42 protein-coding genes and 4 pseudogenes (2 of these 46 running past the window's edge) are annotated in these 57,671 nt (G+C 53.8%); 22 read left to right on the top strand and 24 right to left on the bottom strand.

Going from position 1 to position 57,671, the window contains the following annotated elements:
* The 3 genes from Har1131_RS16410 to Har1131_RS16400 all read right to left on the bottom strand — a co-directional run.
* Positions 1–594, bottom strand: partial view of a TetR/AcrR family transcriptional regulator gene (locus Har1131_RS16410; protein WP_014031003.1) — the 5' portion only. The gene continues 3 nt to the left of window position 1, outside the view; the window shows 594 of its 597 coding nt (coding positions 1–594); it begins with the start codon at positions 592–594; its stop codon lies off the left edge, out of view.
* A 145-nt stretch (positions 595–739) separates the two neighbouring features.
* Positions 740–3,232, bottom strand: coding sequence for an RND family transporter (locus tag Har1131_RS16405; RefSeq protein ID WP_014031002.1), 2,493 nt, complete (start codon positions 3,230–3,232; stop codon positions 740–742).
* A gap of 27 nt (positions 3,233–3,259) precedes the next feature.
* A complete protein-coding gene (locus tag Har1131_RS16400; RefSeq protein WP_014031001.1) occupies positions 3,260–5,194 on the bottom strand; it encodes a COG1361 S-layer family protein in 1,935 nt (644 codons plus the stop codon).
* Positions 5,195–5,677: 483 nt separating this feature from the next.
* On the opposite strand from Har1131_RS16400, the gene Har1131_RS16395 reads away from it, so the two are divergent.
* Positions 5,678–6,277: a TetR/AcrR family transcriptional regulator gene (locus Har1131_RS16395; RefSeq protein ID WP_008311719.1), complete on the top strand. Its 600-nt coding sequence runs from the start codon at positions 5,678–5,680 to the stop codon at positions 6,275–6,277.
* Positions 6,278–6,305: 28 nt separating this feature from the next.
* On the opposite strand, the gene Har1131_RS16390 is transcribed toward Har1131_RS16395, so the two are convergent.
* The gene (locus Har1131_RS16390) at positions 6,306–6,776 is read right to left on the bottom strand and encodes a hypothetical protein (protein WP_225308151.1); all 471 of its coding nucleotides are present in this window, start codon (positions 6,774–6,776) and stop codon (positions 6,306–6,308) included.
* 496 nt (positions 6,777–7,272) lie between these two features.
* On the opposite strand from Har1131_RS16390, the gene Har1131_RS16385 reads away from it, so the two are divergent.
* Positions 7,273–7,629: a HalOD1 output domain-containing protein gene (locus Har1131_RS16385; protein WP_014030998.1), complete on the top strand. Its 357-nt coding sequence runs from the start codon at positions 7,273–7,275 to the stop codon at positions 7,627–7,629.
* A gap of 537 nt (positions 7,630–8,166) precedes the next feature.
* Here Har1131_RS16385 and Har1131_RS16380 read toward each other — a convergent pair.
* Positions 8,167–9,411: a Cdc6/Cdc18 family protein gene (locus Har1131_RS16380; RefSeq protein ID WP_004594978.1), complete on the bottom strand. Its 1,245-nt coding sequence runs from the start codon at positions 9,409–9,411 to the stop codon at positions 8,167–8,169.
* Positions 9,412–10,513: 1,102 nt separating this feature from the next.
* Positions 10,514–11,107, bottom strand: coding sequence for a helix-turn-helix domain-containing protein (locus tag Har1131_RS16375; protein WP_050038461.1), 594 nt, complete (start codon positions 11,105–11,107; stop codon positions 10,514–10,516).
* A gap of 152 nt (positions 11,108–11,259) precedes the next feature.
* On the opposite strand from Har1131_RS16375, the gene Har1131_RS16370 reads away from it, so the two are divergent.
* Positions 11,260–11,949, top strand: a complete 690-nt coding sequence (locus Har1131_RS16370; RefSeq protein ID WP_050038387.1) for an NADH-quinone oxidoreductase subunit B — start codon at positions 11,260–11,262, stop codon at positions 11,947–11,949.
* 136 nt (positions 11,950–12,085) lie between these two features.
* On the opposite strand, the gene Har1131_RS16365 is transcribed toward Har1131_RS16370, so the two are convergent.
* Complete coding sequence (locus Har1131_RS16365) at positions 12,086–13,057, bottom strand: hypothetical protein (protein ID WP_151147485.1); 972 nt, start codon at positions 13,055–13,057, stop codon at positions 12,086–12,088.
* A gap of 328 nt (positions 13,058–13,385) precedes the next feature.
* Here Har1131_RS16365 and Har1131_RS16360 point away from each other — a divergent pair, with 328 nt between their 5' ends.
* Both Har1131_RS16360 and Har1131_RS16355 read left to right on the top strand, forming a co-directional pair.
* The gene (locus Har1131_RS16360; protein WP_014031339.1) at positions 13,386–14,042 is read left to right on the top strand and encodes a hypothetical protein; all 657 of its coding nucleotides are present in this window, start codon (positions 13,386–13,388) and stop codon (positions 14,040–14,042) included.
* 25 nt (positions 14,043–14,067) lie between these two features.
* Entirely contained in the window at positions 14,068–14,625 is a 558-nt protein-coding gene (locus Har1131_RS16355; protein WP_151147482.1) for a MarR family transcriptional regulator, read from the top strand.
* Positions 14,626–14,687: 62 nt separating this feature from the next.
* Here Har1131_RS16355 and Har1131_RS16350 read toward each other — a convergent pair whose 3' ends face one another.
* Positions 14,688–15,902, bottom strand: coding sequence for an ABC transporter substrate-binding protein (locus tag Har1131_RS16350; protein WP_014031337.1), 1,215 nt, complete (start codon positions 15,900–15,902; stop codon positions 14,688–14,690).
* Between the two features lie 842 nt (positions 15,903–16,744).
* On the opposite strand from Har1131_RS16350, the pseudogene Har1131_RS16345 reads away from it, so the two are divergent.
* A pseudogene (locus Har1131_RS16345) lies at positions 16,745–16,927 on the top strand (IS5/IS1182 family transposase); the annotation flags it as partial.
* Between the two features lie 24 nt (positions 16,928–16,951).
* On the opposite strand, the gene Har1131_RS16340 reads toward Har1131_RS16345, so the two are convergent.
* Positions 16,952–18,181 (bottom strand): HAD-IIA family hydrolase, encoded by a 1,230-nt coding sequence (locus Har1131_RS16340; RefSeq protein ID WP_014031335.1) that lies wholly within the window; start codon positions 18,179–18,181, stop codon positions 16,952–16,954.
* Between the two features lie 392 nt (positions 18,182–18,573).
* Positions 18,574–19,644, bottom strand: coding sequence for a D-xylose 1-dehydrogenase Gfo6 (gene gfo6 / locus Har1131_RS16335; RefSeq protein ID WP_014031334.1), 1,071 nt, complete (start codon positions 19,642–19,644; stop codon positions 18,574–18,576).
* Positions 19,645–20,266: 622 nt separating this feature from the next.
* Here gfo6 and Har1131_RS16330 point away from each other — a divergent pair.
* Positions 20,267–21,412 carry an alpha-D-ribose 1-methylphosphonate 5-triphosphate diphosphatase gene (locus Har1131_RS16330; protein WP_079980864.1) on the top strand — a complete coding sequence of 382 codons (1,146 nt, stop codon included), beginning with the start codon at positions 20,267–20,269 and terminating at the stop codon, positions 21,410–21,412.
* A 59-nt stretch (positions 21,413–21,471) separates the two neighbouring features.
* Here the strand turns inward: Har1131_RS16330 and Har1131_RS16325 are convergent, their stop codons facing one another.
* Positions 21,472–22,107 carry a hypothetical protein gene (locus Har1131_RS16325; protein ID WP_050038388.1) on the bottom strand — a complete coding sequence of 212 codons (636 nt, stop codon included), beginning with the start codon at positions 22,105–22,107 and terminating at the stop codon, positions 21,472–21,474.
* Positions 22,108–22,897: 790 nt separating this feature from the next.
* Here Har1131_RS16325 and Har1131_RS16320 point away from each other — a divergent pair.
* The 4 genes from Har1131_RS16320 (at position 22,898) to Har1131_RS16305 (ending at position 27,634) form a co-directional block, all read left to right on the top strand.
* Positions 22,898–23,179 (top strand): winged helix-turn-helix domain-containing protein, encoded by a 282-nt coding sequence (locus Har1131_RS16320; RefSeq protein ID WP_004515801.1) that lies wholly within the window; start codon positions 22,898–22,900, stop codon positions 23,177–23,179.
* Positions 23,180–23,579: 400 nt separating this feature from the next.
* Positions 23,580–25,421 (top strand): CARDB domain-containing protein, encoded by a 1,842-nt coding sequence (locus Har1131_RS16315; RefSeq protein ID WP_225308149.1) that lies wholly within the window; start codon positions 23,580–23,582, stop codon positions 25,419–25,421.
* A 333-nt stretch (positions 25,422–25,754) separates the two neighbouring features.
* On the top strand, positions 25,755–26,597 hold the full coding sequence (locus Har1131_RS16310; RefSeq protein ID WP_151147472.1) for a glycosyltransferase family 2 protein: 843 nt from the start codon (positions 25,755–25,757) through the stop codon (positions 26,595–26,597).
* Between the two features lie 278 nt (positions 26,598–26,875).
* Positions 26,876–27,634 carry a DUF1616 domain-containing protein gene (locus tag Har1131_RS16305; protein ID WP_225308161.1) on the top strand — a complete coding sequence of 253 codons (759 nt, stop codon included), beginning with the start codon at positions 26,876–26,878 and terminating at the stop codon, positions 27,632–27,634.
* Between the two features lie 150 nt (positions 27,635–27,784).
* Here Har1131_RS16305 and Har1131_RS16300 read toward each other — a convergent pair whose 3' ends face one another.
* Positions 27,785–28,585, bottom strand: coding sequence for a glycosyltransferase (locus tag Har1131_RS16300; RefSeq protein WP_225308148.1), 801 nt, complete (start codon positions 28,583–28,585; stop codon positions 27,785–27,787).
* Between the two features lie 630 nt (positions 28,586–29,215).
* Here Har1131_RS16300 and Har1131_RS22750 point away from each other — a divergent pair.
* From Har1131_RS22750 to Har1131_RS16265, 10 genes and pseudogenes are all read left to right on the top strand, one after another.
* A pseudogene (locus Har1131_RS22750) lies at positions 29,216–29,961 on the top strand (asparagine synthetase B family protein).
* A pseudogene (locus Har1131_RS22215) lies at positions 29,961–30,367 on the top strand (asparagine synthase-related protein); the annotation flags it as partial. The pseudogenes Har1131_RS22750 and Har1131_RS22215, both read left to right, overlap by 1 nt.
* Before the next feature lie 269 nt (positions 30,368–30,636).
* A complete protein-coding gene (locus Har1131_RS22210) occupies positions 30,637–31,101 on the top strand; it encodes an asparagine synthase-related protein (RefSeq protein WP_255518492.1) in 465 nt (154 codons plus the stop codon).
* Positions 31,102–31,324: 223 nt separating this feature from the next.
* A complete protein-coding gene (locus Har1131_RS22205) occupies positions 31,325–31,993 on the top strand; it encodes a glycosyltransferase family 4 protein (RefSeq protein WP_255518491.1) in 669 nt (222 codons plus the stop codon).
* On the top strand, positions 31,879–32,421 hold the full coding sequence (locus tag Har1131_RS22200) for a glycosyltransferase family 4 protein (RefSeq protein WP_370455093.1): 543 nt from the start codon (positions 31,879–31,881) through the stop codon (positions 32,419–32,421). Before Har1131_RS22205 ends, Har1131_RS22200 begins: the two co-directional genes overlap by 115 nt.
* A 235-nt stretch (positions 32,422–32,656) precedes the next feature.
* Complete coding sequence (locus Har1131_RS16285) at positions 32,657–34,447, top strand: hypothetical protein (RefSeq protein WP_014031325.1); 1,791 nt, start codon at positions 32,657–32,659, stop codon at positions 34,445–34,447.
* A gap of 60 nt (positions 34,448–34,507) precedes the next feature.
* A complete protein-coding gene (locus Har1131_RS16280) occupies positions 34,508–35,464 on the top strand; it encodes a glycosyltransferase family 2 protein (protein WP_044952851.1) in 957 nt (318 codons plus the stop codon).
* A 112-nt stretch (positions 35,465–35,576) separates the two neighbouring features.
* Entirely contained in the window at positions 35,577–36,773 is a 1,197-nt protein-coding gene (locus tag Har1131_RS16275; RefSeq protein WP_151147463.1) for a sulfatase-like hydrolase/transferase, read from the top strand.
* Between the two features lie 76 nt (positions 36,774–36,849).
* Positions 36,850–38,031 (top strand): glycosyltransferase, encoded by a 1,182-nt coding sequence (locus Har1131_RS16270; protein ID WP_014031322.1) that lies wholly within the window; start codon positions 36,850–36,852, stop codon positions 38,029–38,031.
* Positions 38,032–38,101: 70 nt separating this feature from the next.
* Positions 38,102–39,400, top strand: coding sequence for a hypothetical protein (locus tag Har1131_RS16265; protein WP_014031321.1), 1,299 nt, complete (start codon positions 38,102–38,104; stop codon positions 39,398–39,400).
* A gap of 43 nt (positions 39,401–39,443) precedes the next feature.
* Here the strand turns inward: Har1131_RS16265 and Har1131_RS16260 are convergent, their stop codons facing one another.
* The 11 genes and pseudogenes from Har1131_RS16260 to Har1131_RS16205 form a co-directional block, all read right to left on the bottom strand.
* Positions 39,444–40,703 (bottom strand): hypothetical protein, encoded by a 1,260-nt coding sequence (locus tag Har1131_RS16260; RefSeq protein ID WP_014031320.1) that lies wholly within the window; start codon positions 40,701–40,703, stop codon positions 39,444–39,446.
* A 12-nt stretch (positions 40,704–40,715) separates the two neighbouring features.
* On the bottom strand, positions 40,716–42,362 hold the full coding sequence (locus tag Har1131_RS16255) for a carbohydrate-binding domain-containing protein (RefSeq protein ID WP_225308146.1): 1,647 nt from the start codon (positions 42,360–42,362) through the stop codon (positions 40,716–40,718).
* Positions 42,363–43,570: 1,208 nt separating this feature from the next.
* Positions 43,571–44,071: a hypothetical protein gene (locus Har1131_RS16250; protein WP_151147457.1), complete on the bottom strand. Its 501-nt coding sequence runs from the start codon at positions 44,069–44,071 to the stop codon at positions 43,571–43,573.
* A gap of 58 nt (positions 44,072–44,129) precedes the next feature.
* A complete protein-coding gene (locus Har1131_RS16245; RefSeq protein WP_014031317.1) occupies positions 44,130–45,635 on the bottom strand; it encodes a lipopolysaccharide biosynthesis protein in 1,506 nt (501 codons plus the stop codon).
* A 238-nt stretch (positions 45,636–45,873) separates the two neighbouring features.
* Positions 45,874–47,010 (bottom strand): Gfo/Idh/MocA family protein, encoded by a 1,137-nt coding sequence (locus tag Har1131_RS16240; protein ID WP_050038394.1) that lies wholly within the window; start codon positions 47,008–47,010, stop codon positions 45,874–45,876.
* A gap of 796 nt (positions 47,011–47,806) precedes the next feature.
* Positions 47,807–48,613, bottom strand: coding sequence for a glycosyltransferase family 2 protein (locus Har1131_RS16235; protein ID WP_014031314.1), 807 nt, complete (start codon positions 48,611–48,613; stop codon positions 47,807–47,809).
* Positions 48,614–49,258: 645 nt separating this feature from the next.
* Positions 49,259–49,987, bottom strand: coding sequence for a UTP--glucose-1-phosphate uridylyltransferase AglF (gene aglF, locus Har1131_RS16225; protein WP_014031312.1), 729 nt, complete (start codon positions 49,985–49,987; stop codon positions 49,259–49,261).
* Between the two features lie 1,788 nt (positions 49,988–51,775).
* A complete protein-coding gene (locus tag Har1131_RS16215; RefSeq protein ID WP_044952849.1) occupies positions 51,776–52,318 on the bottom strand; it encodes a hypothetical protein in 543 nt (180 codons plus the stop codon).
* Between the two features lie 533 nt (positions 52,319–52,851).
* On the bottom strand, positions 52,852–53,115 hold the full coding sequence (locus Har1131_RS16210; protein ID WP_014031309.1) for a HalOD1 output domain-containing protein: 264 nt from the start codon (positions 53,113–53,115) through the stop codon (positions 52,852–52,854).
* A 70-nt stretch (positions 53,116–53,185) separates the two neighbouring features.
* Positions 53,186–53,365 carry a helix-turn-helix domain-containing protein gene (locus Har1131_RS22195; protein WP_255518506.1) on the bottom strand — a complete coding sequence of 60 codons (180 nt, stop codon included), beginning with the start codon at positions 53,363–53,365 and terminating at the stop codon, positions 53,186–53,188.
* Between the two features lie 101 nt (positions 53,366–53,466).
* A pseudogene (locus tag Har1131_RS16205) lies at positions 53,467–55,848 on the bottom strand (GAF domain-containing protein); the annotation flags it as partial.
* Positions 55,849–56,003: 155 nt separating this feature from the next.
* Between Har1131_RS16205 and Har1131_RS16200 the strand changes: the two are divergent.
* Positions 56,004–57,278, top strand: coding sequence for an IS4 family transposase (locus tag Har1131_RS16200; RefSeq protein WP_151147453.1), 1,275 nt, complete (start codon positions 56,004–56,006; stop codon positions 57,276–57,278).
* On the opposite strand, the gene Har1131_RS16195 is transcribed toward Har1131_RS16200, so the two are convergent.
* On the bottom strand, positions 57,253–57,671 hold the 3' portion of the coding sequence (locus tag Har1131_RS16195; protein WP_225308145.1) for a response regulator. It continues 91 nt past the right edge of the window; 419 of the gene's 510 nt are visible here — the last part of the coding sequence; the start codon falls outside the window, past its right edge; the stop codon is at positions 57,253–57,255. The two genes, Har1131_RS16200 and Har1131_RS16195, sit on opposite strands and share 26 nt — an antisense overlap.

Here is a 57,671-nt window from a genome sequence, read left to right as displayed (position 1 = left end):
CGAAATCAAATGCGAATCGATATACGAAAATAGGGAGGCTTTCGCTGCTCCTGTTGCGGCTTCGCGATTGGTCGTGAGGCGGCTATACATCGTTCCTTTAATCATTGCTAGAATGTGCTCGGCCATGTGTGTCGGATCCACATCGCGAAACACATCAGCCTCTATCCCTCGACGAACAGTTTTCTCGATGATTGCAGTAAGTCGAATATCAATCTCGGTGAACTGTTCGCGAAACACCTCCTGATCCAGCGCTTGCGGGGAGAGCGTAACTAAAACGCTGTGAAGCTGCCGTTTCTCCTCGGTTAGCTGGCACGGGAGGAGTGTCGTAATGATGTGATGGAGGTCCTCTTTCGGGTGGTCACCGATGGTCGTGTTGATTGTCGCCTCGAATCGGTCAACAGTGAATCTGAGAAACCGGATTAGCAGGTCGTCTTTCGAGTCGTAATAGTGGTATATCGTCGATTTGGCCTTGTCGAGTTCGTCTGCAATAAGCGAGATGGAGAGTTCAGCGTATCCACTGTTTACCAGCGCTCGATGGGTTGCGTGCATAATCTCTTTTTCAGTTGCACCCAGAGCGTCACCATCTGTAGTCATACAGACAGTCCTCCGCTCTGATCGTAGATAGCTTGACAGCACGGTGCCAATTCCTCAGGCTCTGCCTCGGAGCGATCTTTCTCAAGCCGCTCAATTTGCTCATCATGTGCCACAGGTGGGCGGAAACCGAAACGAGCGGGCCGCATTAGTTCACACTCCGTGTCGAGCGCGATGAGAGCAGTGTCTCAAGCGTTCCACGACCGTGGTCCCAGATGACGATTGACGTCGGGAGGACCAGTATGGACGCCACGAATGAATAGAGAACGCTGACTGCAATTAACAATCCAAACTGGCCCAAGATCGGGACAACCGCGAGGACGAGCACGCCGGTTCCAGATGTGGTGGTGACCATACTACCCGCCAGCGCACCACCTGTTCCCCGGACACTAATGTCGAGTGCTTCGAGCAAGCCAGTATCGCCACGGTACTCCTCCGAGAACCGATGCACGAGGTGAGCGGAGTAATCGATACCAAGCCCGATTCCGATTGATAACGTCGTTCCGGTGAGGACGTTGAACGGGATATCCAGATACCGCATTGTCGCGGCCAAGGCGGCAATAGTGAGCAGTATCGGCACGAGGTTCGCAGCGCCCAGCCCGGGACGCCGTTCAAGTAGCCAGTAGGCGAAAAACAGGAACGCTGCAGACGCGAGAATTGCGAGAGCCAGACTTATGTACGCAGATTCAGCGATTACGTCCGAGACAGCTTTCAATACCACAACACTGCCGGTTGCGGTCGCTTCCATCCGGAACTCATCCGCAACGGCTCTCGTATCATCTGTCACTTCCTGCTGACTCGCATCAGACTCGACGGAATACACGATGCGCGTTCGCGCGTAGTCATCAGTCATGTACGACTCCGCCCGGTCGCCGTACGGCGAATCATACAGCGCGTTGTAGATGGTCGGGAGATTCTGGTCGGGGACACCGTTACCGTTTTGATCGTTCTGTTCGACGAGCTGGCGGAACTCGGGTGAAGCACGCTTGTAGCGGTTAATCACCGTAAGTATGCTTGTGGTATCTGCACTCCCGCCGGCTGTAACGAAGGAGTCGGGTGGGTCCTGGTTCGCCCGGTGGATCTCCTCGAGCGCCGTTCCGTCCTGTAACGACCCTTCGACGTATATCGTTACGGTGTCACTCTCACCGCTCTCGAACGTGTCTTCAAGGTAATTTATCTGCTTCGTGACTGTGTACTCGCTCGGAGCCACAGCTTCCGGCAGAACCTCGACGTATCCGGGGTTCTCCTCCGGTGGGAGGAAGTCTTCAGTGGTGAACCGGGTATCAATCCCAGTTCCATACGCCCCCATGGCCGCCGTAGACACCAGGACGAGGGCAAAGAATATGTACGGGGCTCGGCGGGCGATTGTCACGCCGACAGTTAGCGACTTGCCGACTGCGGAGTCCTCAGAGCCGATCGGCGCGATACTGAATTCGGGGAGGTCGTATCGCACACGCTGCCGGTCCATGAAGTGCTTGAACGACGGGAGGAAGATACCGAAAATGAGGAAGGTGAATATGATCCCGACGCTGGCCACGAACCCGAGGTCACGGATCGGGCCGAGCTGGCTAGTCCCGTTTGCGGCGAATCCCAGCACTGTCGTTCCTGTCACAATAAAGAACGCTGGGAGCAACTGGTCAGTTGCGGTCCGCATCGCGGGTGTTGGTTCGACGTCCTCGATCCGTTCTTCGCGGTATCGGTTCACAGCGTGAATCCCGAAGTCAATCCCGATGGCAAGGAGCAACGGCGGGACCGTGATCAGCATCTGCGTGAAGGGGATACTGGCCCATCCCATGAACCCGAATGTCCAGATAATCGCCATCGCAAGGGAGACGAGGCCAATCAGCAGATCAAACGGATCCCTGTATGCGATAATAAGGAAGAACAGAATCAGGACAACAGCGGCTGGGACGACGAGTCCCAACGAATCGGAGATAACACTGTTCAGCTCTGCGGAGATGAGTCCACTGCCGAAGACAGAGATATCACCGTCAACCGAGCTGACAATGAACTCCGCTTCCTGCTGAATGGGCGTCAGTGGTGATGACCCCTCTGTCCCAGCACTGCTTGAGACACCTGAAACCTCGTGTGTGACAGTCGTCAGTGTTGCAGATGCCGACGGCTCCTCTCGGTTTAGATCGTTGCTGAGTAGCCCTGCAACTGCCGGCTGGCGCTCAAGTGTGGTTCGGGTGGCGGACTTAATCTCCGTCTGTGAGGCCGCTTCTACGGTATCGATCTGTTCGGGCAGTGTCTCTGCGTCCGGGTTGAGCGTCTGGGCGACGGCCTGTGCGACACTCGTCGTGCCAACAACGTCCTGTGATTCGCGCTGTTCGAGCCGGTGCTGTGCTTTCAGCATGTTGAGGATAGCCGGCTTCGACAGGACGTTCTGGTCCTTCTGGATAAGCGTCGTAGAGCCAGTACCTTCGCCGAACGGTTCGCGCTCGAAGTTGTCGTTGACCTCGTCGAACGCTTCCTGTGCGGGAACGCCGTCAGTGAACTGTGATGTCCCTGAGTCGGTCGCAGTCATGCCGAAACCCGCCGACAGAACGAGCGTTGTGACGATGAACACAGCGACGACTGTCTTGTCACGGTTGACAATCCAATCGTCTAATACGTCGATGTATTTCTGATACTCTAGCATTGTGACATAGATGTTAGCTTCAGACGGTTACTGCCGCCTGTACCAGACGACGCCGCCAACAACGGCAAGGAGTCCAATGCCACCAACCAGCCACAGTGGCGTCCCACCGTCCCCGGACTGGTCCGTGACTTCTATCGGGAGACTGTAGGTATCCGAAACCCGTTTTTCGCCGTCAGGCGTCTCATACTGGAAGTCCAGATTGAGCGGATAGGTCTTGTCTAGCGCGTCGCTGCCCGCCGAGAGTTGGACTGAGACCGTTTCTGACGCTCCGGGGGCCAGTTCAGCGATGAACGTTTCATCGTCACTGCTACTGAGCGGATCATTGACGAACGCCTTCCCCTCAATGCTGGTCAGTGTTTTGTTCTTTGTGTTGGTTATTGTAAACGTAATTGACCGGTCCTGGCCCACACCGAGCGTTGAATTTTCCACTTCGATGTCGAATTCGTCCTGACTGCCAGCCACTTGTGAGCGAACTTCGAGTGTATCTGCTTCAACCCTGTCGCCGTTATCGTCGCGGTAGCTCACTCCGAAGTCAAACTGCCGAGCGCCTGCCTCCGCGCTGTTGGACACGTCAACGCCGAAGTTGAAGTTGGCCGTTTCGCCTGCATCGAGATCTCCAACAGCGTACTGTGATTCTTTTGGCGACAGTGTCGACTGCTGGCTTTCCCATGCGATGACGACGTTCTCGACGTCACGCGTTCCAGTGTTTGTGAGGGTTGCACTGAGTGAGCCGTCTTCGCCAGCCTGGAGTGACGTTTCGACGTTAGACACGTCGAAGTTCTGCTCAGGCGCAGGACTGAGGCTTAGCCGGACATCGTCATAGGTACTGGTATCGCCCTCTTGATCCTCATACTGTACGTTAGCCGACAGCGCGTAGCTTCGGTCCTCGGCATCGGGGCTCGCTGTTGTATCGACGCGAACAGTCCGAACTGCTCCGGGTTCCCATTCCCCCACATAGGCGGTTGTTGAGGAGCTCTTTCCAAACGTTATATCCGCGTTCTCTGAGACAAACGTAACCGAGGAGTCATTCACGGTCAACGGGCCTGTGTTGCGGAGTTGAACCTCGTACGTTCCTGTGTTACTAACGGCGACAGAACTGCTTGAATTGACAACCGAGAACTGCTGTTCCGGGTCAGGTGTGACTGCGACGGACTGTCCCACGGATTGTGTCCGGAGGCCATCCTCGTTATCAAATGCAACCGACAGCTCAAATCCGTACGACTCCGGTTCCGCGGCTTCGGCAGAACTCACACGGTAGTTGAACGTCCGGACTTCTCCCGGTTCCCACTCATCAACGAATCGTGAGGTGGCATCGCCGCCACTGACAGCGAGGTCCTGATTCTGTGATTGGAGCGTTACCGCGGCATCCCGTGCGGCGCTATCTCCGGTATTTTCGACGCTAACTGCCACCGTACCTGTTGAGGCAACGCGTGCATTGGAGTCAATATCAGTCACATTGAAGGTGGCATCATCGGTGACGTCGATTTCAATATCAACGGTGCGAGTTTTTCTGTCTTCGTCTCGTGCCCCTGTTCCCTCGGAAATGTAGCTTGTATGCTTATAGTTTAGTCTCAGTTGTGCGTCGTACGTACCGGAACTAGCGTCTTCGTCCACGCTGATCTCGAACGGCACTGTCGTCTTCGGCCCCGCCTGTAGCGTGCCGAGGCTTCGTTTCGAATTTTTCACTGAAATGGGTGCGTCACCAGAACCGAGTGACACAGTAAGCCCCTTTGCCGTTGTTACCTCGTTGTTCAACGCCGGATTTCGAGTGGAGCCACTATCGAGTTCCCCGCTGTTGACCAGTGAAATTTCTATGGTCTTTTGTTCACCCGGAGCGACGGTATCATCTTCAAGCGTTGCCGCAATATCGGGGCTCCCAACGACCGCAGCGGTTGCCGTTCCGCTGGTGACGGTAATCCCGATTACAGCCAGAAGTAGCAGTTTATACTTTGTAGAGGCCATGTTACTTGAGGATTTGTTCAAACCGTGTCTCGTTGCTAGCGACACTCCGTCTCGGAATTCTTCGTTTGTGAGTAGCCATTTGGTGGTGTTGACTAAACGTTCAATCACATATAGTGCTTTCGTATCTTTCGGGGCCAGAGGGAAAACTGGTGTTCAGTCAAAGCCACCATTACCTCGCCATCCACCGATGTCAACACAGGGTCTACAGATCTTATGGGGTGTTAGAAGGTGAGGCAGCGGAGGAATGTATGTACGAGTACAGTGAGCTTGAGGACAGTCCAGTGCGCTCCGTTGAGACAGCGGACCACAATACGCTTAAGGTTATTGAATATATAGTCAATCATATAGTTATCTACAACCGTACCCGTTACTCAGTTCAATGATAGAAAATACAACCCAGATTGGTCTAGTACTCTACAGAGAGTGGTGAAACCGTGAGCCATTTGAACCGTAGTAGACAAGCAGGAAACGGTCGACGTAAAGATGACTAACGAGATATCCTTTTTCCAGAACCCGGATGGAACCCGCGAGGAGATACTTGAAGCTACATTCTATGCGTTACGTCAGCACGGGTACGCGGATCTTACTATTTCAAAGATAGGTGACGAGTTTGGGAAGAGCCAATCGCTCATATACCATCATTACGACAATAAGGACGAGTTGTTGGTAGACCTCCTAGATTATATGCTGGAACAGGTCGAGAATCAGGTCCCGCTGCCCAACCAATCCCCTGAAGAGTATATCGAGATAATCGTTGACGAAATATTTGGCACCAGCAGCAACAGTGATGTCGAGTTTTCGCAGGCTGTAATTGAACTGCGAGCGCAAGCGGCACACGACGACGATTACAATCGCCTCTTTCGCAGAAGTGATGACTTTATTCGAAAACAAATCGCCCGTGTCATCCGGGCGGGTGTTGATGCAGGCGCATTTGATGTCGAAGACCCATCTCAGACAGCCGCGCTGTTCCACACGGTTTTAGTCGGCATTCAGGCGGAACGGATTACCAGTGACGAGGAGACTATCGACGATGTGAGAGCCGAATTTCGGCGGTATGTCGAGAACTGTTTACTTTCTGAATAGCCGGTCAAAGTCAGGTCCTGCTGAGCGATTAGCTGCCCCCGTCAGCCGTCATGCCGCCGCCGGGCATCGACTGGCAGTCTCCTTCGGGTTTCCGGATCGGCTCGACCGAACCCCACGAGTGGAAGTCCCACCGCATTGACTCGGCTTCGATGCGTCGCGGGTACCCGGAGTCCGCGAGGATGTAGTATGTGACCGGCTCCTGAGAGCCGTCCTGAGAGAGTTCATACACCAACACTTCCTCGCCATCGATGGTATCCCGGCCGACCGGCGTGATGTCTGGGTTTTCCTCCGGCTGGTCGGAGAACTGACCCGGATCAACCTCGTCACGGTCCATCCCCTGTTGCATCGTTCCCCGGAGACACTGCCCTCCAGTAACGGTGTACGTGCTGTTCCCGATACGGTACATTTCCATCTGTTGTCCCTGCTGGTCAAACGACCAGTACATATCCCCTTGATAGAAACGACCAGTCATCTCGACGGTCTGCCCTCCGGACTGCATTGTAGCTGTCATCGCGTACGATTCTGGGAACCGCGTGACCTGTCCGAACTGTGCTGACCTGTCGTCGGCTCCGCTGACCGCCGATGTATCCGTACCGGTTGTCTCACCGGGTTCAGGCGACGGTTCGGCTCCGCCGCCACTCTCTGTTTCATCTGATCCACTATTTTGCTCGCCGCTGCAACCGGCGAGTACGATCAATCCCGAACACATGGCTCCGAGTAACTTCCGTCTGGGTAGTTGATGCATGGGGGCGGATATCCTCAACGGGCAGATACTACCGACCAGTTCATGACAATTGTTATCACATATATCCCACTCTGATCACGAATGGATTCATTGAGTGTGTATAGACTGATAAATGCAGTGTAATATAGCTATACCGTATAGCTCAGCAAAATGGCTATTAGCGCATTCAAGATTGGATTGAAGAGAGTAGTTATTATGCCCGAATATTCATACATGTATTATATGTACGTTCCAGTTGTTTACTAGGTGGATGACTGACGACAGCCAGAGCGACGAGGCTGATGGGGATGAGGGACTATTTGTGGGAGCGAACGGCACTCTAACTGAAGTTCAGTACGATCCAACCAGCGACCAGGAGCTTGCTACGGTCATTGTTCAGGCCGTTGCCGATCAGTCGGGAACAGAACCATATCGTGAGTCGCCGTTGCACGACTACATCGATGTCGATGCCATTGAGACACTACTATTCGGTACACAGCCAGACCAGTCAATCGGCTCAGCGAGCCAGAACATCACCTTTCGATACCGCAACATTATCGTCACAGTTCGCGCTGACGGTGTGATCCAGCTGTCGGCCGCTGACGCCAGCCGTGCAAGAAAGAACTAATCGCGAGGGTACAGGACATCTCGTCTGGGTTGGTAGCCTCCTTGCATATGCACTCCACTGCCGATATATCCCAAAAGGTCCACCGCCTGAATTGCATACTTCTTACCACCGGAGGCCCAGACCACGACAGTCTACAATAATCGGTCCGATTGGGCTGTGCCGGGAGGGGATTACGAGATAGGTTAAATGAGAGATTCGTTCCCAGTGATGGACGAGAGAGTCCCCGATTTTCGAACAAGCTATCGTTTGACCCGGAAAACTAGTATCCAGTATGGCTCTCCTGAAAGAGGGGGGTAGCTGCAAACATATTCTACAAATTTGATTCTCAAAAGATATATCGGTAGCTTCCGCGGTAGTGATTATGGCATCAAAGGTAGCGTCGGTACCATTAGACACCACCGTGTCCGTAGTTCTACACGCTCTTGAAGTGAAGATAGAAGCTTCCAATCACCGGCGGCAACACCACCATGTCCGCTGTTCTATCTCCTGAAAACCGCTACGTATCAATCGGTTTCGACACCACCATGTCCGCCGTTCCTAAGTGGACTGGAAGTCCGAAAGCGTCGCTTCGCTATCAACGAGGTTAGTGACGGATTTGTGGATTCCAACATCGTCGACAGTCTTCTCAAGCGCTGCGAGAATCATCTCCGGGTCCATTTCGAGAGAGTACTCGCGATAGGTTCCCCCACGTCGTCCCTCGTTCCGCTCGATCGCCGAGATTATACCTAACATCGACAGCTCGCCGAGGTGATCACGCATCCGGCGTGGGACAAGCGGATCGATCCCTGCCTTTTCGGCGAAGTTCGTGTATCGAGGTCTGATATCCCGTGTCCGGGCCGGCGTCTTCCCTTCCTGGTCGAGCGTAACCATTGCGTACACGACCAGATGACCGTGTTGGGTCAGTCCCGAAATACCTTCCTGAATCCGGCCTCGTTCCAGAACGTCGCGGGCCTCTCTAACAAGATCTTCCGAAATCGTATCCGTATCCTTGTCGCGGGCCAGGTCGCCCGTTTTCATGAGCAAGTCGAGGGACTGCCGCGCGTCACCGGCGTCTTTCGCTCCGTACGCAGCGCACAGCTCGATGACGCCGTCTTCGAGGACGCCGTCGTGAAACGCTACATCAGCGCGCTGTTGCAGGATCTGGATCAGCTCCTTCGCGTCGTATGCGGGGAACTGGATCTCCTCTTCACAGAGTGAACTCTTGACTTTCGGGGAGAGGTCATCGCGAAAAGAGAAATCGTTCGAGATACCGATGATACCGATCTTCGCTGAACTTAGGTTGTCGTTCGCTCGCGCACGCGGGAGTTGATAGAGAATACTATCGTCTTCGATGTGGTCGACTTCGTCGAGCACGATGTAGATCGTCCCCCCACAGGAGTCGAGTTCGGTCCACAGCATGTCATACACTGTTGCACGAGGATACCCTGTCGTACTGATCTGGCTCGTTTCGTCCCTGAATTCGTTGACGAGTCGGGTCGCGATTTGATAACTACTGGAGAGGCCATCACAGTTTAGCATCTTTACCGTGAGATCGATATCCTCGTATTTCGCTGCGTCTTCTTCGAGATGGTCAATTAGATACCGCGTACCAGCAGTCTTGCCGACCCCCGTTTTACCGTACAAGAAGATGTTGTTGGGCTGTTCACCGTTGATTACGGGTTGGAGAGCCGCTCGATACCGGTTTAGTTCAGTGTCACGCCCGACGAGGTTCTCAGGCTGATAGTCTTCCCGGAGGGCATCCCGGTCCAAGTAGATCTCGGTGTCGCGTTCGAACATCCCCATAGTCGTTGCCTGATGTATTGGAAGGAACATACATAAAACCACCCCTGTCCGCAGTGTCCGGAGTGTCCGCTGTTCTATTGCTTATAAAAGAATGGCGGGACCCTCCCACCCCACTATGTCCGCAGTAACTAGAAAACGGTAGGTGGGGGTAACTCAGAAAAACTATTCATTAAGGAAAAGTTTATAATACTATGCTGAGAGCTAGACCGTAGTGCAGTTTAATAGCTATAGAGAAAGACGCTATAGCAATACTTGACGCTCTCACTAGTCTAGATAAGATTTGGGTAGTATCTAGACACAATCTAGTTGAGACTAAGTAAAATCTAAACTGTCTAGATTCTATCTAGATGAAGTTCAGATAGTATCCAGGCTGTTCTAAATTGACTACCCTTCGAATCAAATGAGGCTGTTTCCTTCCCCCCTCCCTCTCTTTTGAAGAACAGCGGACAAAGTGGGGTGGGAGTGTTCTCTCCCATTCCTCGCCTAATTTACGGTCTTCAGACTCTCTGTGGCCAATTTATAGCGCTTCTATTGTTCAAGCACACACCGCCGTGTCCGCTGTTCTCGTGTCCACCCCCACTAGAACAGCGGACATCGTGGTGTGGCCCAGGCGAAGCAACACCACAATGTCCGCAGTAATCGGCGCATGATTTCTCAACTGTCCCACTAGAACAGCGGACATCGTGGTGTCTATTCACGATTATGCACCAGACCTCCCCGTCAGACGCCACAATGTCCGCAGTAATATGGGTTTAGAATACCTCTAACGAAGTGTTACTGCAGACACTGTGGTGTTCTCTGTTTCATCCTGCCCGCTCAACGATTCGGGTTCTGCTTCTGGTCCGGGATTCACTGTTCGCGCCGCATTGGTCACGTTAGTCGTCGCAGCGCTCCTGCTCATCTGCCGCGACAGTTACTGTACTCAACCGATCACTGAATACTACTTGCCCACGTTCAGCGACAGCCCAGTCTGCCAGCTATCGCGATAACCAACAATCCACCCGCTGGGTTCTGCTGTTCCCTTCCCTCTTGTTCTGCTGTTTCCTCCTATTCGAGCGGTTCAAACACAGTCGTGGTGCATCGATACCTTCTACGCTAGCTGTCATCTGAATACGCGTTCAACAAGCCGTGCCTGCGCCTTTCTGAGATGATTCGATGCGGTACTCGGAGCACAACCGAGCTCCTCGGCGACGTCCTTGACGCTCCCATTTCGCGGGACGTCGAAGTAACCGACTTCCCGTCCTGCGGCGAGTGCTTCGCGCTGACGTGAAGTGAGGCCGATGGCGAATGTTCCAGGGCTGGCATCGTATTCGCCGATCTTCTGGACGTTTACCGTGATTCCGTCGGGAAGTGCATCCCGGACCTGTTCGAGAGTGGCGGGTTCGCCGACGACATCGAACAACACGACTCCGTGCGGTCGGTAGGCAACCGGTGGGACCACCATTAGCGTCGGCTGTTCGAACGCCGCGTAGAACTGTCGTGATTGTTCAGTCTCCCGGCCACGGACGAACGCGTAGAACGCCTGGTCCCGAACGGGTGTAATATCGTAGCTTTCCATGGTTTCGACCGCAGAAAGCGCCGATTCGTAGGGTTCGCGATCGCCGACGATATAAAACAACGTATAGGCGATCTCGTCCTCGACCCCGACTTTCCACGTAACGAGCCACTCGCGTTTGATTGCGTCGCTTTCGGTCATAAAGCGGTGCATCGGACGCTGATACTCCGGTGCATACTGGATCTCTAAGCGGAGATATCTCACGGACGAGCCCTGGTGGCGGCTCCCATATAAAGACACTAGTGTGTACGACAGTTCGCGTATCCGATCCCACTATCTATCCGTAGCTGTTCATGAGCAGTGATCGGCGGAATGTGGACGACGCACAGTCTGATGAACGGATATGCTGTGGTAGAAACCCGGATGCCCGATTTAATTCTACACTTCGGGAGGTGCTTGGTTCGTCCCCGTTCATCCTGACCAAATTCGACGCGTTCATGAACTGGGTCCGGGGGTCCTCGATGTTTGTGCTGCAGTTCGGCATCGCCTGTTGTACCATCGAGATGATGGGCACTCTCGCTACGAAACACGACCTCGACCGCTTTGCTGCCGGAGTCCCTCGGGCATCACCGCGGCAGGCAGATCTGATTATCGTCCCGGGGACCATCGTTTCGAAGTTCGCGCCGCGGATGAAGCGCGTGTACGACCAGATGCCCGAGCCGAAGTTCGTCGTCTCGATGGGGTCGTGTACTATTTCCGGTGGGCCGTTTCAGGAAGGATACAACGTCATCAAAGGTGCGGAGCAAGTCATTCCGGTTGACATTCACGTCCCGGGGTGTCCGCCCCGCCCCGAAGCGCTGATCTACGGCGTCGCCAAGCTGCAGGAGCGCATCGCCGAGGGCGAGTCCTCGCCGGTGACGGTCAAGCCGTACGAACTGGAGCAGTTTGACGACCTCGAACGGGACGAACTCGTGGACAAACTCGCCAGCGAGATCGACGATGACGACCTCGTCATGCGGTACGACTGGACTGGCTCGACCTGACCTACTGCGTCGTTACGGGGACTTGACCGTACGATTCGGACTACGTACCTGAGGTGGGGCTTCGGCCCCGATGTAATTGCCGCTCCGGTTCGATGTGGCTGAAACCCAATAGTGTCTTGGAAGACCAGTTCGGATTTTACGACGCAGCTTCAGTGTAGTTCACTTCGAACGATGTCGTTTCATTCTCACCGTGGTTACCGACTGTCACCGAATCAGTACCGTCAATCCGCTCAACTGCGACCCTCGTCCAGGTACGCTCGACGGTTTCCGATTCGAGATCGATTCGAACGACGACCGTGCGACCGCCGCCTGGCCGTGTGAGTTCGAGTTTGACCTGGCTGTCGTCTGTTGCTTCGACGACGGTCGCGTCCAGCGTGTCCGGATCGTCGAACTCCGTCTGGATGGCGTAGCTGGTGCGTTCGTTCGATTCGATGAGCCGGTCGATGGAGTCCCGTTCGCTTTCGTTGAGAGCGCCGATCGTATCTGTAATGTTCAGATTGAGGCCTTCGAGCTCCGAGTGGCTCGAACGGACAGCTACCGACTGACTGTTGAGGGCGACTTCACCTTCGACAGCTGGGAGGCAATTGTCCACGGGACGGGCGTGGATGCCGACGGTGTCTAACGGTTCGTCCCGGGCGACCGTCTCGTAGTACTGGTTGACCTGAACTTCGATGTGATCGTACGCGCCGAGCCCCGCGTATCCTGATATTTCCTTCCAGACCAGTGACGCGAACTGCTCGCGGCCGATTTCGTCGAACGGCTCGCCGCTGTGCTGTTCGACAAGTGTCACGGTGACACCGCGGACCTGTATGTCAGTCCGAGTTCGGTTCGGGGTGTCAATACGGAACCCGCCACCACAGGTCCGGTCGCCCTGATCGAACGTGATCGTGCCACTATCGTTGGAAACCGTTGTCACCTCGAACGCCGTCGAATTCGTAACTGTGATGCTACCGGTCGTTTCATTGGATTCGGTCTCAGAGGGGGACGATTCGGATGGGGCATTTCCGGCACTCCCATCGGCTACGACGGCTGCGCCGCTGGCAGTGAGCAGGAGGGCCGATACCGCAACCGCGTACGCTGCGAGTCGGTAGTCACGATGCATCTGCATCACTTCGTTGGCGGGGAAGTTTTCGTTTCATTGTCTTGGGGGTGATCGGACAGGACGCACGAGCGCGGTCGGTAGCACAGTACAGTAAAGCCGGGCCCGTAGCGGCGGGCCGAGTTCGCAGTGGCGGGCCGAGCATATGCTGTGGGCCGGTGTGCTCGCTGTGAGTGCTGGCCCGATCACGGCATCAGGAAGTTATACGAAAACCATTGTAAACCCCCGTTGGAAACGGGAGTGAAACGGATCTGAAACGCGTTTCAGAGATTGTTCCATTCGTTTCAGTTTACTGAAAACCAGCACTTTCATACGAAAACGTCCGGTCACGACGGACATGGAGTCGGTTAGACGGTCCCGTCTGGTGTTGGTCCTCTCGCTCACCGTCCTCAGTGTGAGTATCGCCGTCTTCGCAACCGCGACTGGTATCGCCGCCACGGCGACAGCTGATACCGGATACGAGTTCGCTATTGAAGACGATGCACTCGTCGAAACGAGCGGCAGAACTACTGAGGTTCTGATATCGGATATCGGAACTGTCAACCATATCGAGATTACGAATATCAACCGGAGCCCCGTTGTGCGGGCCACACCATGGGAACCGCCCGAACTGTCCCGCTCAAAGCAAGCGCGAGCCAAGCGGATTATCACGACGGACGGGTCGGTCGCCGATACCGTTGCATCACCGGCCGACGCAGTGTACACGATGCGGCCGGTTCCACGCGGGGTAGCTAGCGAGAGAGCCGCGGTCGTCGGTGCAGATCCGACAGCGCAGTGGCACGATCTCACCGCAGTCAACGAGTCCACCTTCACCGTTCGGAACGGCACGACTGCAGGGGTCGTCGTCATTGAACGGACGGAGCAGCGACTGAGTGATCGCCGTGTACTGGTTGTCGTTGAACCGATTGATCGGGAAACCCGATACAGTGTCGTCGTCGATATCCGAAACGAGAGGATAGATGCGTTCGTCCGACTCCGTGGGGTACCGGAGTAGTCCGGATACATCGCTGGTCTCAACAATGATCGAAAACACCCTCCAACGTAGCGAGGTCGTCGCGGCAGGCGTCTTCGTCATCTCGACCGCCCTGATGCTTTTGCTGGCCGGCCATCTCATCACGCCGGCAGTAGCCACAGTCACAATCGGCGAGACCACTGTCCAATCAGGATCTCCGGGGCCGTCCATCCGAACAGTCGATATCGCCGTACTCACAGTGGCTGCGTTCGCCTCCGGTGCGAGTGCCGTGGCGTTGTTCCGTGTCGATCGGGGTGCATCGGGGTCTACTATGGACTCGCCGGACACTCGATCGCCGGACGCTGACCATGACCACGCACCGACAGCGGGCCTACTCGAAGCCCGTCGGCAGGAATGGGAAGAGACTGCGAGTCGCCTCGCGAGCAACGAACGGATCGTGTATGAGATCATGCTTGATGCCGATGGGGTCCTTCCACAGAGCGAAATCGTCGATCGAACGGAGTTCTCGAAGGCGACTGTCAGCCGGACCCTCGATACGCTCGAAGCCAAGAACCTCATCGAACGGAAGCGGCGCGGCGTCGGCAACGTCATCATCCTGCCGTGAATCCCACACTGATCGGGCGATTTGCTCCATTCGGGCGACAGCGTTGCTGAAACCAGCCGAAGCTATCCGTCCGTAACGATCTGGGCAACGCGGTCGCGGCTGAAAAGCTGCTCATCCGATGGAATCTCTGGATAGTGATCCCCGTTCTCGTAGGGTGGCCACTCGCCAAAGATATCCGGGTAGAGCTGTTTCGCGGTCATTTCGATCTGGAAAAGATTCATGATCGGGCCGTGGTATCGCATTCCGTGTGCGTATACGCGGTCGTCTTTGACCGCTGCGAGTTCTTTTCCAACGCTGTGTGACGCGAGCCTCTCGCGGACATCGTCCATGTCGTAGCGCGGTGTCATCCCCCAGAGATGGAGGATTACGTCAGGGTCCGCGTCCAGCATCGTTTCATAGCCGACCGAACCCCAGAGACCGTCCCACGTTTCGTCCCCGAAGGCGTCGTTGGCTGCGAGCGGACGCGTGTCCGCGAGCCAGAACCCCGGTCGGTTCAGGTGATACGTCCAGAATTGGCCGTCGCCAAGTGTAACCCGAACCGCGGTCGGTCGATCTTCTTCGGGTGGAAGCTCCGTCTGGATGGTCTCGATGAGTTCTTGATGAACGGCTCTGAGTTGCTCGTAACGCTTTCGTTCCTGAAACACGGTGGCGACACGACCGAACAGCTCCCACAGCGTGTAATAATGGTAGTTCTCACTGTAGGGTTCTTGCGGGTCACCGTGTGTTCCGCTGTAGAAATTCCCGAAAAAGGGGCCGACATTGTCGACAATTTCCTCGATATCGCCCATATCCCAGTTTTCCTGGGTAATCGCCCATGCGGGGTCAAGGAAGTGAACGTCGCTACCGAGGCTGTAGAAGAACTCCTTGCTAAAATTATCGTAGGGGTTCGGAAGGTCCTCCCATTCAAAAGAGACACCAGAGAGCCGTTCGTAGTAGTGGTTCATCGATGGCCCAGCCATCTCTGGAACGAACATCGAATTGACCGCGTCACCGTGGTTAAGCGCGACTAACATATCTGCATACTGATTGTACATCGTGAAGACCTTCTCCGGTACGGAGTCGAACTCGACCTCTCCGACAGGAGAAAGCGAGGCAACGTAGGAGCCGTCATCTGACGGGGTTGATGTGCCCGTTTCCTTGTCACTCGCTGTTGCTGTACTGGGCGGTTCCCCACCGTTACTGGAGCAGCCGGCTACGATTGACGTGCCGAGCAGCAGACCACCGCCGGAGAGGTAGTCTCGTCTGGTGAGACTACCTGTACCGTCTGTCTCGTCCATGTTTTAGGTTGGCCTAATGTGACGTATATGGCTTTCGGATTAACCAGTGTACTTCGCTTGCAGGACGAAGGACTGACCACTCTATCACCGCCGTGAATCTCGACCAACTTTGTTCTATGACAGATTCTTCGGAGTTGTCTGTGAATCTCACCTATATGATACAATTGACTATAGATCTACTACTATACACTCACAGTTGGTCGAATATGACAAGTATGAATGTACCGGTAATATATTTAGACATCGAAACCGAGATTGTAACTCAGGAAACTCGGTCTTATCTCTGAGATCAATATACAAGTGTGAAAACGTACTTCTACGACTATATTGTTCTACATTGTGGCTGATATCTCTTGGATAATAACACGTACTCAATTTTAATCCGGATATGATATCCGCGACATCCAATCAGATAGTTGCTATTCAAAACACGATTTTTTGATACCAGCGGCCGCTGAGAGCCTGTCGAGTTCGCCGGCGTCAAATAATAACACCTGTACGGATGTTATAACACCTACTTGCTTCAGCTCTGAGGCACAGCCATTTTAAGTGATACCTGGTGCGATACACTGTAAATCTTCGCACGACTATCATCTAATATGATTTCTAGTTCCGGATTGGGTAGCGGAGGGCAGGGATCTATCGGAACTTCGACCGGCTACAGACGGTGACCGCTGAGGAAGGTATGATTGAGACGATCCCGGAAGAACTTCTGGAGCCCCACGTTGGGCCAGTGAACAAACACCGAGAGTTCTCCCCGCTATAGTAACAATTGAAACGATGTACACACTGATCGCACTGCTGTCGTGCGATCAGGAGTGCATTGATTTTCAATGGCTACTATAGATATGGCGCGTACCGCTCGCCATGACGACGATACCGATCATCGACGGTCACTCGTCGAGGCTGTGGTTTTCTCGCTCAAGCAGCGGTACGGCGACACGCTTCGGACACGGACGTGGTTCGCCCAGATCCGTGAACTCGTTCTGAGAGCGACTCTGAGAAATATCGAACTTGCTCCGTAACTTCAGTCGGTACAGCCTGTGAATTTATCGAATTGCAGGTGAGCCATCTGCGTCATTTGCATCGGCTATCCACTGCGGTTGCATCGGAAGGATATCCGACGGTAAATCGTTCATGTCGAAGAATCCGACCTCGAGGGCTTCATCTTCGTCGGCCTCGGGTGTACCCCCCTCGATGGAACACCGAAAGCAATTGGTGACGAAGTGAACTGCCTTGCCTGAGGGATACGAAAACACTTGCTGTTCCGGGTGTGAATAGACGCCTATCAGCCGCTCAACCGCTATTTGCAGTCCCGTTTCCTCGTCAACCTCCCGTGTGACAGCGTCCCCGACTGGTTCGCACCGTTCGACCGTGCCCGTCGGGAGCGCCCACTGCTCTTTGTCGGCGCGTTTCAGCAACAGCACCTCATCTGCGTCATTCACTACGACAGCAGCGACGCCCGGACGTATCTCATCCGGCCACGAATAGGGTGGTGCCTCCCATGTGTCGGTTGTGTCTGTGAAGAGGTGTGCAAGCGACGAGATCGTCAAATCTGGTTGCTGAAGATCACGAGCAGATGCGGCAGTCGGTTTGTCCTCGGCCACCAGAATCCCGGTGAGCCCCGCACGGTGGGCGCCGAGAATGTCCGTGGCAGGATTATCGCCAATCGCGGCCGCTTGCACGTCGTCAGCCAGCCCGTCGAGAGCCATCTCGAACATAAGCGGCTCGGGTTTGCCAACGACCGTTGGCTCTGTTCCCGCCGCAGCTTCGACTGCTCGGACAATGGCCCCGGCCCCGGGTACAGGCCCGTCTGGGGTCGGGAACGACCCATCCGGGTTCGTCCCCACGAACGTCGCTCCCCGCTGGATGTGTCTCGCCGCCCGCTGGATGTCTTGATATGACGTCTTCTCGTCCGCGCCGACGACCATCGCATTTGGATCGTCGTCCGTGATCTCGATGCCTTCTTCTTGGAGTTCGATTTCCAGCCCTCCGCTACCGACAACAGCAGCGGTGGTCATATCCTGTTGGGAGAGGTAGTGGGCGGTCGCCCAGCCTGACGTGATGATCTCGCCTTTTTCCGCGTCGATCCCCAGCTTGCGAAGCCTGTTCGCGATCGTCTCACGCTGAAAGCGTGGGTCGTTCGTCAGGAATCGCAGTTCCTTGTCCCGCTCATCAAGACGATTCACCGACTCGACCGCCTCCGGTAGGGCCTCGTCCCCGAGATACACTACCCCGTCGAGGTCAAGCAAGAACGCGTCGAATTGTTCAGAAATCATACCGTCTTGTAGCACCATCAGCCACTTGTATCCTTTTGTCGGGGTGTATATGTAATTTAACTGAGTGGCTGATTTATAGCGTCATTAACGAAACGAACTCGCTGTTACTCTGCGTCTAGACAAAGCCGACCAGTTCAAATGTGGTTTCGTCACGTCTACCCAAACAAATCAATCGGACGGCTGATAGCATTTGCCGCCGTTGATCATTGATCACCCAATACAGTGAGTGTAAAACCAATGTCAGGGTCGCTTCTGTTCACTGATCTTGAGTATTATACTGCGATCACGCTGTACTCCGTTTTGACTGGGATAACGCGATAGCCGTGATCGTCACATGAATAAATCTAAGACAATCTGACAGCGATGGGGCCAGCTAAATTCGAACGAATCAGTTACAATTTGACGACGTCGCCGCTCTCCGCGGCTTTGTGAATTGCCCGGATGATTCGCATATCCTGGAGGCCGTGGCGGCCGTCCGGGCCAATGTCAGTACCAGTCAAAACACGGTCAGCGAAGTAATCGAACTCCTCCCGCATTTCGTCCTCCGCGTCAAAACTCTCGTGTTCGACAGTTACTGTCGTCTCGTTTCGGGACAGGTGGAGTTTTGCTTTCCCATGGAACGCTGGACGGAGTTCGATCTGTCCGTCCGTCCCAGTTATTTTCAGTTGCGTATCACTGTGGGCGTTCTGGCTATCAGTCGTGACCATTTTGATACCGTCTTCCAGCGCCAGCAATGCCCCGGAGCGCTCATCAGGCACGTCGACGAAGGCCTCCCCATGAGAATCCATCTGTGACTGCACTGCCAGTGGTTCCCTGTCGAGCAGAAACCGAGTCGTGTTGATCGAGTAAATCCCCAAATCCATCACTGAGGTGCCATAACCTGAGAGTTCCGGATCGAGCCGCCACTGGTCCGTGTCCGGATTCATCTCAAGCAACGGCTGACTATTGTTTCCGTATACGGATACTGGCTCGCCGATGAATCCGTCTTCGATGAGTTCTTTTGCACGCCTAACAGCGGGGTCAGTCTGCATTCGGTAGGCAATCATCAACGGCACAGCGGCGTCCGCACAGACCTCAACCATTTTCTGAGCCCGTTCGACTGTTGCCTCCATCGGTTTCTCGCACAGGATCGCTTTGTCTAACTCTGCGGCTGTCTCGGCGTATTCCAGATGCAAGGCGTTCGGTGTCCCGATGTAGATGGCATCAAACCTGTCGGCTGCATCCCCGTCGTGGAACTCCTCGTAACTGATCCCGTGGTCCACACCGTTCTCGTCGGCGAGACGTTTCGCTTTCTCCGAAGAACTGCTGACGAGCGTTGTAACTTCACCCAGATCAGAATCCTGAATCGCGGGAAGTGCTAGGTCGATTGTCCACCAGCCAAGTCCTAACAGCGCGTATCGAACCGTTCCGTCCGTGGTGGTTTGCCAGTCACGCTCGTTATACGTATCAATCCAGTCTTTCATACAAATATGTTTTAAACCTTGACGCTAAAAACTTCGGTTTCTGAACACGCAAACACCATGCTGGTGGGTGGGGTGACGTCGCCGGAGTATGTCACTGTACTATGCTGTAATCTTGTTACTACTGGCTCTCTTCTTCAGCTATTGCTATTATACTCTTTCTCACTATGGAAAAAATAGAAAGATATTACTGCTCAAACGCACTCGTTCAAACAGTTAATACGGTATTATGTGGGTAGGTGTATCCTAATGGATATGAATCCGCCAGAATTACCCGCAAATTGTCCACTCTATGAAGGTATTATATAATCATAACTTAGAAATTAAGTTAGGCTGATATTTGTATGTACTATTTGAAACACTGCGAAGGTTTAAATCCCCTGGATTGGGGCTCTATTCAAACCCTGAGAATTGTTGGAGTGTCCTAGGTCCGTCTTTAGCAACTGATAGTGACGATTGACGGCCTCGTCTCCCATTATCTCATTAAGCACAACAGCTACGGCTGTCAATTACACATAAATATGCACTCTATATCCGACTGTAGCATAGCCGTAGTAAGCGCATATTCATGTTTTGGGAAGTCGATTGTAAACACATTGGACAATCTTACAGGGTGCCAAGCTGAATGAAAAATAATGCAAATCGAACATTAATCTCGGGAGGAACTGTTGTTACGCCGACCAGCGAAATTGAGAACGGGACAATAGTATTCTCTGATGGAAAAATAGTCTCGGTGGAAGCAGAATCTCATGACTCCCCGGACATTGATGCGACGGGGAAGTATGTCCTACCTGGATTGGTTGATCTTCACGGTGATGATATCGAACGGCACCTCTTTCCGAGAGCTGGTGAGCGCGTCAACACGACTGTCGCTCTGGACCGATGTGATATTGCCAATGCCAGCGCGGGAGTTACGACAAAGTATCATGCCATTGCGTTCGAAGACGTCCCAGATGATAACCGGAGTATCGAATTAGCCCGTCGCTTGGCCGAGCATATCCGGGATTTCAACTGCGAAACCGGCGCCAGGGTCGATAACAGACTCCATATGCGGTGTGAACTCACCAACGAAACGGCTGTCGACGCCGTCTCGCAAGAAATCCAATCAGGGGGAGATCTCGTCTCCCTTGTCTCACACATTCCCGGAACGGGCCAGTTCGCTGGCGAAAATACACTTACACAACGCTATAATCTTCCGGACGGGGTCTCAGAGTCAAGCCTTCAGACCCTCGAAACACGCCGCAATGGTGTCTCCGAAACAGAAGTAATCTCGCGCGCACGAGAGATTACAGAGCTAGCAAGCAATAGAAATATCCCAGTCGCCTCACACGACGATGAAACCGTTTCGAGCGTGGACAACGCCGCTGCTATCGGGGTAGACATAAGTGAGTATCCGCTCTCCCACCGTGTTGCGCAGCGTGCAACCGAGTTAAACTTGGCCGTTGCGATGGGTGCGCCGAATGTGGTTCGCGGTGGGAGTCTGTGGGACGGGCCCGATGCGTCTCAGGCAATCAAAGACGGTGTTGTCGACATTCTCTGTAGCGACTTTCGTCCGCAATCACTGCTTAGCTCTGTTTTCATCGAAAACGGTGACCCTCTCAAAGACCGGGTGTTACGTGTCTCTACTGCACCAGCTGCCGCTGCCGGCCTGTACGACCGTGGCCGATTGGAGTGTGGAGCAAGGGCCGATCTGATTATCGTCGATCCAGACCCGGTTCCATCGATAGCACGAACATATGTTGCCGGCGACGAAGTGTATCGCTCTGGATAGCCTACTCGTGACGCGTACTGTGTAAAAACTGCGCGCGGAACCAAACCGTTCTTATCGGGCTACTCGCTGTCCAGCTCTTCGCGCTCAACTGACCAGTGATACACCGAACATGCGCCTGCAACACCCACTACCAGGGAGAACAAACCTAAAACTATGCTCCCGGGAAGTGAGAAGGCGACAGAGGCGGCTAGGACCATCGCACCGAGCACCGTGACGGCCGCGTAATACTGATACCACTGTCGGCCCTCCGCCTCTTCTTCAGTGCGGTTGAGGTACTTTTCGAAGTCGTCAGCCTTCTCGGTAAGGGTTATATGCCCTCGGTCTTGGTTAAAATCGACGACACCGATGTCGTCCATCTTCGGGAGATGGCACTGGTACAGTCCTACATACACGCGCTTGCGCTCACTTGATGTCAACGCATCAGTTGTGGTCTCGTTCTCGATGGCCGCGACGTGTTCTGCGAGTTCTCCAAGAGAGACCTGTTCGCCTCGTTCTCGAAGAAAGTGGAGGACCTCTCTGCGGCGGCTGTTTTTCAGTATTTCAAAAATAACGTCTAGAGATGCACCTGAGTCGTCCTGCTCCTGTGACGTCGCTTGGTCCGCACTGCTTTCTTTCCCTTTTGGCGATGGGACAGATTCGTCGCTTAGTTTATTATTCGGTTCTGCTTTCGTTTGTGCGGTGTCTTTGACTCCCATATTTACCCACTTCCTGTGTGCTGCGACATCGTCCACCCGTCTGGAATCGTGCTCACACAGCCCCCCGGCTGTATCGACGGAGCGTTACGCTGTCAGCCAGCATTTCAAATCAACATCACCTTGCCACTTAATACTTTGTTATGTAATCGATTAGATAATTTTCCTTTGATTACCGCCGGGGTAGTCAGTAGTTGTTTGGGTATTCCGGGAGTAACAGCGTTCTTTGAATCAATTTTCGGTGATCCATAATAAATGTCCGCGACAGTGTGTGTTGAGATACGCAAAATACGTAGACTTCCCGTAAAAACGCTGAGACGGCCCCCTGTTACGGTTACACGTTACTCACCTTCTCGAAATCGCCCAGGGTAAATCGTAGCGTATATCGGCCGTTTCTATCGGTCATGCAAGTAACGCAATCTTATCAGTGTCAATTGAACAGCTATCTGGACCGCAGAGAGGTCCCTGCAGGAACGCAGTCCCCGATAAGATGCCCTTCTGGGTTCCCGTCGGGAATTGGAGCCTTACGATCTCCACGGTATCTGTTGTTGATCGGTTGTCGCCTGATTGCCAAACACGTAGATGAAATGCGTGTTATTTGAATTGAGCGGAAGAACGATATTACTCACCACATACTCAGTATGCAGGGTACTCAACCGGAATCGTGTATGGCTACGAAGCGAGACCAAGAGACACGAGCGAAACAATTAACCACAGGCACATGGAATATCACTGTACACGAGTTTGTGTCCAAAGAAGGTAGCTGGTACACTCGTGCATACGAATAGATACGATGGCAGACTTTGATCAGTGGGACGAAGTGAGCTACGTAATCAGTTCACGGTATCGAGTCGAGACTCTCCGCCGGTTGTCAGAAGGCCCTGCGACACCGTCGTTAATTGCGGACGACAGGGAAATGAGCATTGCTCACGTATCGCGCGCCCTGCAGGAACTCCGTGAGTCGGAACTGGTCGACCTATTAGTTTCGGAAGATCGGAAGAAAGGCCGCGTGTACGACATCACTGAGAAGGGTGTCGATATTTGGGAAACAATCGAACGGAAGAACATGGCGTAACTGTCGCGTCTCGGCCGCGAACTGATAGAATTGCACAAGCGCGTGGACTTAGAACTATCTCTCTCCCTGTTTTCGATTCGAATTGAACTTGTAATTTGATGTGGGTATCTCGCGTATAACCTATTCCATTACACCAACTCCGGTATTAGATCACAAGATGGTGTGTTTTTCATAGATTCAGCTAACGGTAGTCGCATAATTGAGACGCCGACGAACGGTATCGACTCACTACGACTATGGCTGAAAGCTCCACTTTGGGGAACGTGTCTGGTGGTAAACGTCTGCTACCCATTCTGAAACCTACCTGTAGAAACCCGCTTTTCGATATTGAATGCAAAGAGTGTCTACCGGTGGGTATAGCAGCCGTAACAATAATGATTTGTAACATACCTGCGTACGCATGTTGTCCATAGGCTACGGAAAGTTACTGATTGGGTGCGTCGCTGGACTGTTACTCATTGGAGGTGCTACGTTAGGGCTTGGAATCGGTGGTTTCGCCGATGGACCGGCCGATACGGAGACCACTGTGAGCGAGGACGAACTGGAGATACGCACTGTGCAGTCTCCGACCGAAATTCGGCCGAATGAGCCGTTGCGTGTGGAACTTCAAATCACAAACGCGGGGTCGGAAACGACAACACAACAAGTAGCGCTACGATTGAACAGGGACGGACAGTCTCCTGAAACGGTAGCAACAAAACAAGTCAAGGTTTCGGCTGCAGAACCGGCGGACGTGACGTTCGCTGTCGAACCTGATCAAATCAGTCCCGGGGAATACACGTACGCCGTTGCCGTCGGTGAGTCATCGGCCCCGGAGTCAACTGGGAATGTGGCTGTCCTCACCCCGCCTACGTTTGTCCTCGCTGATACCACTGAAAACGCTACAATCGTCCGTGGAACCAACGCCTCCATCCGAGCAAACCTGACCAATGTCGGTGCATATCGTGGCGTCCAGACAGTGCAAATCGCTGTCGATGCAGACCAAAACGGCCAGTACTCCGATGCTGAAACGCTGAATGAGAGCGTCCACTCGCTTGCGGGCGGCCAGAGCCAGATGAGCACTGCCACGGTCCGAACTGCTGATCTGGAGCCTGGCGGATACCAATACAGGGTCGCCACCGAAAACACGACAACGACCGGAACACTCCACGTCCAGCAACCGGCGACGTTCCGTGTGCAGAATACGACTGCACCGGCCAACGTAACGAGGGGGGAAACTGCCAATGTCTCAGCAGTCGTCGAGAACGTTGGTGACGTGGACGGGCTCGACAACGTCACGCTCCGGAGTGATTCCATGAACACTACCTATTCGCGCACCGTTTCACTTGCTGCCAACGAAACGACAACGGTGTCTATTGATGTGAATACGACGAATTTGAGCCGCGGGACACACAACCATTCGCTTGGAACTGCTGACGACATAGATACCGTCTCGATGACGGTACAGGATAGTCATTTCGAGGTGTCGGATTTGGCTGGACCGAATGTCCTGTATGTCGGTGATACGGCTGTGTTCTCCGCGGACGTAACGAACACCGGTGAAACCACCGGAACTCAATCGATCCAGCATCGTATCGACAGCGATGACGATGATCGGCCGGAAGCCTATGGAGTCGACAGAAATGTCACGCTCGCACCCGGCGAGTCGACTCGCGTTCGGTTCGAGGTTGAATACACGGTAACCGACTCGACGGATTACCCCGTAGAACCACTGAGTCTGCAGACGTACGTCTATGGCGTCTACTCAAAAGACGCGCGTGCGTCAACAGCTATGTCGGTCAAGCCGTCATGGGAAAAAGACGGCGGGTCCAGCGGTTCCGGCGGAAGTACCAGTGTCTCTGATGGTGACCGCGCTTCGCTTGATGAAATAACCCAGGACAAGTACGGACTCTACTATGATGAGGTGAGCGGTGAAACGAAGCGCCAGATCGAAGAGATTCACGAACGCCAACCGTTCGCGGACGGCCTTGCAGCCGTAGAGGTGCGGACGCGTGAGGAAATCGCCCGGCAAGAGTACGGTGCCGATGTGAAACCTGGGGAGAAGTTTAATTTCACAGGACTAGAAATCGAAACCCAACAGAAGGTCGAAGCGGACTTCGATGCACAGTTCCAGACTGACTCCGGTGACCGAATCGAATCTTGGGACGAACTGGCCAACGACACGTACGGGAAGTCGTACGAGAACCTAACCGCTAGTCGCCAGGCGGACATCAGGACGACGTATCAGGATCAATTCGAATAACCACTCCCTCTAACAGTAGTAATCGCCGTACGTGGGCGCTTTTCCGAATCGGTCTAACGAGATATTTATCGATCCGACAGTCCACTGTATATGACCGCTAACCCTGGAAAGTAAGGAATAACAATAGACCGATTTGCCCAACATGGCGACAGAGAGGGCCCTATTGGTGGCCGGTGAGCGGCCCTACGACCTACCATGACTATCACTGAATCAGAGGTTGCTATTGGCGCGTGGGTCTGGCATGAAAGCCGACCCGGGATGAGTAGCTCCCTTTTCGGTAACTCTGTGCGTACCGTAGCGGACTCACTCCACTCACCAACAGGGGGACATAGAGTGTATAAAGGCTCGACCGTCGGTGTCGTCGTTCCGGCACACAACGAAGAGGGGTTCATCGGTGAGGTCGTCGACTCACTTCCGGAGTACGTCGATCAGGTGTTCGTTATCGACGACTGCTCGACAGATGGCACATGGACCGAAATCAAGGAATACGTGGATACTGAGGTGAAACCCGCAAGTGTGACCGGGGACTCCGCACAACAAATAGTTGTCGCCGACGGGGCCGGGACAATGGTATCTGAAAGCCAGACGTTTCTCGATAAGCGGATCGTCCCAGTCCGTCATCAGACTAACGGCGGTCGCGGGGCTGCCGTACAAACCGGATACGAGCTAGCGCTTATGAGCGGCATGGATACGGTTGCAGTCCTTGATGGCGACGGCCAGATGGACCCGAACATCCTTGATGAGATACTCGACCCAGTCGTTGAGGGGGATGCGGATTACGCGAAAGGCAACCGCCTCATATCGCGACGCCACTGTACTCAGATGTCCAACTGGCGGCTGTTCGGGAATGCGCTCCTCACGATGCTGACCAAGATCGCGAGCGGACACTGGCAAATGCGCGACCCACAGAACGGATACACCGCGATTTCCGCGACGGCGCTTGACCAGCTCTCGCTGAACGATCTGTTTGACGACTACGGATTTCTGAACGATATGCTAATTCACTTAGATGCGAATGGGATGACTGTTCAGGACGTACCGATGGAAGCACTCTACGGCGACGAGTCGAGCGGGATTCGATATGGCTCGTTCATTCCGAAGCTATCGATTCTGTTACTTCGTGGGTACGTCTGGCGGTTACAGCAAAAGTATCTCTCCCGAACAGAATCAGAGTGATCACTCCGAACGGTTGGATATCGTTCTTTGACACCACATTCGACACCGTCAATGACCGTTATGAAGTTTTTACTTATCATGGCGTAGGCGTGAGCGGAACTTATGGGCAGGTGGTCGGATACTTCGCCAGCGACTGTCGATTTGCTTGTTACCGTGGGGTACACAGCGGTTGTACTCTTCGCAACGCTGTCGTCTCTTGAAGGGGTGCTCCTCACGGCCATCGCGTTACCCTTCTTGCTGTTCGTCCGGGCTATGCTGTAGTCGCGGCCCTTTTTCCAATTCGGAACCCGGAGGATGAACACCACCGGCTGATTACCACAGAACGGATGCTGTACTCGGTTGTAGCAAGTATCTGTTTGGCAATTATCGTCGGAGTCAATCTTGAGTTCACGCCCTGGCCGATTCGCCCGACTCCGGTTGTCACTGCCCTTGCTATCGTAACTGTTGTGGCAACCGGAATCGCGTGGTATCGGCGCTACAAAAGGACACAGACGGGCCTGAGCCAGACCTCGATGCCCTTCGGAAACTCACGAGCGGCCAGCGGTGGTTCCGATGAGGAGGGAGTCCAGCTGGGGACCGTAGTTGTCGGTGTGGCGATCCTCGTGACGTTTGCCAGCGTGGCGCTGGTCGCGGCTCAGCCACAGCGCGGCGAAGCGTACACAGAATTCGGGCTGCTGACCGAGAATGAGACAGGCGATCTGGAGGCAAGCGACTATCCGGAGCAGATTGCGTTGGGCGAGCCCGAACAGATGTACTTCACCGTCACGAATCACGAGATGGAGACAACCGAGTACGTCGTCGTCGTGCAGATGGCCAGAACCGCGCCGACAGGCGAGGTCATCGAGCGCATACGTCTCGATACTTACAGCAACCGGACAGCGGCTGGAGACCGCTGGCTGCAGCGTCACACGGTGACGCCGGTACTGGAGGGCGAGCGCCTGCGGTTGACGTATTTGTTGTACAGGGGAAGTCCGCCGGATCAACCCACAGCTGAGAACGCGTACCGTGAGGCTCACATTTGGGTCGACATAACGTGAGCTAACAACGACAGGAGTCTGGGAGTAGGTTTTGGACAGTTCTGATGGATGGTATAGACCGGAGCTATAGTACCAATTGAAACGATTTCCACACTGATCGCACTGCCGTCGTGCGATCAGGTGTGCATTGATTTTCAATGGCTACTATAGTCACGAGGGGGTGAGCGGCTCGGATCGTTTATCGACACTATCGGTGGTCTCCACCGATACGAAATTTCGAATAAACGCTTCGTACTGGTCGATCACAGCCGCGGGAGCGAAATCGTTCGCACGCTCGATCAGCACATCGCTCGGGAGTGGCTCGTCGAGCGTCGTCCGGATGGCCGCTGCGAGTCCCTCGTCGTCATCGACATCGACGAGCGGGCCGTACTCACCATCTTTGAGGATCTCTGCCGGGCCGCTGGGACAATCGGTCGAGACGACCGGACATCCGCAGGCAAGGGCCTCGATGAGCACGGTCGGCAGTCCCTCGTGGACCGAAGACATCGCGAGGACGTCCGAACCCGCCATGTAGCCGTAAGGGTTGTCGACAAAGCCGGGAAACGAAACCGCGGCGTCGATACCTAACTCGGCCGCGAGGGTTTCGAGTTCGGCTCGCTTCGACCCGCGGCCGACAATAATCGCACGCGTGTCCGGTCGAGCGGCATGGACCTGTTCGAAAGCGCGGAGGAACGATCCAAAGTTCTTCGCTCTCTCCAGGCGTCCGACACCGAGAACGACGTCAATGTTTGCCGATTCGATCCATGGATGATCCACCGGCTTCCCTGCCCGCTCTTGGACCTCATCGACAGGGATCGGATTGTGGAGGACAGACACCTTCTCGCGGTCGACACCGACGTGTTCCACGATGCTCTTAGCGACACCTTCTGAAACGGCGACGAACTGGTCCGACTGACCGGCGAGGCGACGCTGCAGCCACTGGACGAGTTTCTCTTTCGATTCCTCTTGCATCCGAGCGTGTTGTGGATCGTCGAGATGGCGGTAGTGTCAGCGCCCGATAGAATCTGCGAAATCATGTGCATATCGTTGGCATACGTCATCTGTGAGAAGAGTATCTGGGGAGATCGTCGCCGCAGATATCGTACGAGAGCGGGAACGCTCGCACCGATTCCTATCCCTGGTATCCTCTGTGTTCCGAGGTCGACGACGTTTACGCTTCCGGCGACATCGGTCCGGAAATCCCCTCGTTGTACGACACGACAAGGTCTACGTCATATCCGCGCTTAGAGAGCCCGTTCGCGACAGAAACTGTCACACGCTCGGCACCACCGACTGTCAGAGAGGGAACGAAGAACGCTATCGGTCCAGTGTTTTCCATTAGTTCACAGTCTGTGTGAAAGGGCTTGTTTATACTCACCCTACGCCGATTCTCGGACACGTTTCTGACTTTCCTGCAATGCTTTGGTCGATTCGAATAGCTTAAATTGTTCATTCAGGCAGCGTAAGGGACAGAACTGCCCCGGGGACGTTCCACAGCGGACTGACAGACCCATATAGGCAGCGTTGGGCGGAAGATAGCCCGTCTGACTCGCCCGTGTAGGGAGGGTATAATTTTGAGCATCGATGTAGATTACGCGAACAATGTGTGGAATCTGTGGTCAGTATGTTCGATCTGGCTCTCCTGAAACCGACGTTCTTGAACGTATGAACGACTGCCAGTGTCACCGAGGTCCTGACGACGATGGGGTTTTCAGAGATGGAAGTGTTGGACTTGCACACCGCCGGCTCAGCATTATAGACCCCGAGAACGGGGGACAGCCGATCCACAACGAGGACGGTACCGTAACCGTCATCTTCAACGGAGAGATCTATAATTACGGGGCTCTCAAGGAACGACTCACGTCCGCAGGACATCGATTTACCACTCAAACCGACACCGAAGTACTGGTCCATCTCTATGAGGAAGAAGGTCCAAGTTTCGTCGACGAACTCGACGGAATGTTCGCGTTCGCTCTGTGGACAGTGAGCGAGAACGTCTATTACTGGCCCGTGACCCGATGGGTATCAAACCTCTCGTTCTCGCCGAAACGGACGACAAACTCGCGTTCGCCTCCGAGCTCCCATCGCTGTTCGAGAGCGACATTGACCTCGGCGGCATAGATCGGGACGCACTGGCTCAGTACTTCGCATTCGGATATATTCCGGCACCGAAAACGGCCTTCCGTAACGTCTCGAAGGTCAGACCCGGCGAGCGGATACTCATATCGGACGAGGTATCGACCGCGACAAATACCACGAGCCATCGATCACGCCTCGTGATCCCGACATTGATACCGCTGCCTCTCACCTACGCTCGCTCGTCGAATCGGCGGTCGAAAAACGCCTGATGGCCGACGTTGACCTCGGAGCGTTCCTCAGCGGGGGATCGATTCGACGATAATCGTCGGGACGATGGCACAGTTACTCGATGATCCCGTGAAGACGTTTACCGTCGGTTTCAATCAGGATCGATTCGACGAATCCTGGGCGGCACGAGAAGTGGCGTCTTTCCACGATACCGACCATCACGAGATCACACTCACAGCGAATGACGTACGCGAGTCCGTACCGGACGTACTGAATAAATTGGGGGAGCCCTTCGCCGACCCGGCACTGATGCCGAGTTACGCTGTGTCTCGAGCCACGAGAAATAACGTCAAGGTCGCACTCTCTGGTGACGGTGCTGACGAACTGTTCGCCGGCTACGATAAGTACCGAGTCGAGTCCCTGTCAAAGTACTATCGAGCGCTTCCGGCCCAGATACGGAAATACGCCGTCGAGCCGGCTGTGAATGCACTACCCGCCTCACGAGGGACTGCGGTCGGCGACGCCGTTTACAAAGGACAGTGGTTCATAAATCGGAGCGGAGAACGATCAGTTCCGGAGCGTCACTTCGATTTAATGCGTGTCTCCGACGACCAAGCTATCCAGTCCGTGACGAACGTTGACCCAATCGAAGCTGGGCAGACCGCCCTCCGGACACAGCACGCCGCGATATCCCAGAACTGGCCGATAGAGAGAGCTTGGCACGGATACAGGCTGTCGATACCCGCTTATCGCTCCCAGATCAGATGCTCACGAAAGTCGACCAGGCCAGTATGTACAACTCACTCGAGGTACGCGTTCCGTTCCTCGATACTGATGTCGTTGAGTACGCACTCAGTCTCCCAACAGACCACAAACTAACTGGCCGCGATCGAAAACGTGTGCTGAAACGAGCCTTCGATGATGTACTGCCGGAGTCTATCTTACAGCGAAACAAACACGGGTTCGATATGCCGATCGGTGAGTGGTTTAAACACGAGCTTGCTGACGAGTTCGTCTCGATGGTCCGTGCTACTGATCTGGGGATTCTCGATACCGCGGCGATTTTAGAACTATTCGATGAACACCTCGATGGAAACCACGATCACTCGCGGTTCCTCTGGACCGTCTACGTCTTCAAGCACTGGGCTGTGCGTATGCAAGAGCAGGGGGTCCTCGAATAGGAATACGGTAGCAGGATTTAGTGTGACTACATACCACCATCTGGTGTCTTGTACTGGCTATAGAGGCCTATTACTCAAAAAATCGGACTATTAACTATACCCCTCTACCTGTAAGAGTCGGGCGAAATAAATGCACATACTCCGGGTCGCCCAAGACATCTTCCCTGAAACTGTCGGTGGTGCGCCATATCACATACATGCTCTGAGCCGTGATCAGGCTGCGATGGGGCACGAGGTCACCGTCTTGACTGTCTCGGAAGAGGTGGAAGAGCGAGAGGTTACCGATCAAGACGGGTATACGTTGATCAAACAACCGCCGAAGCTAGAGCTCCTCGGGAATCAGATCTTCGCCAACACTGTCGGTGATCTACGTGGTCTGGAAGACTTCGACGTGGTTCACACCCACTCTCACCTGTTCTTCTCGAGTAACGTGGCCGCGCTGTACTGCCGAATGGCCAACATCCCGATTGCAATCACATGTCACGGCCTCAACTCACAACGAGGTCCGTTCTGGTTCTCGCGTGCACACCTTCGTACGCTGGGTAAGTGGACGTATGACTCGGCCGACGTCACGCTTTGCTACACCGATGTCGAGCAATCCAAACTTCGTGACCTCGGTGTCGACGCTGACATCGCGGTTGTAAACAACGGGATCGATACCAACCCGCTTCTCCCCTGCTGGACAGACCCATCCGATATCGCGAGCCAGGGCGGCCAGGCAATCGTGTTTGTCGGCCGCTTAGTCGACGGAAAGCGACCTCAGGACGTGTTAGCTGCATTCGATACGGTACGAGAGCGCTGTCCGGACGCATCGCTGTTCTTCTGTGGCGACGGCCGCTTCGAGACAGTCTCGAATCGACGGTCGCTGACGAGGGACTTACAGATGCTGTAGAATTCCTGGGGCGGGTCCCCTATCAGAAAATGCCCTCGGTGTTCAGAGCAGCGGACCTGTTCGTCCTTCCGAGTCGGACTGAAGGCTTTCCACGGACAGTTATCGAAGCTTTAGCCTGTGAAACACCAGTTGTTGCCAGCGATCTCGAACAGACCTCGAAAATAGTCAACCAAACGGGAGAGACAGTCCAAGTTGGCAACGTCGAGGGATTCGCGACGGCGATTTCTGATTTGCTCAGCGATCAGCGCGGCCTCTCAGAACTGGGAAAACACGGCCGAGCAATCGTCACGACGCGTTACAACTGGGAAGAGACAGTGCAAGAGACAACGGAAATACTGGGCCAAGTGGCTGAAATCGGTGACTCCGTGATTCGAGACAAGACGGAATCGACCAGCAGTCCCACACCTGTGGTCAAGGACGAGATCTGAACGAATGGCGAATCGAGCCTCGACTGATTCCGGTTGCACAGTTCCATACCACTGTCGCGTCTTCGTGGCCCAATCGATATTGCGGTTCAGGTGGTCTATTGAAGCTGGTCGAGGCCTGACTTTGGTGAGGGCGTGTATCCACTGCGCGTTAGTCGCTGATTACTTAATATCTACCGTATGCAAGGCAGGGAAAGACGTGGACCTCACACTGCATCGCGAGCCAGAAGGGTAATAAATGAGTCACGAGACAAATCTCGACCGGGAGTCGTTCGACAGCTTCGAGTTCGCCAACCGTGACATACAGGAATATCTGGTCATACTCCTAGCCGGTATCCTTATCCTCGAGAGTGCGCTCTTCCTGTCCATTCAACCGGTAACCGGATATGAAACTTCGCTGGCAGATGGACTGTCCCAGCTGTTCTGGTTCACTTTCTATTCGGTCATGATCGGTGGAATATTGACGCTGATAGCAGCGGCTATTACGCAAACGAGGTACTGGCGACATGGTCTTGGCCTCGTCCTTTCAAACTACGCGCTGTACTTCTTCCTCCCAAAAGCTCGCGGCTATCGGTTTTACGGACAAGGAACGGCAGATGCACTGCAACACTTCGGCGATGTTAGGGCGATTCTCGAAACGGGAACACTTCCCGGAATCTGGTATCCAGGTGAACATGTGCTGATGGCCGAGATGGCGATGCTAGGTGTCCCGATTGACGCGATGCCATACTTGGTAGCGTTGTTGTTTACGACGCTTCAGATAATCGGAATCGGAGTCCTTGTGAAGACGCTCTCGGGTAAACGGGGAAGTCTCGCGGCCGGATTAGCAGCCGGTAGCACTCTCATTTATACGACCTTCCATCTCTCAAACCACCCGGCGATGAACTCATTCATGGTCGTTCCGGTCCTGCTCACGCTCACAGAACTGTACCGACGGAGTAACGACAACGAGTACCTGCTCTTGATTCTCCTGGTTGGCCTGTTCATCATCTACTCACACCCGATGACAACCCTGTTTATGCTAGGTATATTACTGTTAACCTCGGTGTATTCCGGGCTGTTCGGACGGCTTTCCCTATCGTCCACTCCGCAACTCAGTCCGCGGCTTGGTGTGGCCTTTCTTCCGCTCCTATTCGCCTGGCTCACCAATTTCGGTCAGACACGCCAGGCCATAATAAAAGTCGTTGCGGCACAGGATGATATGAACCCAGCAGCCAGAGAGGTACAGCGAGCCGGCTCAGTCCAGTTTTCACCTCTACAGCTCGCCGAGAAATTCATCACTCTGTACGGCTCGACCACAATTTACTTCACTATCGCCGGGACGTTCGTCCTTTTGACCCTATACTGGTTTCTCTCCGAACGGATGCGGTACGACTGGGGCTTCGGTTCGGTTCACTTCGTTGCAGGACTGGGTATCGCAGCGATCTTCCTCCTTAGCAATCTCATCGTGAAAGGCATAATAAGAGTAAACAGATACGCACTCCTGTTCGCTGCAGTCCTCGTGGGGATGGCACTCATCCATAGCGCCACCAAGCGCAACTCGGTAACCACCGTTGCTTTGACCGTACTCGTACTCCTAGGTGCCTGTCTCGCTGCAAGTGCTGCCTACGAGCCAAACCGTCACATGACCTACGCAGAGTACGATGGGTCTCAATTCATGGCAGCGAATATTGACGAAGGGGTTCCGATCCATGCAATGGATACGTCACATAAGATGGAAGCGTTCGTCTTAGGCACAAACCATCCCCGCTACTACCCACAGAGTTTCGGTATGAACAATAACTTGCCTCGGAACCTCGGCTATTTCAGCCAGGATGTTATCGCCTCTGATACGTTTGGCCGAAGTTACGTTGTCACGAAGACACACGATGTCAAACAGCACACTGCCTCGTATTATACAAAAGACCAACAGGAATATCTATTCCGATACGGTGAAGACAGTCTGACGAGAATGCACAATGATCCAACGGCAAACAAGGTTTATACCAACGGTGGGTTCACTGGGTGGTCCGTAGCGCCCCAAAATTAGCCAGCAGAGCCACGCATAGCCAGACACTAACTTTAGATGCCGCAAACCACCACCAGCCATATGCCAAATCCGCTCGTCAGCGTTGTCCTCCCGACATACAAACGACCGGACAGACTTCGGAGTGCAGCACGGAGTGTCGCAGAGCAGACGTACCCAAACATCGAACTCATCGTCATCGACGATCACTCCCCGCAGCCGGCAGCCGATACACTTGCCGGAGAGCCGCTACGAGGTATCGAAGTCAACTGTGTCCGTCACCAAGAGAACAGAGGAGCGAACCAGGCAAGGAACACGGGCATTGAGCGGGCAGAAGGCGAGTACATCGCGTTGTTAGATGACGACGACGCCTGGGACTCCGAAAAGATTGCTCGACAGGTTACTGAGATGGCAGAGAGCGCTGACAGCGTCGGCGTAGTCTACACCGGCTGTGAGTACGATTACGGGGACTACACACGGGACGTTATCTTCACGGCGGAAGGGGATGTTACCAAAGACCTCCTTCTGGGGGAGTCGTTCGGTGAATTCTCGACACTGATGGTTTCGGCTGATATCATCCCACAGGCCGGGCTCCCTGACGACCGGTTTCCCAGCTGGCAAGATAGAGAGTGGCTGATACGACTCTCGCTACATAGCGAGTTTCGCGTGATCCCCGAAGTACTGACATATCGGAACTGTCCCGAGGGAGCGGACCGAATCAGCAATAACTACGCTGAGAAGCGGGATATCTCCTACCCATTAATGGTAGAGAAACACCGAGAACTCGCTGCAGGGTACGGACGTCGGTACGAACGGGCCTTCCTCGCGTCACTGCTGTTCATTCTTGGACAAGAAGCGTTACGTTCCAAAGCATACTCTGATGCGAGAACGCAACTACTTAAGTCAGTGTATTATTGGCCGTTTCGAACCGACAGGTGGCTGTTTGCACTCGCTGCGCTTGGGGGCAGATTTAGCTACAAGCCGGCGAAAAACGCCATGAAGACCCTCAACTCGATTAAAACTGAAACAATTACGAAATGAGATGTTTTCGGTAGATATCCCGTCCCGTCACCGGGTACTGTTTTTTATGTGCTGTTTCATACCTCGTAGGTGTGTCTTTACTATATTGTTGTAGTAGCCACCCTCTGGTAGCATGGAGATCGACGTAGAGAACGTCCTCATATACGTTGACGACGCTGTCAGATATAACGCAATTAACGATGATCTCGCGGAACTCGGGCAGACCCACAAGACGATTGCAGCATCAACACACACGCCCACGTCGTTCGGGAGTTTGTTGACCGGGCTGTTACCACCGAACAGCAACATCCACAGCTTCAAGCATTCTGTCCCTGCGAACGTCCGCTCAGTATTCGATATTGAGAGTCACGAGGTTTCGATAGCTGCTCAGGGCGGCATGAACAACAGTATTGCGGAGATGTTTGCTAATCCCCCACGGAAACCGATTGACGATGTCGAGCCACCATTCGTCCACGTTGCGCGCCGGCCCGGTGGCCACGCGCCGTACGACGGATTCGACTGGGACGACTACGAATATCGCAACGAGACCGCTCTCGAATATCTCTGGCGCGTATCGTCGGACCCGGAAACGGCGAGAAAAGACTACTACAATGGTGTAGACCGCTCGTTCGAAGAGTTCAAGCGCGTCCTCCAGACGCTTGAACGCAGAGGCCTTCGGGAAGATACCCTCGTCATCTATACCAGTGACCACGGTGAGGTCCTCGGAGAGTACGGGTACTTCGGACACACACACCTCGCGACGCCTGAGGTCGTATACGTTCCGACGTCGTTCATTCATCCGGAGCTGGACTCCTCCGGCGAGAACGGGCTCTTACACCATGTGGACATCTTACCGACGGTCGCCAGTGCGATGTCCTCGCGACCTGATTTCGGTAGGGTGGATGGGAACGCAGAGGGAGAGGGTCGGGCGACCGGCTATACGCACCTGAACCACATTCGATACGGCTCGTTACCGGGACCCGCCGAGACGTTCGTCAGTCTCACTGGCGGGTTTGAGCGGACAATCAGGAGCCTCTGGGACGAACACGGTGGCCACACGTTCGTGGACGGACACAAAACGACATCATCGATTGTCTTTCTGGCGTTGCTACTGCAGAAGCCCTTCGGTCGACAGGTCTTGCACAACAGGAAGCTTCGAGATTCATACTGTCGGTTCCTGCCGGGACATCAGGCGTATGGGGCCCCGCAGTTTACTGAGGACGAAGCGCGGGCGGAGATTGCGGATATCCTCTCCGGGGAGAGTGAGGAGACAGTACGCGACATCGACGAGGAGACGACAGAACAGCTCGAAAACATGGGTTACCTTTGAGCATGACCGTTCCCGTGAACACGGAGTCCACACCTCATCTTACAAATAGCAGACAGCCCTATGGAGTGATTCAAGAATGACAGCGGAGCGGAAGACTCTCTGGTACTTTATCGGTGCACTTGTCGTCGGTGGTGCCGAGCGCACACTCATCGACCTGGCGAACGAAGTCAACGGCGAGGAGTACGACGTCACCATCTGGACAATATTCTCTACGAACCCGCTCGAAACAGAACTCTCACCGGAGGTCACCGTTCGGTCGCTTACGGACGCTGGTCGTGTTGCGAACGGGGCGATAGAGGGCGTCGAAAGCCCGCTCGTCTATCTGCTCGCCCCGCTCAAGTTCTGTCTTACCGCCCGCCGTGAACAGCCCGATCTCATACAGTCGTTCCTTTTTTACGACAACGTAATTGCCAGGCTCGCCGGCGTGTTCTGTTCTGCAACCATTATTACCGGCATTCGTGAAGTACCTAACGAGGAACCGTTCGTACGCCGCGTTATCGATCGGATGACGATCTCACTCTCGGATGTGATCGTTTCGAACTCCACAGCGGGCCGGGACTACGCTGTTAAACGCGGTGCAGAGGAAGAAAACGTGGCGGTGGTCTACAATGGCCGGAACATCGAACAGTACCGAACGACAGACTCGGCGGAGCTGCGATCAGAGCTAGACATCCCGACGGGGGCCACTGTAGTCGGCACCGTCGGTCGTCTCGTCGAGCGGAAAGGCCACTTCGATCTGCTCGATGCGTGGCCGACTATCGTCTCCGAGATACCCGATGCACATCTCGTATTCGTCGGTGATGGTGCCGATCGGGAGCGGCTGACGGAACGGGTCGACTCACTCGGATGTGCTGATTCGGTTCATTTCCTCGGAACGCGACAGGATGTCCCAGCGCTTCTCGGTGCGATGGATGTCTTCGCCTTCCCATCTCATTACGAGGGGCTCCCAGGTGCAGTGATCGAAGCGATGGCCGCGGAGCTTCCGATCGTCGCGACACCTGTGGATGGTACTAGCGATCTGTTGGAGAATTACCGGACGGGGTTGTTCGTCGACGTGCAGGCACCCGACGAAATTGCGTGGGCCACCATCCGTCTACATCAGCACCAGCCACTCGCTGAAACGCTTGGAACCGCCGCAGGACAGCGGGCGGCAAGCGAGTTTACGATCGAATCGATGGTGGACGGGTTCGAGCGATTGTATCAGGAAATCGAGACAGAGCCCGAAGAGACCCCCTACGTACAGCCGCTGACCGGGTAACGGCTCCCCCGCAAGCTTACCGGGAGAGTAACAACAGTATATTTTACTTGGTTTGTGTAAATTGACAGATATGGCTGAAGAGACGCCGAATCATAGCTACCAGCGTCCGGATCGCGGAACACAGGATTGGCATATCCCGTTGAACGAGAATTTCTCTCGTATCGATACTGAGGTCGAGATCAAGGATGCTGCCGAAAATCTGGATCAGTATCAACCAAAAGAGGGGGCCAAGTTCCTCGCGACAGATTCGCGACGTATCTTTATGGGAAACGGAGAAGAGTGGCTGGAGTTCGGAAGCACGGCAGGCCGCGCACGTTCCGTCTCGCTTGGTGAGACCAGTGAGAGAGCCACGGTAATGAGTGACGGAACGTTCATCGCCCAACCAGGACAACTACAGGACGTTATCGATACCGCATCTACTGGATCTGAGTTCGGACAGGCTCCTGCACAGACAGTCAAGATGGTCTCCGGTGAGACGTACGAAGTATCCGAGACTGTCCGGCTCAAGAGAGGTGTTAGACTGGAGTGTAATGGGGCTAGAGTCGTCCCGACTGGCGATTTTGATGTTTTCGAACTCGTCCGTGATACCGTTCTGCTTGACCCGTTTGTCGATACTCGCGGCAAAAACTGGAGTTCGACACAGATTGTTATTGGTCCGGAAGACGCACAGAAGTTAGATACGGCCAACCGCGCCTGGGTAAAGGACGCGTATCTCCTCGGAGACACAGGCAAGGGTATCGGCATTCAGTTCCGTGGCGGCTCGAAACCCTGCTCGATGCAGGTCGCTAATGGGACCCTCGACGGGTTTGATCGAGCAGTAGATTTCTACGCTGCTGGGGAGAACCGCGATCCGCAAGGCGACTGGTCGAACGGGAATCAGTTCTGGGGGCGGATACAGGACTTCCGGATCGGGATTAGTATGCGGTCGGACGGTGCGGAGGTGAGCGGGAATACCGTCCGCGTACAGACTCAGCCTGACCCAGAAGTAAGTGAATGGCTCTGGAAAATGAAAGACGACCCCCGAGAGTCTCGCGGTGATAACAAATTCGTGATGAAAGGCAATACGGTAATGGCTTATCCGTGGGACGTATCGTCGTTCAAGCAGAACAACTCATATTATTCAGAGAGTGATCGAGATGCGCCATTCTGGTTTATCGGACGTGGTCGTCGGTACGGAAATTCACTCGTGGATCTGAGCGGAGTACGAGGAAACCAGTACGTACTCAACGATTCAGATACGCCCGACCGAAACGGCATCTTCACTGCACACGGTGGCTTCGTCGTTGGTACAACAGAGTTTGAGACAAATCCGGCATATCAGCGAAACGATAGCCGACATTGGCACCCGCAGTCGCGCAATGCGGAGTAGATAGTTACTCCCACGCTATTATCGCCTAAGGCCCGCTCAGACCTTAGTTCTTTGAGTCTTCGTGCCACATACGGCTTTCGCTATTCCGCTGGTACGCAGGCGGGTGTGAGAACTGCCTGGTGCCGGTGACTTCGCCACCATGATAGGTGAAAATCCCGTTCCGATCTGGGTAATCCGAATTGTTAACGATATACTGGTTCCCGAGCTTTCCGGACTGGTCAACGAGTGAATTACCGTAGTTTATTCCCTCGCCGATATACCACACCGGCGGCTTACGGTCGCTACTCTCAGCGAAGGGATTATTGTCCATATAATTGTTGTTGTCCCACGGATACACCATCATGGTGTTCCCAGACTTCCGGTACATATTGTCGTCTCGGTCGCTTTCGGATCGAGGGTCGTCCTCCATGTACCAGAGCCATTCGCTCACGTCGTTGTCAGGCTGGACCATCAACTTGAACACGTTACCGGAGACTTCAGCGCCCTCAGAGCGCTGGTTGACGCCAACACGGAAGGCTTCCAGTGAGCCGTAGAATTGGTTCCCGTTCGACCAGTCGCCCTGTCCGCTGTAATCGTCACCGCTGGCATAGAGGTCGATCGCGATATCGAATCCGTGTATTGTTCCGCTGGCGACCTGCATCGAGCAGGGTTTCGAGCCGCCCAAGAACTGAAGTCCGATGCCCTCTCCGGGGGTTCCCCAGAGATAGGCATTTTCGACGGTTGCGCGGTTCGCCAGTTCGATTTTGTCTGCGTCCGGTGCGCCGACGACGACCTGCGTCGAATTCCAATTGACCGATCGGGTGTCAATGAACGGGTCGATGAGTTGCGTCCCGCGGTACATCTCGATGACGTTGAAGTCACCTTCCGGAATGATCCGAGCGCCGTTACATTCGAGTCGGATGTTCCGTTTCAGTTTGATAGTATCCGACGGGAAGTAGTTCTCTCCGGAGACGAGCTTTACAGTTCGGCTCGGTCCCTGTGCCCATGTGTGTGACTTGGACGCTTGATCGATCACGGACTGTACTTCGCCCGGCGGTGCGATGAGCGAACCGTCGTCGGCCTCGGAAACTGAGTCGTCGGACGCACTGAGGCTCCCGACGCGGTTCCAGTTGCTGCCGTCGCCAATGTATACCGTGCCGGTATCGGTCGCTAGGAACTTCGACCCCGTCTTCGGTTCGTACTGGCTGATGTTGGACTCAGCGTCCCGGAGTTCGACGTGGCTGTCGAGCTTTTCGAAGTTTTCGTTAAGTGGTACGTGCCAATCGAGCGTGCCCTCCGCGGGTGTGTTGTATCGTTCTGCCATTGTTCTGTTGTATTACTGGGTACCCCCGTACCCACCCATTCCGTAGCCGTCGCTGCCGAAGTCGTCAGTGCTTGACTCCGTCATGGTCTCAGTTTCGGTCGCTGTCTCGGTTTCTGTCGGCGTCTCCGTTTCGGTCGATGTCTGTGTCGCCGTCTCAGTTTCAGTCGATGTTTCCGTCTCGGCCGCTTCGCGGAATTCGAACCAGTTGAAATCAATGCCGGAGCCAACTGCTTTCACCTGAATGACGTGCTCGCCACCATCCTGGACCGTTACGTCAGGAAGCGTTGCCGTTTCCCAAGTCGTCCAGCCGCCGGTGTTCGGTACATCCACTGTCCCGAGTTGCTCGCCGTCGAGGCTAAACTGCAGTTGCCTGTTGTCTCGTGTCGTCGCGATGCGAACGTCGATGTCGTATGTTCCGGCCGGCACCTCCGCAGTGTATTCGAGCCATTCGCCGTCCTCGAAATACCCAATGTTGTACTTCCCGGAATTGTCCTGCGTTTTCCGGATATCGACGTCGGAGTCCCGATAACCGAGATCGTACTCACTGCCGGCAGTGGTGTCGTGATACGACACGCCTTCGCCGCCCAGATCGAATGCTTGTGACTGTATCCTGCCGGGAAGCGTCGGGACGCCGTCGAACGGCTGATTCCCGGCGACCTCGAACTCGGCCCAGTTGAAATCGATGCCGGACCCGATCGCTTCGACCCGGAGCACTTGCTGTCCATCGGCATCGATGGTCACGTCCTCAAGTATTGCCGTCTCCCAGGTCGTCCAGCCGCCGGTGTTCGGCACGTCTACCGTTCCAAGTTCTCGGTCGCCCAAGTGGAACCGGAGCTGTCTGTCGTCCTGTGTCGTGGCGACACGGACTTTTAGATCATACTGGCCTGGCGAAACATCAGCCGAATATTCGAGCCATTCGCCGTCTTCGAAGTAACCGATGTTGTACTTCCCAGAGTCGTCTTGGGTCTGCCGGATGTCGACATCGGTGTCACGGTAACTGGTGTCGTATTCGTTTCCAGCGGTCGTATCGGAGTACGATACTCCTTCGCCACCCGTGTCGTAGTTTTGTGCCTCAATGCGCCCGGGAATCGTCGCTAGAGTCCCATTGTACGGTTTCTGCGCATCGACTCTATCGAATTCGAGCCAATTGAATTCTACACCGGAATCCAGTGCTTCGACGCGAAGCGTCGATTGCTGCTCGGACTCGATTTCGATGTCTTCTACTGTGACTGTCTCCCACGAGGTCCAGTCGCCCGTATTAGGGACAGCGACCGTCGTGAGGGTACGATCTCCAAGAGACAGTTCGAGTCGCCCATCAGAGAGTGCTGACGCCACTCGGACTCTAATATCGTACGTCCCCGGCGAGACATCGGTTGTGTATTCGAGCCACTCTCCGGCCTGAAAGTAGCCGATATTGTACTTTCCTGACTCGTCCTCTGTTGGTCGGATATCAACGTCAGTATCTCGGTTAGCGGAACCGTAGATATTTCCGCTAGACGTGTCGTGGTACGCCTCGCCTTCGCCACCGATGTCGAAGTTCTGGGCCTGAATACGTCCGGGAATTGCCCTGACTGTCCCTTCGTACGGTGACTGAGACTGCGTCGTACTATCCGTCGAAATGGTGAGTGAGTAATCGCCACCGCTTCGACTGACGTCCATGACTTGCAGGTAGTGTGTACTTCCGGCTGAGAGTGATTCCGGCAGATACACCGGGACATCTGAACTCGCGTACGCTTGGGAGAGTAATTCACCGTCCGGATTGAACAGTCCGACCGCAGCAGCACCTGTGTCTGTACCCGGCGTGAATTTAACCGCTACATTTTCGCTGTCGGGCCTGAACGCAAAGAGATCAGAGGAACTTGGAGACAGTGTTGTTGAGAGCGGAGAATCGATGCTGAGGCTGCTGACCGAACTTGCCATACTGGTGTCTTCGGCCACCTTCGAAACATCGACTGCGCTGAGTTGTGTCGTAACTGCAGGCTCACCACCGTATCCGAATTTTGCTGCCGATCCTCCTGCGGTAGGATCACCTTTACCGGCGCATCCTGCCAAAGACGCAGCGGCAACACCTGCTAATTTCATGCACGTGCGGCGGTCTATGACGGTTGTTCCCGTCGTACTACTTTTATCTCGCGACACCTCTCCATTGTCGTGCGAGCGATTCTGTTCTTCGTTGGTCACACTCCGGTAATCCCTATTTACTATTTTATTCGTTGTTACCGGTTGGGTCTTGTTTGCATAACTTGCTGACCATGCGATACTTTCTTGCATACCACATTTAGAGCAAATATTATAACCGAAAATGGCAGTTGAGAAACTAATACTCGTTTGGTATAGTCGAATTACGGTATCTTTGTAATGTTAGGGAGGTACTACCATCTGATATCACTCCACTTCGTGACCAGCAGATCCGCTCGATCTGAAAGTCAATCGGCCTAGGTCACCGAGTCCCGTTTCAGAGATCACGACCCCGTCGCTCAAATTCTCTTGTGGTGGCAAGATGTTCAAGCCGTTTGCGAGTGATTTTGTGGTCTCTATCAGTCCTGTCCGATTTACATGCTATTCTCAGCAATGAGTACAAGATGACTGTCACTCATGTCTTTAGCTGTGAACCATTACAGCCTCTGGGAGTATATTCGGTTCAGCAGCCGTACTATTGGGCTGCTCATAAGATGCAGATTGACATTTGTGAATCACCTCGTGCAATACTTCGGTACTGGCATTTTCGACTGTGATGAATTCTCTCGAAAACAACCTTGTTGCTGGACCTAACGCAGAGTGTATTCAAAGGCGATATTCTCTGGGAAAATGCGTCCCACGCTCTACGCGATATTTCTGAATGAGGCTCTACTTTGGAGCGGTCTATCTCATTCCGCGGTCGGGTCCTCGACTCCGACTCGACACCGACGTTGTAGGGACTCCTTCTCGTTTGCCAGGCACGACAGCGAAATGATGGTGTCAGCGTTCAGGAGAGATGTCTGAAACGAAATGTGGTCGCCCACTCCAATCCCGCTGTAGAGCGTTCTGGATGTCCGGTATTCTATCGTTCCGGTCCGACTGAACGCTTTGGGACTGTCGTTGTGGTGGTTTACTGTGACGTGGAACCGTATCGAGTCGTACCTTTCCCGCAGGGAGGTTGCAACCTCAGGTGATATCTCTGCTGGTGACTGCCCAAGCTGTCCCTCGTGTTCGGATGAAACAGTTGTCCCGTCATCGTCAGTGACGGTGATCTCAGTCGTCTCCCCCTCGGCGATGCCGACGAACCGCTTTTGAACTATCTCACCTTGATTCACGAGCAGCAGCTGATCTAACCACCGCCCGACCTGTAAGAACGGGACGACGCCAGCAAGCACTGTTCGTCGCTTCATCGCGCTGTGCTCCTCTTTTCGCCGGATCGATTGATTTGGATTGTCTGTCTCATTTTGATCACGCCAACGCATCGAATATTGATTCGAGGTTCTGCTTGACTTCCCAATTGAAACTAAACATGAGCGCCAGGGCCAGGGCCACATAGACTCCAATACCAACGAGGACCAACAGGATAAACTCCAACACCGGCCCAGTGAGAGTCACCGTCTGATAGACGTAGGTCACTGCGGCTGCCATCCCAAGACTCGCCACCAGGGGATACGATACCTCCCTGAAAACTCGAACTGGAGACACATTGATGGTCCGGGCGATAAGATAGGTGTCAATCGGCATCATCGGGAAAATGTAAATACCCGTAATGAGAGCTGCAGTGCCTTCGATTCCATACATCATCGTGACCGGATAGATGAATACAGCAATGAGGGCCACACGTACAGCAGAGAGTTTAGCAATATAGTCCGGTCGCCCAACTGCTTTCCAGACCGGTCCCATCGTCGCACCCATCGAACGCAACAGTCCGTAGATAGCCAACAACTGCATCACTGGTATCATCGGCTGCCACTCGGGGGTAAAAAACGCCTCGACAAACGCGGGTGCGACTGCCGCGATACCCATTGCCGCTGGGAACGAAGCCAATGTGGTCATTCTGAGCGTCTGGAAGTATCCGGACCGCAGCTTCTCGACGTCGTTCTGCACTTTCGAATACGCCGAGAACGTCACACTGGAGATTGTCTGTGTGATTTCGGTCGCCGGCGCGTTCGAGAGCCGGTAGGCGAGCTGGTAAAATCCCAGTGCACTTGCCATGAGCGCCCAGCCGACAAACGCGTCGTCTCCTCTACTGTACAGGAAATACAGGATTGAATTGGCCGTAACCCACTTTCCGAAACTGTAGCGCTTCTTCGCCACATCGATATCGAACGAAGGCCACGGACGGTACCCGTCCGCCAGATACGAGACGAGGAACCGGGCGGCGTCGCCGGCGATGTATCCGATTGCCAGTGCATAGACAGTTGGGTCATACAGAGCTATGCCTACGGTGACGACGAAGTATGCCACCGCGCCGCTGACCCTATACACGAACTCTTTGTGGAAATCTAGACTCTTCTGGAAATAGACGACAGCAGGGTTTCGTAACCCAACAATAAACGGTGAGAGGGCGATGACCCGAAACAGATCGGTCGCTGCAGGTTCGTTGAACAACGACGCAATAAACGGGGCCCCGAGGAACAGAATAACGGCAATTACAGTCCCTCTGGCTGTCTCGATTGTCCAAGCAGTGTTGAGCTCGTCGTCGACGTTGTCCTCCTCGGCCTGTATCAGAGCGGACTTGATTCCCAACTCGGAGAACTTCTTGAGTGAAGAGAGCGTCAACAGCGCTATCCCCATCAACCCGACTGCACGCGGGGACAACAGTGAGGCAACGATGACCAGCAACAACAGTTCTAGTCCCCGTTCTGTGACGTTCATCACACCGACCCACACGCCACTCTTTACGGTTTGCTCCATCACGTCATCACTGGCCGGGAGCAGCCGCTTTATCAACCGTTTCAGTTTATCTAGCATCGTCGTTCGAACTCCCTGTTGCGTGTGTGACGAGCCACAACACTAGGCCGATTGACGGACACCAGTGTGTTCTTCCGACTCAGTACTCGATATTGCTGTGCCTGCATAGACTCTCCGTTGCTACATACTTCGGATACCATCTGTTTGTTATGGGCGGGGTAACTGTGACGCAGCCGCATTATCAGGGCGTATCTTGCCACTCCGTCTCAGTGTGCAACTGTTCGGGGTGTACTGGAATTTATCGATTGTCAGCAGTGAGTACTTGCCCGTTTTCGACCATCGATTCCAGCGGGTTGTCGTCGATTTCTAGTGGGAAATCGACTCGCCCGCACCGCCGAGCGGACTCCCAGCACCCGAATATAAGTTCCGTTGCCTGCAGAGCGTTGTCAGCTGAAAGTTCAGGTTCACGACCCGTGTCCAGTGCGTCGACGGTGTCCGCTATGGCACGGTCAATATAGGTTTCAGGTCTCGCGTTTTCTACAGTGGCTCCCGGTATACGAGCGCTGATCTTCTGTTTTGCAGCGTCGAATATTGTTTCGTTGGGACCGTGTACGTCCTCTCCCCCAGTGTCGACCGTTGTCCAGTTTTTCCCGGTCCGGACCCGTAGCGGAACCTCACCACCTATTTCTATCATTCCGTCTGAGCCCAGCAGCCGCATATGACAGTCGACAATGCCACCGTCCCCTGTCGATGCGAGCCCGTTGACACCGTTCGTATACCGCCATTGCGCGATGGCCTGATTCTCGTTGTGGGCCCCAAACTGTACGTTTTCCTCGCTGTATTCGATCCCAGCCATCACCCATTTCGACATCGCTTGGTCAGTGAAGTACCCACAGAGGTCAAACAGGTGCGACCCGTAATCAAATAGATTTTTTCCACCGAGTTCGATTCGCTCTAACGAGCCTATTTTTCCGTTTTCAAGCAGCGACTTGGCTTTCCGGAACGGCTTTCCGAACCGTCGTTGGTGGTTGAACGTAAGCTGGATTCCGGCCCGCTTACAGGCCGATGCCATTTTCTGACAGTCCTCCCATCTCGTTGCCATCGGCTTTTCACAGTGGATCGCGTCCATTACCCCACTCTCAGCACACGTCATCACGACAGGTGCGTGGATATGGGGCGGAACGCAGACACTGACAATGTCGGGCTCGACAGCAGTGAGCATCTTCTCAGTGTCCGTGTAGACGTTTCTGTCCGGGAGGTTCCATTGTTCTCCGAAACTTCTCGCATTCTCAGGGACGACGTCGGCACAGGCGGTAAGTTCACACGAGTCTAACCGCCTGTACGCGCCTGCGTGCCTATATGCCATTGCGAACCCGTCGGTATCCGGGTCGTCCGGATCTGCACCAGTCCCAATGACTGCGACAGTGTAAGTCATCGATGGAAGGTGGGATAGTAGCCTCAATAGTAGTAACCTCGTACCGATTCACTCAGACAGTCCACACTGACTGGCTGGTCTACCAATGCTACCGTGACAATATATCTGAAACTCTGGGCTCCTTCTATCAGAGAGGGTGTACGCAGCCATCTCGTGTAGTTTTAGAACACGCACAGTGTATTATATGACTCTTAACTACTGCGATCTTGGCGGATTCCAACCAGGACAATCAGACCACCAGCTAAGCATTTGTTCACTCGTGAACTGACCACGGTCGCTTCTTGATCGAATATATGAAGCCAGCTAAACCAGTTGGCGTTTAATCCCGGGATGCCCCTATTTGTATAGTAGCCGGGTCCCTGTCCAAATCATATGTGATCAATGATAGGATACGCTGCAGCATGGCTGCCGGTATGGCCTGTTTACTAAAACGGTCTCCGTCGTTGGATTCTTGATAACGATGGACCACATTCGTCGCCGACAAAGCGTAGCTACGGTCGCGAGGGGGACTATCTCACCGTACTGATGTCTTCAGATGAAGAGACTAGGACCGTGGAGTCGGAGCAGGCGACCCGACGGACCATTCTATCCCTTGTTGCGACTGGACTCTCGTTCGGAGTTGCAGTGCTTTTGAAGCGGGAGATATTGTATCGTGGGTACGGCGAAGATGGGTATGGTGAACAGGGGTTCGGCGAGTAACTAGTACGGCATATATCACGACTCTCTCTGAGGAAAGAGTTGGGCCAGCAGCTGCTAGTTTGCCTAAATTCAGAACACCGAAGAGACCCAGAGACAGTTAGTCTGACGGTCCCGCGGATTCCGAGGGTCGGTCAATATTAGGTACTTCGCCTCTGTCCTCTTCGTAGTGGGTGTGGTTGAGGAATCCTCGAATACGTCCAGCTGTCTTTGCAACAGTACTGCCCGCTTCTATAACGGTAGCTACCGGCGTTATTCTGACATAATTCAGCGGGTCAAGTGCCTCACAGAAAATATTCTTGAGTTGATCTGCTCGCGAGACGTTACATTTTGACCAGTAGTACGGACTCTTTGTTTCGAGCTTATACTGTTTCTTCCAGTATTCAGTAATAGACGACGCGTACGGATGGTCAACGATGAGTTCGGGATCGTACCGAATATCAAACTCGGCTCTAACTCGCCTGGCGAGTTCCTTTTCCTCGTGACCCCACCCCATCTGTTCGTCCCACCCACCGACCGCCTTGAACACGTCCCTGTGAACGCCCATGTTACAGCCCCAGAAGTGGTTGACATAGCAAGGATCGTCCCCCCAGTCGTAATGGGTGGTGAAATGGCGAGCAAACACATCATCGACTGGGTGGATGGTTCGACCGGCGTATGCCGCCTCTGTTTCGAGGAGTTCATCCGCTTTTTGAAGATATTCTGGGCGAGGTCGGGAATCATCATCCAGAAATACGATCTTGTCGGTTGAGGCTTGTTTGATCCCCTCATTTCGGGCTCTAGTCACAGGGCTCTCATCACACACGATAACCTCAAAGTCGTCGAACGCGTGCTCTTTGAGGCACTGTATTGCTTCAATCTCATCCCGCGGCTTCAATGTCGCGATAACAACGCTGACCGATACCATTAATTCTTCTACGAAGTAGAACTCTCCTTCAAGACATTAGTATAGGCATCCTGTCATTAGTAGGCAACGCATTCACCTGTCTTACCCTGGCATGGTCGCAATGACTGCCTGTACCCACGATACAACTCCATAGATGAACACCACAAACCCACCCATGGAAACCCAGCGTAGTCGTTTGTGATTTTTTGGGCGGACACCGTCTGGATTACTGAGTTCGACCGCAAACAGAAAGCCTGCGTAGCTGAGCAGGTAATACAACAACGGGTTCCAACGGCCGATAAATATCATCCCCCCCAACGTCGCCGAGAGCCAGATGATGAAGACTCCCACGAACTGTCGAACCCATCCAGCGCACATAGCCAATCAATACATGGTCTTCCTGTTTTGTTATGCTACTACTAGCGCGTACTATTGGTAGGTGGTTTGGATCTACTTACAGCGGCAGCCACCGTGTGGTAACTGCCGGCGCACAATCTCTGCCATAGAAAACTGGCAATGAAATAGACAGTATTTCGAAGCCAATGATGTAACTGGCGTTGGGATCCGCGATCAACTCACGGTACATAATATAGCTAATTGATAGGAACTCCCAGTGTCACATCGTCGTGATCCTAGTGGACCGGTCTTTTGAGTGAACCTTCGATGTCAGGTTAGTGTAGCCGCTTCTTCTGAAAGGCGCTGTTCTGCAGTCTCCTTGTCTTCAGGATACCCAACGTCGACACGCCACCCGTTGAGACGAACAGCGTCGATCGTTCTTCCGCTGTCCATCAGTAAATCAATGGCATCGCTAAGTTCGTATTCGCCACGGTCAGAGGGCTGAACCTGACTACATGCTTGGAATATTGCTGGCGAAAACGTGTAAAAGCCGGTCATGACTAGGTTTGACGGAGGGTCGTCCGGCTTCTCGACTACATCGGTTATTTCACCATATTTATTCGTCACGCAAACGCCATATCTAGACGCTTCGTCTTCCGGAACCTCCTCTACCAGAAATGCACAGTCGACACGCTGTTCTCGTTGTCGTTGTACGACTGTGTCGAGGTTTCCTCGAAACACATTGTCTCCCAGCATCAACATAAAATCGTCCTTGATTTCCGGTTCGGCCTGTAACAAGGCGTGTGCTAGCCCAGCAGGTTCCTCCTGATGGACGTACGTTATCGGGACGCCGTTATACGAGTTTCCGTAATAGTCGATAATCTGCTCTTTTCGGTATCCGACGACGATAACAAACTCGTCTGCATCAAGTGAAACGAGCTCGTCAAGACAGTGGGTCAGAAGCGGTTTTTCGTCTACCTCAACTAACGCTTTCGGGAGGTCATCAGTCAGCGGCTGAAGTCGTGTGCCCTTCCCGGCCGCGAGAACTACTGCTTTCATCACTCACACGCTTTCCCAGATACCACATTGTAATGCTGCTACTAATCGGCCCTGTCATCGGTGGGTAAACCACTATTCTTTCCGCTGGTAACGTTGTTCAGCTATCGGCGTAGATCTCGAAGCGAATCCGAGTGGATAACGATGAACTCTTCTTCACCGAGTTGTGACTCATGCTCCGGCAAAAATATCAACTGTGAATCAGTCGAAGATTTGACAACAGTTAGTTCTTCCATCTCGTAGCCTAGGTCCGATTCCCAGTCTGGATCTGTCGGTACGTCTTCCCACTCCTCTGAGGACATCATTCAGCCGCCACTCCATTCAAATTTCCCGGTCTTGACAAATTCAATCGCTTGTGTGTAAACCGCGCACTCTGACCCTGGCCCCATAGCCCTACTCTTAGATTAAGACAATCTTTAAATTGTCTCTCTACTGCACTTACATCGAGCATATCTCGGAAAGGTGTAATTACTATATTAAAGATTGCGTCCTTATACCCAGCATCTACACATCATTTATACTCCATTTACTTACCAATCTATCCTACCGTCTCCCCCAATAATACGGTGAAAACAGACTAATCTCCAATGGTAGGATAAAATTACTCCGACATTCGATGAACTAGACTGGGACATATCACTGTTTTGTGGCATAGCGCGGAGGAGCAGATGAACTGGGTACAGCCTTCGAATTTACTATCGGATCAAGTTCATTCGGAGATTTTTGAGTGTCCCCGTATCAGTATCTCTCCTGTATATGAAACTCAATTTATCTATGTTACTCCTTACTCTCTTATAGGTGTGATCGTTACGCTTGAAGCTCTAAACCGAAAATGCCTCTCAAATGGCGCCACCACGTACTTCAACCCGCATTCAACACTTGAGTAAAAGGCTCAGCTACAGCTGCTCCACATACCTTTGGAGTGGTAAGCTCCGCTATGGCGGAATAACACGACTATAACAATACACTCCTGCACATAAGATACTGGTGGAGAGGGCAGTTACCCGACACCCACAACACCGGCCCAATCCTTACCACCCCCCTCAGGGACGCTCGTGCCCTGTATAGTCGCTGTCGACTCGGATCGCTCTCTCCACTTTGATAGTGAGCCGGAACGGCTTCGGTCACACCGTCCTTTCCGGCTCACTCCGTTCTTGATTTTTTAGCTATGACGTGGATTCTAATCCTTTGCTAAGGCTTCGCCGATTCTCCTAACTAATTATGGATACACTCCAGACGTCCATAACTTAAACTTAGGTCATCAGAAGTCATTGATGCCCAGCAGACACAGCGAAACTGCATACCAGAACTTGTGACCGAGTAACGGATGTTATGATTGCATTCAGAATCCCCGATAAACACTCCTATAGCCGATATCTGGGTGAGTACTTCTGATAGTCGCAATACCCGGAGGGGTTTTACAACAAAATTCCTAAAGATCAACACTAGTATACCCCGGATATCTACAACTGGCAAGCGTCTATAGTAGCGATTGGAAATCAATGCACACCTGCTCGCACGACGGCAGTGTGATCAGTGTGTAAATCGTTTCAATTGTTACTATAGAAGTAGCCGACTACCTCAAATATGAACTCAATTACTAAACTGTAACAGTTACACGTAGCGGTGTATGCCGGAACATATCTCCGACAGCGAAATGGAACGGATTTCGGAATTCGCGAGCACTCCGATGTACAAACGGTCGCCCGATCAGTTACTGCCGGACGGTGCGGCCGACGACGAAGAATAACATACCCTTGGGGGGTATTTTCAGTCAGCGCATAGTTCAGCTCACGGCTCGCCGATATCGAAGGTCTTGTCATTTTCCCCTCGCCGCCTGGAGACTGCGTGAGCAATGGACAGCACGAGAAATGAACTAATGACGACTAGTCCGATAACTAATGGACTGATTGCACTGAGCGGCGACACACCGACAATTGCTGCGAGGAGTAAAATGGCGTTCAACAGGGCTACGGCCCCATAGTACTGATACCATTTAGAATCATCATCACTATTGCTAATGAACGGTTCAACCTCCGGAGCATCCTCTCGAAGAGCTATCTCGCCCGTATCGGCGTCGTACGTTATTAGCCCTGCCTCTTGAAGCTTCGGAGCATGGGTCTGATACAGCGAGACGTACACCCGCTTTCGCGCCTGCGAGGAGAGTTCTTCGACGGTTGTGTCGTTCTCCCACGCAGCCAACTCCTCAGCTAAGTCGGTTAGCTGGACTGGCTCCTTTTGTTGGCGTAGATAGTAAAGCGTATATCGACGCCTCGAACTGCTGAGGATGTCGAACATTTGGTCGCGTGAGAGCTCTGGTTCTTCCTCTACCATCGGTTCACTCATGACCTCGATTGCTGCATTGGTTTGTGTTCAGGCCGCGAGAGCCACATATATACACGAAACCCGGGGTACCGTTTTGTTACACCCCCGTTACCTTCTAATTCCTGAGTAAGAAATAGCTACTTGTATCGCACGTCGTACTCCCGTTCTTCACCGACTGACCACAGTCTGTATATAATCCTTCAGTTTGTGACATCCGGAATCATTTGGCGTACTACATGACTCAATCACAACGACCTCCAATAAATAAAATAAATCTGCATGTGAAAACGCAGTACGGTGTGTTATTGTTCGGCTCGGTACAAGTCTCTGTTTCATTACTGCGAACCTCCGAACCTTTTCATATTGGTATAAATATATATTAGTACTACGCTATCGAATTCCAGTGAGGATAGACAGAAACTACATAGCATCCTATTAATAATACATCGTGAACTCTCCTGCATCTTCTCCATGGCATACTCTCTTACCGGAGGTTCCTCGTTATCCGCTCAGTCAAGAACCAGGAGGAAAGTTCTAGCCGATTACGTCGGCGTGATCTCGATGGTCTCGCTGTCTCGAATCCGAACGGTGTACCCACTGTATGTGAAACTAATCTGAATGTCGTCGTTGGTCTGCCCTGCGACAAGGGTATCAAGGGCGTCCGGGTCGATTCGGTTGTACAACGGTGGGAGACTGGTTTCCGTTACGGATTCTTTAGCTGCTATAGCGGTCACAATCGCTTCACTCGGTGATTCGTACTGGTTTGTCCAAAAGACAGTTTCTGTCTCGTTCCACTCCAGACTCATTGTTCTTTGTATGAACACACTCCCGTATCAGCATATACTCTATCAGACTAGCAAACTCAGACAACAGGCGCTATCTATCTAGATGCTGGGTCGTTCCCCCTTCGCTAAACAACTGTTCTAGGAGCTTCCGAACAGCTACCCGGAGGTGGTGGCTGAACGTCGGCTGTGATATATCGAGTGTATCGGCGATCTCCTGACCGGTCTTGTCACGGGGTGATTGATAGAATCCGCTATAAAAGGCTGCAAGCAGGACCTCGAATTGGCGGGGGTTAGCTGTGCTGTCAATTCTGAATGGAACGACTCACGGGTTTGGACACCACGTTCCCGCTTGTGGCGGCCCACGAGTTCGATGTCCGGACATGAACGCCGTAATTCAGCTATGAGCTGGCGAATGTCAACCGTCTGTGGGACCTCAAGCTGAATCTCCAGAGTCTCCCCATCAGATTGGATTAATTGCGGGGCTCCTCCTTGTTCGGCGACTGTCAGTGCGAGCTGTGTACCCGATACTGTTGCTTCGAACAAGCTCGTGTCTTCTGTGTCAGTTAAACACTCTAATCGCTCAATTCGGGGAAGAATGTCCAAACACGCTTGTAGGTCATCTGGTGGAGCGTCAGTGCTGAAAAACACGATACAGCTGGTATCTCCCTGTGGGACGATACCCTCGAATGTGATTTCTGTATCGGCGACGCCCGCAATCCGATGAATGATATCGTCGGATTCCGTTGCTTCTAGCTGGAGTTCGACAGCCCGATCTGCGACGAGCCCCTGCTTCGTCTCAATGCTGTTGATGGCGTATCCGACCGTTTCACTCACCTCCTCGAGTACTGACTGTGTCGGCAGATCGAAAACGTCCGGCGTTTTCGCGTACACAGTCAGGATGCCGTAGGAGAGTTGCTGATAGCTGAGCGGAATGCTGACGACTGACTGGAACCCACGTTCCAGTAGTCGCCGTTGCCACCCTTTTCCCCTGAGTCCGTCCGCGATATTGTTGTTCAGCGTCTGTTCGTTAGTCCGGGCTGTCTGGACTGCTGGTGGAGGCGGTGTCTCATTGGAGGGCGTGCGCGATTCCTCCAGAAAGCCACGGTCGGTCCCTGCCCACGTCCGTGGCGTGACTCGGTCGGTATCGGATTCGTATTCCCCGATCCACGCAAACGAACAGATGTCGGACGCGACCAACTGGTCACACACCGCTTGCTCTATTTCTGAGCGACTGTCTGCCCTGAGCACTCGCTCGTGAATTTTCTGACTCAGCTCTGTCAACCGATTCATCTGCTCGAGCTGAACCGTCTGTTGCTCCAGATCGCGCTGCCTGTCTTCGAGTTCTGTCTCGTATGTCAGCCTATCGAACGCCGTTCGAATCGTCGCCCCCAGGAGTTCGGTAATTCGACGGGTCTGGGTATCGAACTCGCCGCCGATCGTGTCGCCCGCTCGAAGCACTCCATGGTCGCCCAGCGGGACAAACACGGCCTTTCCGTCAGTCATCGTGTCCTCGCCCGCTTTCGAGGTCGAGTTTCCGTCGCAAACGATAGTTTCCTCGGTGAAAAAGGCCGAACTCACGAAGCTATCACCGTCTGCTGGGATAGCTTGTTGCTCCTCGGTCTCCGTGGTCGAAAGCGGGCGAAAGGTGTTCGTATCGCTGTCGAACGCGTACAGCACGACCTCAGGGAGACCGATGATATCACGGGTCCGCGAGACGACAATTTGAGCGGCTTCCTCCTCTGAAGTCACACCCAAGAGATCTGTCGCCGTTTCGTACAACTGTGTAAAACCCATCTCAGCCCGCTGCGTCTGTAGTTCGTTTCCGATCCACTTGCTCAGAAGGTCTACGAGTGTCACGTCCCAGTCTGAGAACTCTGATCCGCCCGTTCCGGACCCATAGAAACAGAGCGTCCCGTATATGCTCCCACCCACAGTGAGTGGCGTTCCGAGATACCGATTGACTTCGTCGCCCCATATCTGATCTCGGTCAGCGTCGCCGCATTCGGCATCGACGTCTGTCATCACGATTGTCTCCTCGTTCCCGATAGCTTTCGCACAGGGGGTTTCCGACAACGGAATCGTTCCGCCTGAAAAAATCGTTTCGTCGGGTGTCTGGAGCACTTCGAAATCGTATTCCATCCCGTTGACGCGAGAGAGCGTCGCGTACTCGGTTCCAAGCACGCTACGACCGACTTGCATGAGATCCGCTATCTGTTCCCGGAGCGCCCCGTCCCGCGCTGTGAACACTTCGGTAATTGTTCGCAGGACTTCTTCCCGCATTTCGAGTTCGGCACGCGTTGCGGTTGAATGGAGGCCATCGGCGACAATCTCCGCAAGCTCTGTCAGCACTGCCTGCTCCGCTTCGTCAAACGCGAAAGGCGTGTCCGCGTATATCGAAATCACACTCTGTACTGATCCAGTGTACTGGATCGGGAGAACGATCATCGACCGGAACCCGTACTCCGATGCGAGCTCGTGCCAGGGCTGGACAGATGATTCAGTCCGGATATCTGACGCTACTTGATGTTCGCCGGTTTCGATCGCGTGGCCGAACGGCCCGTCATCGAAAACTGAGCGGCCATAGCGGGAGACCATCGCTTCGACGTATTCGAGTGCGTCGCCACCGCCCGCGGTGGGGACGATATCACCTGCCTCGTTTTTTTCGCCGATCCAGGCGAACTGGTAGGCATCCGAACTGGTCAGAATTTCACAGACAGCCTCTTGGATCTCTTCGGCTGTTGACGCCCTCAGCACTTGGCGATTTATTTCCCTGAATAGTGAATTAATCCGCGATCATCCGTCTTTAGCTAAGCGAAGAACCGCGTGACAGCAGCGGCTTATCGAGGCTACTTTTCGGAAGGAATGAGGAGGTGTCGAGTGTGTACAACGAGACCTCCTCATCGAGAATCTTGCGTCGTCTCACTACACTGTTTCCCTCTGAGTTCCTTGAAGAGCACGCCGAGGAACTCGGCGTGGTCGAACGGGAGGGGAAGCTTCAGATTCCCGTCCTCGTGTGGGCGCTTGTGTTCGGCTTCGCCGCAGGCGAGAGCCGAACACTCGCTGGATTTAGACGTAGCTACAACTCTACAGCCGATGAGACGATCTCTCCCGGTGGCTTCTATCACCGGTTGACACCGTCACTTGCAGAGTATCTCCGCGACCTCGTCGAGCGTGGTCTCGACGAGGTCGCTGTTCCCGACGCTGTTGACGGTGATATCAACCGATTCAGGGACGTGATGATCGCTGATGGAACGGTGTTGCGGTTGCACGAGTTCCTTTCCGACGAGTTCCAAGCTCGCCACGAGGAGCAGGCTGGAGCGAAGCTCCACCTGCTCCACAATGCCACCGACCAGACGATTGAACGGATCGATGTGACCGATGAAAAAGCGCACGACAGCACGCTGTTCAAGACGGGATCGTGGCTGCATGGACGGCTGGTTTTGTTCGACCTAGCGTACTTCAAGTACCGCCGCTTTGCGCTGATCGACGAGAACGACGGCTACTTCGTGAGCCGGTTGAAGCAGAACGCGAATCCGGTGATAACAGAGGAACTACGGGAATGGCGCGGGCGCGCCATTCCCTTGGAAGGAGAGAAGATCCACGACGTGGTCGGTGATCTCTCGCGGGAGTACATTGACGTAGAGGTCGAAGCGGAGTTCAAGCGGGGTCAGTACGAGGGAACACGGTCGCTAGACACGAAGCGGTTCCGCGTCGTCGGCGTCCGGGACGAGGACGCCGACGACTACCATCTGTATATCACAAATCTACCGAGAGAAGAGTTTCTCCCAGCAGATCTAGGGACGCTGTATCGGTGTCGATGGGAGGTAGAAACGCTGTTTCGTGAGTTGAAGACGCAATACGAACTAGATGAGTTCGACACGAGCAACCCTGTTGTGGTGGAGATTTTGCTGTATGCGGCGTTGCTGTCGCTGCTAGTGAGCCGTGAGTTGTTGGATCTGGTCACCGAGCAGGCTGACGACGAGATTGTGTTTCCACCGGAACGCTGGGCGGCGACCTTCCGGTCGCACGCCCAGCTTGTTCTCCACGAACTCGGTGAGTACCTCGGCTACTCACCACCACCGTTGCTGGAGCGGCTCATCGAGGATGCTCAGAAGATCCATCAACAACGACCGATCTTACAAGAGACGCTCGCTACCGCTACACAACCGAGGTGTGAGTCTTAGCTAAAGACGAATGAATCCGCGATAGTCGCGCTGTTTCTCGGCGGAATCGGTATGATTCCACCGCGTTCTCTATCCTGTTTGTGAGCACCGCGTACTGCTCTGGCCCGCCGCCCTTGACGAAGTAATCGGTGACGCCGGCTGAAACCGCTTCGCTGGCGAGTTTTTCGCTTCCTTGGCCTGTCAACAGGATAAATGGGAGGTCGCCGTTAGACTGTCGCACCGTTTCTACGAATTCAATCCCGTCTGCTTCGGGCATCTCGTAGTCACTGACGATACAGTCGATCGACTCGGAACCGAAGTAGCTGAGCGCATCCTCGACGCTTGCGGCTTCGATAACCTCGATACGGTCGTTCTCGTGTTCCAGCAGTTCCGCCGTTGTCCGCCGGAACTCTC

The sequence above is a fragment of the Haloarcula sp. CBA1131 genome (assembly GCF_008728975.1).
Classification (GTDB): domain Archaea; phylum Halobacteriota; class Halobacteria; order Halobacteriales; family Haloarculaceae; genus Haloarcula; species Haloarcula hispanica.
The sequence above is the reverse complement of the archived record's forward strand: the minus strand, read 5'-3'. Positions and strand labels throughout refer to the sequence as shown.

Coding starts and splice junctions, on each gene's coding strand:
- Har1131_RS16405 (WP_014031002.1), bottom strand. CDS start 3,232: ATGCTAGAGTATCAGAAATACATCGACGTATTAGACGATTGGATTGTC.
- Har1131_RS16400 (WP_014031001.1), bottom strand. CDS start 5,194: ATGGCCTCTACAAAGTATAAACTGCTACTTCTGGCTGTAATCGGGATT.
- Har1131_RS16395 (WP_008311719.1), top strand. CDS start 5,678: ATGACTAACGAGATATCCTTTTTCCAGAACCCGGATGGAACCCGCGAG.
- Har1131_RS16390 (WP_225308151.1), bottom strand. CDS start 6,776: ATGCAGTCCGGAGGGCAGACCGTCGAGATGACTGGTCGTTTCTATCAA.
- Har1131_RS16385 (WP_014030998.1), top strand. CDS start 7,273: ATGACTGACGACAGCCAGAGCGACGAGGCTGATGGGGATGAGGGACTA.
- Har1131_RS16380 (WP_004594978.1), bottom strand. CDS start 9,411: ATGGGGATGTTCGAACGCGACACCGAGATCTACTTGGACCGGGATGCC.
- Har1131_RS16375 (WP_050038461.1), bottom strand. CDS start 11,107: ATGACCGAAAGCGACGCAATCAAACGCGAGTGGCTCGTTACGTGGAAA.
- Har1131_RS16370 (WP_050038387.1), top strand. CDS start 11,260: ATGAGCAGTGATCGGCGGAATGTGGACGACGCACAGTCTGATGAACGG.
- Har1131_RS16365 (WP_151147485.1), bottom strand. CDS start 13,057: ATGCAGATGCATCGTGACTACCGACTCGCAGCGTACGCGGTTGCGGTA.
- Har1131_RS16360 (WP_014031339.1), top strand. CDS start 13,386: ATGGAGTCGGTTAGACGGTCCCGTCTGGTGTTGGTCCTCTCGCTCACC.
- Har1131_RS16355 (WP_151147482.1), top strand. CDS start 14,068: ATGATCGAAAACACCCTCCAACGTAGCGAGGTCGTCGCGGCAGGCGTC.
- Har1131_RS16350 (WP_014031337.1), bottom strand. CDS start 15,902: ATGGACGAGACAGACGGTACAGGTAGTCTCACCAGACGAGACTACCTC.
- Har1131_RS16340 (WP_014031335.1), bottom strand. CDS start 18,181: ATGATTTCTGAACAATTCGACGCGTTCTTGCTTGACCTCGACGGGGTA.
- gfo6 (WP_014031334.1), bottom strand. CDS start 19,644: ATGAAAGACTGGATTGATACGTATAACGAGCGTGACTGGCAAACCACC.
- Har1131_RS16330 (WP_079980864.1), top strand. CDS start 20,267: ATGAAAAATAATGCAAATCGAACATTAATCTCGGGAGGAACTGTTGTT.
- Har1131_RS16325 (WP_050038388.1), bottom strand. CDS start 22,107: ATGGGAGTCAAAGACACCGCACAAACGAAAGCAGAACCGAATAATAAA.
- Har1131_RS16320 (WP_004515801.1), top strand. CDS start 22,898: ATGGCAGACTTTGATCAGTGGGACGAAGTGAGCTACGTAATCAGTTCA.
- Har1131_RS16315 (WP_225308149.1), top strand. CDS start 23,580: ATGTTGTCCATAGGCTACGGAAAGTTACTGATTGGGTGCGTCGCTGGA.
- Har1131_RS16300 (WP_225308148.1), bottom strand. CDS start 28,585: ATGCAAGAGGAATCGAAAGAGAAACTCGTCCAGTGGCTGCAGCGTCGC.
- Har1131_RS22205 (WP_255518491.1), top strand. CDS start 31,325: ATGGGGCACGAGGTCACCGTCTTGACTGTCTCGGAAGAGGTGGAAGAG.
- Har1131_RS16285 (WP_014031325.1), top strand. CDS start 32,657: ATGAGTCACGAGACAAATCTCGACCGGGAGTCGTTCGACAGCTTCGAG.
- Har1131_RS16280 (WP_044952851.1), top strand. CDS start 34,508: ATGCCAAATCCGCTCGTCAGCGTTGTCCTCCCGACATACAAACGACCG.
- Har1131_RS16275 (WP_151147463.1), top strand. CDS start 35,577: ATGGAGATCGACGTAGAGAACGTCCTCATATACGTTGACGACGCTGTC.
- Har1131_RS16270 (WP_014031322.1), top strand. CDS start 36,850: ATGACAGCGGAGCGGAAGACTCTCTGGTACTTTATCGGTGCACTTGTC.
- Har1131_RS16265 (WP_014031321.1), top strand. CDS start 38,102: ATGGCTGAAGAGACGCCGAATCATAGCTACCAGCGTCCGGATCGCGGA.
- Har1131_RS16260 (WP_014031320.1), bottom strand. CDS start 40,703: ATGGCAGAACGATACAACACACCCGCGGAGGGCACGCTCGATTGGCAC.
- Har1131_RS16255 (WP_225308146.1), bottom strand. CDS start 42,362: ATGGACGTCAGTCGAAGCGGTGGCGATTACTCACTCACCATTTCGACG.
- Har1131_RS16250 (WP_151147457.1), bottom strand. CDS start 44,071: ATGAAGCGACGAACAGTGCTTGCTGGCGTCGTCCCGTTCTTACAGGTC.
- Har1131_RS16245 (WP_014031317.1), bottom strand. CDS start 45,635: ATGCTAGATAAACTGAAACGGTTGATAAAGCGGCTGCTCCCGGCCAGT.
- Har1131_RS16240 (WP_050038394.1), bottom strand. CDS start 47,010: ATGACTTACACTGTCGCAGTCATTGGGACTGGTGCAGATCCGGACGAC.
- Har1131_RS16235 (WP_014031314.1), bottom strand. CDS start 48,613: ATGGTATCGGTCAGCGTTGTTATCGCGACATTGAAGCCGCGGGATGAG.
- aglF (WP_014031312.1), bottom strand. CDS start 49,987: ATGAAAGCAGTAGTTCTCGCGGCCGGGAAGGGCACACGACTTCAGCCG.
- Har1131_RS16215 (WP_044952849.1), bottom strand. CDS start 52,318: ATGGTAGAGGAAGAACCAGAGCTCTCACGCGACCAAATGTTCGACATC.
- Har1131_RS16210 (WP_014031309.1), bottom strand. CDS start 53,115: ATGAGTCTGGAGTGGAACGAGACAGAAACTGTCTTTTGGACAAACCAG.